Source organism: Bradyrhizobium sp. SZCCHNS1022 (genome assembly GCF_032484835.1).
In the GTDB taxonomy this organism is placed as follows: Bacteria; Pseudomonadota; Alphaproteobacteria; order Rhizobiales; family Xanthobacteraceae; genus Bradyrhizobium.
On sequence record NZ_JAUETT010000007.1, the window covers coordinates 170,235 to 227,905 of the forward strand.

52 protein-coding genes and 1 pseudogene (1 of these 53 only partly in view) are annotated in these 57,671 nt (G+C 58.8%); 30 read left to right on the forward strand and 23 right to left on the reverse strand.

The window, feature by feature from the left end; all coding sequences use genetic code 11:
• Window positions 1–109 carry the end of an MFS transporter gene (locus QX071_RS31100; protein ID WP_315703029.1) on the forward strand. 1,214 nt of this gene lie to the left of the window's left edge, so only the last 109 of its 1,323 coding nucleotides appear in the window; its start codon lies off the left edge, out of view; its stop codon occupies window positions 107–109.
• Between the two features lie 303 nt (window positions 110–412).
• Here QX071_RS31100 and QX071_RS31105 read toward each other — a convergent pair whose 3' ends face one another.
• Complete coding sequence (locus QX071_RS31105; RefSeq protein WP_315703030.1) at window positions 413–640, reverse strand: hypothetical protein; 228 nt, start codon at window positions 638–640, stop codon at window positions 413–415.
• Between the two features lie 145 nt (window positions 641–785).
• Between QX071_RS31105 and QX071_RS31110 the strand changes: the two genes are divergently transcribed.
• The gene (locus tag QX071_RS31110) at window positions 786–2,312 is read left to right on the forward strand and encodes an ATP-binding protein (RefSeq protein WP_315703032.1); all 1,527 of its coding nucleotides are present in this window, start codon (window positions 786–788) and stop codon (window positions 2,310–2,312) included.
• A gap of 179 nt (window positions 2,313–2,491) precedes the next feature.
• On the forward strand, window positions 2,492–3,388 hold the full coding sequence (locus QX071_RS31115; RefSeq protein WP_315703033.1) for a hypothetical protein: 897 nt from the start codon (window positions 2,492–2,494) through the stop codon (window positions 3,386–3,388).
• Between the two features lie 204 nt (window positions 3,389–3,592).
• Here the strand turns inward: QX071_RS31115 and QX071_RS31120 are convergent, their stop codons facing one another.
• The 5 genes from QX071_RS31120 to QX071_RS31140 form a co-directional block, all read right to left on the reverse strand.
• Entirely contained in the window at window positions 3,593–4,261 is a 669-nt protein-coding gene (locus QX071_RS31120) for a putative quinol monooxygenase (protein ID WP_315703034.1), read from the reverse strand.
• Between the two features lie 34 nt (window positions 4,262–4,295).
• The gene (locus QX071_RS31125; RefSeq protein WP_315703035.1) at window positions 4,296–5,150 is read right to left on the reverse strand and encodes a VOC family protein; all 855 of its coding nucleotides are present in this window, start codon (window positions 5,148–5,150) and stop codon (window positions 4,296–4,298) included.
• Window positions 5,151–5,336: 186 nt separating this feature from the next.
• Entirely contained in the window at window positions 5,337–5,648 is a 312-nt protein-coding gene (locus tag QX071_RS31130) for a UBP-type zinc finger domain-containing protein (RefSeq protein ID WP_315703036.1), read from the reverse strand.
• A 161-nt stretch (window positions 5,649–5,809) separates the two neighbouring features.
• Window positions 5,810–6,817 (reverse strand): cytochrome d ubiquinol oxidase subunit II, encoded by a 1,008-nt coding sequence (locus tag QX071_RS31135; RefSeq protein ID WP_315703037.1) that lies wholly within the window; start codon window positions 6,815–6,817, stop codon window positions 5,810–5,812.
• A complete protein-coding gene (locus QX071_RS31140) occupies window positions 6,814–8,202 on the reverse strand; it encodes a cytochrome ubiquinol oxidase subunit I (protein ID WP_315703038.1) in 1,389 nt (462 codons plus the stop codon). The genes QX071_RS31135 and QX071_RS31140 overlap by 4 nt, the downstream gene beginning before the upstream one ends.
• Before the next feature lie 489 nt (window positions 8,203–8,691).
• Here QX071_RS31140 and QX071_RS31145 point away from each other — a divergent pair, with 489 nt between their 5' ends.
• Entirely contained in the window at window positions 8,692–9,450 is a 759-nt protein-coding gene (locus QX071_RS31145) for an alpha/beta hydrolase (RefSeq protein WP_315703039.1), read from the forward strand.
• A gap of 111 nt (window positions 9,451–9,561) precedes the next feature.
• On the opposite strand, the gene QX071_RS31150 is transcribed toward QX071_RS31145, so the two are convergent.
• Both QX071_RS31150 and QX071_RS31155 read right to left on the reverse strand, forming a co-directional pair.
• On the reverse strand, window positions 9,562–10,062 hold the full coding sequence (locus QX071_RS31150; RefSeq protein ID WP_315703040.1) for a DNA starvation/stationary phase protection protein: 501 nt from the start codon (window positions 10,060–10,062) through the stop codon (window positions 9,562–9,564).
• 16 nt (window positions 10,063–10,078) lie between these two features.
• Window positions 10,079–11,107, reverse strand: a complete 1,029-nt coding sequence (locus tag QX071_RS31155) for an aldo/keto reductase (protein ID WP_315703041.1) — start codon at window positions 11,105–11,107, stop codon at window positions 10,079–10,081.
• Between the two features lie 355 nt (window positions 11,108–11,462).
• On the opposite strand from QX071_RS31155, the gene QX071_RS31160 reads away from it, so the two are divergent.
• The 6 genes from QX071_RS31160 (at window position 11,463) to QX071_RS31185 (ending at window position 18,417) form a co-directional block, all read left to right on the forward strand.
• Complete coding sequence (locus QX071_RS31160) at window positions 11,463–11,750, forward strand: putative quinol monooxygenase (protein WP_315703042.1); 288 nt, start codon at window positions 11,463–11,465, stop codon at window positions 11,748–11,750.
• 59 nt (window positions 11,751–11,809) lie between these two features.
• Window positions 11,810–12,271 (forward strand): (2Fe-2S)-binding protein, encoded by a 462-nt coding sequence (locus QX071_RS31165; protein ID WP_315703043.1) that lies wholly within the window; start codon window positions 11,810–11,812, stop codon window positions 12,269–12,271.
• Between the two features lie 8 nt (window positions 12,272–12,279).
• Window positions 12,280–14,445 (forward strand): xanthine dehydrogenase family protein molybdopterin-binding subunit, encoded by a 2,166-nt coding sequence (locus QX071_RS31170; RefSeq protein WP_315703044.1) that lies wholly within the window; start codon window positions 12,280–12,282, stop codon window positions 14,443–14,445.
• A gap of 17 nt (window positions 14,446–14,462) precedes the next feature.
• On the forward strand, window positions 14,463–15,791 hold the full coding sequence (locus tag QX071_RS31175) for a c-type cytochrome (protein WP_409998046.1): 1,329 nt from the start codon (window positions 14,463–14,465) through the stop codon (window positions 15,789–15,791).
• Between the two features lie 746 nt (window positions 15,792–16,537).
• Window positions 16,538–17,206 (forward strand): type 1 glutamine amidotransferase domain-containing protein, encoded by a 669-nt coding sequence (locus tag QX071_RS31180; RefSeq protein WP_315703045.1) that lies wholly within the window; start codon window positions 16,538–16,540, stop codon window positions 17,204–17,206.
• A 200-nt stretch (window positions 17,207–17,406) separates the two neighbouring features.
• Window positions 17,407–18,417 carry an alpha/beta hydrolase gene (locus QX071_RS31185; RefSeq protein ID WP_315703046.1) on the forward strand — a complete coding sequence of 337 codons (1,011 nt, stop codon included), beginning with the start codon at window positions 17,407–17,409 and terminating at the stop codon, window positions 18,415–18,417.
• A 923-nt stretch (window positions 18,418–19,340) separates the two neighbouring features.
• Here the strand turns inward: QX071_RS31185 and QX071_RS31190 are convergent.
• From QX071_RS31190 to QX071_RS31210, 5 genes are all read right to left on the reverse strand, one after another.
• Window positions 19,341–21,023 carry a CHAT domain-containing protein gene (locus QX071_RS31190; protein ID WP_315703047.1) on the reverse strand — a complete coding sequence of 561 codons (1,683 nt, stop codon included), beginning with the start codon at window positions 21,021–21,023 and terminating at the stop codon, window positions 19,341–19,343.
• Between the two features lie 194 nt (window positions 21,024–21,217).
• Window positions 21,218–22,429, reverse strand: coding sequence for a clostripain-related cysteine peptidase (locus tag QX071_RS31195; RefSeq protein ID WP_315703048.1), 1,212 nt, complete (start codon window positions 22,427–22,429; stop codon window positions 21,218–21,220).
• A gap of 142 nt (window positions 22,430–22,571) precedes the next feature.
• Window positions 22,572–23,669, reverse strand: coding sequence for a hypothetical protein (locus QX071_RS31200; protein ID WP_315703049.1), 1,098 nt, complete (start codon window positions 23,667–23,669; stop codon window positions 22,572–22,574).
• Between the two features lie 64 nt (window positions 23,670–23,733).
• Entirely contained in the window at window positions 23,734–25,350 is a 1,617-nt protein-coding gene (locus QX071_RS31205; protein ID WP_315703050.1) for a CHAT domain-containing protein, read from the reverse strand.
• Window positions 25,351–25,364: 14 nt separating this feature from the next.
• On the reverse strand, window positions 25,365–27,722 hold the full coding sequence (locus tag QX071_RS31210; RefSeq protein WP_315703051.1) for a PAS domain S-box protein: 2,358 nt from the start codon (window positions 27,720–27,722) through the stop codon (window positions 25,365–25,367).
• A 505-nt stretch (window positions 27,723–28,227) separates the two neighbouring features.
• On the opposite strand from QX071_RS31210, the gene QX071_RS31215 reads away from it, so the two are divergent.
• From QX071_RS31215 to QX071_RS31230, 4 genes and pseudogenes are all read left to right on the forward strand, one after another.
• The gene (locus QX071_RS31215) at window positions 28,228–29,025 is read left to right on the forward strand and encodes a hypothetical protein (RefSeq protein WP_315703052.1); all 798 of its coding nucleotides are present in this window, start codon (window positions 28,228–28,230) and stop codon (window positions 29,023–29,025) included.
• 735 nt (window positions 29,026–29,760) lie between these two features.
• Window positions 29,761–30,084, forward strand: coding sequence for a DUF736 domain-containing protein (locus tag QX071_RS31220; protein WP_315703053.1), 324 nt, complete (start codon window positions 29,761–29,763; stop codon window positions 30,082–30,084).
• Between the two features lie 528 nt (window positions 30,085–30,612).
• Window positions 30,613–31,700 (forward strand): annotated as a pseudogene (locus QX071_RS31225) (IS110 family transposase).
• A gap of 85 nt (window positions 31,701–31,785) precedes the next feature.
• Window positions 31,786–32,100, forward strand: a complete 315-nt coding sequence (locus tag QX071_RS31230; RefSeq protein ID WP_315703054.1) for a hypothetical protein — start codon at window positions 31,786–31,788, stop codon at window positions 32,098–32,100.
• 550 nt (window positions 32,101–32,650) lie between these two features.
• Here the strand turns inward: QX071_RS31230 and QX071_RS31235 are convergent.
• Window positions 32,651–33,142 (reverse strand): hypothetical protein, encoded by a 492-nt coding sequence (locus tag QX071_RS31235; protein WP_315703055.1) that lies wholly within the window; start codon window positions 33,140–33,142, stop codon window positions 32,651–32,653.
• Window positions 33,143–33,439: 297 nt separating this feature from the next.
• Between QX071_RS31235 and QX071_RS31240 the strand changes: the two genes are divergently transcribed.
• The 4 genes from QX071_RS31240 to QX071_RS31255 all read left to right on the forward strand — a co-directional run bounded on the left by QX071_RS31240 (window position 33,440) and on the right by QX071_RS31255 (window position 35,048).
• On the forward strand, window positions 33,440–33,700 hold the full coding sequence (locus tag QX071_RS31240) for a helix-turn-helix transcriptional regulator (protein WP_315703056.1): 261 nt from the start codon (window positions 33,440–33,442) through the stop codon (window positions 33,698–33,700).
• A gap of 317 nt (window positions 33,701–34,017) precedes the next feature.
• On the forward strand, window positions 34,018–34,194 hold the full coding sequence (locus tag QX071_RS31245; protein WP_315703057.1) for a hypothetical protein: 177 nt from the start codon (window positions 34,018–34,020) through the stop codon (window positions 34,192–34,194).
• A complete protein-coding gene (locus tag QX071_RS31250) occupies window positions 34,191–34,505 on the forward strand; it encodes a hypothetical protein (protein ID WP_315703058.1) in 315 nt (104 codons plus the stop codon). Before QX071_RS31245 ends, QX071_RS31250 begins: the two co-directional genes overlap by 4 nt.
• Before the next feature lie 63 nt (window positions 34,506–34,568).
• Window positions 34,569–35,048 (forward strand): hypothetical protein, encoded by a 480-nt coding sequence (locus QX071_RS31255; protein ID WP_315703059.1) that lies wholly within the window; start codon window positions 34,569–34,571, stop codon window positions 35,046–35,048.
• 304 nt (window positions 35,049–35,352) lie between these two features.
• Here QX071_RS31255 and QX071_RS31260 read toward each other — a convergent pair whose 3' ends face one another.
• Window positions 35,353–35,640: a hypothetical protein gene (locus QX071_RS31260; RefSeq protein WP_315703060.1), complete on the reverse strand. Its 288-nt coding sequence runs from the start codon at window positions 35,638–35,640 to the stop codon at window positions 35,353–35,355.
• 76 nt (window positions 35,641–35,716) lie between these two features.
• Window positions 35,717–36,520: a hypothetical protein gene (locus QX071_RS31265; RefSeq protein ID WP_315703061.1), complete on the reverse strand. Its 804-nt coding sequence runs from the start codon at window positions 36,518–36,520 to the stop codon at window positions 35,717–35,719.
• Window positions 36,521–36,693: 173 nt separating this feature from the next.
• Between QX071_RS31265 and QX071_RS31270 the strand changes: the two genes are divergently transcribed.
• The gene (locus QX071_RS31270; RefSeq protein ID WP_315729476.1) at window positions 36,694–37,374 is read left to right on the forward strand and encodes a recombinase family protein; all 681 of its coding nucleotides are present in this window, start codon (window positions 36,694–36,696) and stop codon (window positions 37,372–37,374) included.
• Here the strand turns inward: QX071_RS31270 and QX071_RS31275 are convergent.
• The 5 genes from QX071_RS31275 to QX071_RS31295 all read right to left on the reverse strand — a co-directional run bounded on the left by QX071_RS31275 (window position 37,262) and on the right by QX071_RS31295 (window position 39,999).
• A protein-coding gene (locus QX071_RS31275; RefSeq protein WP_409998260.1) for an IS3 family transposase occupies window positions 37,262–38,448 on the reverse strand; the annotation gives its coding sequence in 2 pieces (ribosomal slippage) (window positions 37,262–38,196 and window positions 38,196–38,448; 1,188 coding nt in all). The genes QX071_RS31270 and QX071_RS31275 overlap by 113 nt on opposite strands.
• A 60-nt stretch (window positions 38,449–38,508) precedes the next feature.
• Window positions 38,509–38,631 (reverse strand): hypothetical protein, encoded by a 123-nt coding sequence (locus QX071_RS31280; RefSeq protein WP_315707352.1) that lies wholly within the window; start codon window positions 38,629–38,631, stop codon window positions 38,509–38,511.
• A gap of 21 nt (window positions 38,632–38,652) precedes the next feature.
• Window positions 38,653–38,859, reverse strand: coding sequence for a hypothetical protein (locus QX071_RS31285; protein WP_315707351.1), 207 nt, complete (start codon window positions 38,857–38,859; stop codon window positions 38,653–38,655).
• A 151-nt stretch (window positions 38,860–39,010) separates the two neighbouring features.
• Window positions 39,011–39,316, reverse strand: coding sequence for a hypothetical protein (locus tag QX071_RS31290; RefSeq protein WP_315707350.1), 306 nt, complete (start codon window positions 39,314–39,316; stop codon window positions 39,011–39,013).
• 338 nt (window positions 39,317–39,654) lie between these two features.
• Entirely contained in the window at window positions 39,655–39,999 is a 345-nt protein-coding gene (locus QX071_RS31295) for a helix-turn-helix transcriptional regulator (protein ID WP_315707349.1), read from the reverse strand.
• An 11-nt stretch (window positions 40,000–40,010) separates the two neighbouring features.
• On the opposite strand from QX071_RS31295, the gene QX071_RS31300 reads away from it, so the two are divergent.
• The 6 genes from QX071_RS31300 to QX071_RS31325 all read left to right on the forward strand — a co-directional run bounded on the left by QX071_RS31300 (window position 40,011) and on the right by QX071_RS31325 (window position 45,564).
• The gene (locus tag QX071_RS31300; RefSeq protein WP_315707348.1) at window positions 40,011–40,721 is read left to right on the forward strand and encodes a hypothetical protein; all 711 of its coding nucleotides are present in this window, start codon (window positions 40,011–40,013) and stop codon (window positions 40,719–40,721) included.
• A gap of 403 nt (window positions 40,722–41,124) precedes the next feature.
• Window positions 41,125–42,297 carry a nucleoside 2-deoxyribosyltransferase gene (locus QX071_RS31305; protein WP_315707347.1) on the forward strand — a complete coding sequence of 391 codons (1,173 nt, stop codon included), beginning with the start codon at window positions 41,125–41,127 and terminating at the stop codon, window positions 42,295–42,297.
• Window positions 42,294–42,902, forward strand: coding sequence for a 7-cyano-7-deazaguanine synthase (locus QX071_RS31310; protein WP_315729478.1), 609 nt, complete (start codon window positions 42,294–42,296; stop codon window positions 42,900–42,902). The genes QX071_RS31305 and QX071_RS31310 overlap by 4 nt, the downstream gene beginning before the upstream one ends.
• 187 nt (window positions 42,903–43,089) lie before the next feature.
• Entirely contained in the window at window positions 43,090–44,439 is a 1,350-nt protein-coding gene (locus QX071_RS31315) for a hypothetical protein (RefSeq protein WP_315707345.1), read from the forward strand.
• Complete coding sequence (locus tag QX071_RS31320) at window positions 44,436–45,221, forward strand: FRG domain-containing protein (protein WP_315707344.1); 786 nt, start codon at window positions 44,436–44,438, stop codon at window positions 45,219–45,221. Before QX071_RS31315 ends, QX071_RS31320 begins: the two co-directional genes overlap by 4 nt.
• A 10-nt stretch (window positions 45,222–45,231) precedes the next feature.
• On the forward strand, window positions 45,232–45,564 hold the full coding sequence (locus QX071_RS31325; protein ID WP_315707343.1) for a hypothetical protein: 333 nt from the start codon (window positions 45,232–45,234) through the stop codon (window positions 45,562–45,564).
• Between the two features lie 196 nt (window positions 45,565–45,760).
• Here the strand turns inward: QX071_RS31325 and QX071_RS31330 are convergent, their stop codons facing one another.
• Window positions 45,761–49,165: a DEAD/DEAH box helicase gene (locus QX071_RS31330; RefSeq protein WP_316201070.1), complete on the reverse strand. Its 3,405-nt coding sequence runs from the start codon at window positions 49,163–49,165 to the stop codon at window positions 45,761–45,763.
• A gap of 79 nt (window positions 49,166–49,244) precedes the next feature.
• Window positions 49,245–50,018, reverse strand: a complete 774-nt coding sequence (locus QX071_RS31335) for a Hachiman antiphage defense system protein HamA (protein ID WP_315707340.1) — start codon at window positions 50,016–50,018, stop codon at window positions 49,245–49,247.
• Window positions 50,019–50,345: 327 nt separating this feature from the next.
• On the opposite strand from QX071_RS31335, the gene QX071_RS31340 reads away from it, so the two are divergent.
• From QX071_RS31340 to QX071_RS31360, 5 genes are all read left to right on the forward strand, one after another.
• Window positions 50,346–50,735 carry a hypothetical protein gene (locus QX071_RS31340; RefSeq protein ID WP_315707339.1) on the forward strand — a complete coding sequence of 130 codons (390 nt, stop codon included), beginning with the start codon at window positions 50,346–50,348 and terminating at the stop codon, window positions 50,733–50,735.
• Between the two features lie 68 nt (window positions 50,736–50,803).
• Window positions 50,804–51,538: a hypothetical protein gene (locus QX071_RS31345; protein WP_315707338.1), complete on the forward strand. Its 735-nt coding sequence runs from the start codon at window positions 50,804–50,806 to the stop codon at window positions 51,536–51,538.
• A 603-nt stretch (window positions 51,539–52,141) separates the two neighbouring features.
• Entirely contained in the window at window positions 52,142–53,104 is a 963-nt protein-coding gene (locus QX071_RS31350) for a DUF4917 family protein (RefSeq protein WP_315707337.1), read from the forward strand.
• Window positions 53,105–53,314: 210 nt separating this feature from the next.
• Complete coding sequence (locus QX071_RS31355) at window positions 53,315–53,923, forward strand: hypothetical protein (protein ID WP_315707336.1); 609 nt, start codon at window positions 53,315–53,317, stop codon at window positions 53,921–53,923.
• A 1,328-nt stretch (window positions 53,924–55,251) separates the two neighbouring features.
• On the forward strand, window positions 55,252–57,285 hold the full coding sequence (locus tag QX071_RS31360; RefSeq protein ID WP_315707335.1) for a ribonuclease E/G: 2,034 nt from the start codon (window positions 55,252–55,254) through the stop codon (window positions 57,283–57,285).
• Window positions 57,286–57,671: the final 386 nt, after the last annotated feature.

The following is a 57,671-nucleotide window of genomic DNA, read 5'->3' on the forward strand; positions in this document are numbered from 1 at the left end:
CTCGTTTCTATTGGCTGGGCTGGTAATGCTGACGGTCCGTTTGCCTCGCGGACGAGGCGACGATGGGATTGAAGCCACAGCGGCCCATCTCAAGGCGCATGCGAGTTGAAGAGAGCCGCTCGGGCGGAAGCATGCGCCTACTCTTGCGAAGAGTCCTTCATTCTTACGTCCGCACCTGGACCCGACGCCGACATGCATCGTGAGCAATCACACCCGCTCCTAGTGGGCCTCGTTCGCTCACCGATCTGCCCGGGTTGCCTGATCTACAACAATCTTCGCGAGGCTGCAGTCCGATCTGTTGCGCGGCAGTAACCCGCCTCGACGTTGTCGCGACGAAGGTGCGGCACATTGCTGCTGAACAGCTGAGGCACCAGCCCCCGACGCTTTCTGCGATTGGGTCAGCCACTATGTCTTACTTCGCCTCTTCACTTCCCGCCGCCGCTGCAAGCCACGAAAGCTTGCCCGTCACCGACGCTGCCAAAGGAAACTTATAGATTTTTTTGGATGACTTAAGGACATCCCACCGCAGCGAATATACCGTTCTGGTGAAGACGTTTGCGTTGGCACCGGGACGCTTATGGACGGCACGGATTTCATCGTGGACGGAAGGTACTCGCACCGCGCCACGGCTGTCGATCATCTGCCCATCATTATCGTCGGTGCCGGAGAGCCGGGGCTGGATCCGTACGATCGCGTTCGGCAGTTGCGCAACGGTGCCGGCTTTGGGCCCAATGTGCCTGGCTAGCTGTGCGAAGTGTAAGGCTTGGAATGGCGCGAGGTGGTGGATGACCCTTTTCAGCGAACAGTCTGAGCTCTTGGAGAGCCCCTGCCTGGCTCCGCAGCGGTGCAGTTCCCTTTCTGGCTTGTTTGGCACCGCGCCGGTGTCGGAAGAATGCTACGAATTCGCGAGCTTTCGATTGTATCCCAAGCAGCGGGCATTACTGGTCGGCAGTGAGCGCGTCGAAATTGGTGGGCGGGCGCTAGATCTGTTGATCCTGCTGATTTCGCGGGCAGGAGACGTCGTGAGCTTGGGCGATCTGAAGCGGATTGTTTGGCCCAACATCACAGTGGAAGAGGCCAATATCCGCGTGCAGATGGGCATCGTCAGGAAATTGCTGTCGCAATGTGACGGAGCGAAACGCGCAATAGATACCATACCGTTGCGTGGATATTGCTTCGTTTTACCTGTGCGCCATCGTCCCAGTGTCGTCGAACTAGAGGGTCCCAGGGCCCAGCGGCATTTCGTGCTTCCGATATTGCCGAACCTGACCGTGGGTCGAGATGATGCCATTCAAACCATCGAAGCAATCCTCGATAAGCGTCGCCTGGTAACGATTACCGGGCCGGGGGGGATCGGCAAGACGACAGTCGCAATCGCAACCGCAAAACGCTACGCTGCGAATTTCCGCGGCCTGATCAGCTTCGTTGATTTATCGCATGTCACCAACAGCACCGGAGCAGCTCGAGTCATTGCCGAGGCTCTGCAGCTCGCGTCCTGTAACGATGCCCTCGATGCAGTGTGCGAACATCTCCGATTTCGCGAAGCTCTCTTGATACTCGATACCTGCGAGCACATTGTCGAGCCAGTTGCGATGCTCGTAGAGGCGATGTTAGGTCAATGTAACAATCTAAAATTGATTGTAACAAGTCGCGAAGCTCTCCGAGCCACGGGCGAATGGACCCATCGCTTGCCGTCGCTTACCTTCCCGGCCGAGAAAGTCGTGATTGAAGAGAAGGACGTGGCGGACTTCTCGGCGCTCACTCTCTTTGTGGACAGAGTTCAATCCTCAATGCGTTTCGAGCCCCATAGCCAAGATCTGCCGACAATGGCAGAGATATGTCGGCGGTTGGATGGGATTCCGCTCGCGCTGGAATTTGCGGCCGCCCGGGTGGCAGACCTGGGACTTCGCAAGATCGCTGGGCACCTCAACAACTGCTTTGCTATCCTTACACGTGGCCGCCGAACCGCGTTGCCCAGGCATCGCACCTTGGCGGCTGCTTTCGATTGGAGCTATGGCCTCCTCTCCAGGGAGGAGCAGATCGTGCTATCTCACCTTGCGACCCTCAGTGGTCCATTCACCGCGGAACGCGCCATCGCAAGCTGTTTGGATGGTGGGTGTGCTTGCCCATCAGAGACGTTCTACGGTCTTTACGACAAATCGCTTCTTACGGTCGAGATGATGAATAAGGGGCCGATGTTTCGTCTCCTGGACACTACGAGAGCCTACTTGATGGACATAGGTCATTCATCGCGATGCTCAGACCGTGATCTCCCCAGAAGTATCAATGCGCTAGGTCGATCTTCACGCTGATGAAGTGACCAGGTGCACGGACTGTGCCGCTCGATCGCAGAAAGGAGCTCTCGCTCGCGTTGCGCGCAAAGTCCTAGATGACAAGGAAAGGGGAGCCTTTGTTCAAAAAAGGAATTGATGAAATCGTCAAGCGCGCGCTATCGGCGCGTCACGTCTGAGCAGGAAGGCTCGGCACCTGGATGAGCAACAAGCTCCTGACACCGCTCAATATCGGTGCTTTCGATCTTCAGCATCGCCTTGTCCTGGAGTGGCCGCTGGTTGCCGACCCGCTTAACGCGCCCGCGGATCAATTGGCTCTGCCTTCCGATTGCCTGCTGTCGGGTGGTCTCATTATTCACGATCCAGGGGCTTTGATTTGGCCTGAACGAACCTCGCAGCTAATCAGTGATGAGGACCGTATCAAGTCGATCTGGCGTACCACGACGAACAACGCGAAATTGGCGCGTCAATCGTCAGTTGCACGCCTCCGCGGTGATATTGCATTGCAAATTCCCCACCGACCGAATGGCATTCTTGCTCTGACTCAACACGAGATCGATAAAATCATCGCTGACTACGTCGATGCTGCCCATCGCGCCAAATCAAGCGGCTTTGACGGCATCGAGCTGGATAGCTCTTTTGGGAGCATAACTGACCTCTTCTTAATGCCTTCCACGAACTTGCGAACAGACCGTTACGGTGGGGCTATTGTCCAAAGGCTCAATTTTGTGCTGGAACTGGTCGAGGCGCTGACCCAGGCCTTTAGCCGAGATCGCCTCGGCATCCGGCTATCTCCCTTTCCGCGTGGCTTCGAAGGTGGGCGCTGCAAAGTTTATGACGACGTCCTGAGCTCTCTGCGTGATCAGGAGATCGCTTATGTTCACCTCGAGCTGAGCGAGGGCTTTGACACCCGGGTCCTGAAATCCGCGCCACCCGCGAAAGCTTTGCGTCGCGCATATCCCGGCATTTTCGTTACCAGTGGACGGCAAAGCCTCCAGTTCGCAATGGATTTGGTGGAAGGTCGCTGGGCCGATGCCGTATGCTTCTTTAGTCCCCAGCTGGATGCTCAGTTTTTGAGCCTACTGAAGCATGCCTAGCCGCTTCCAAATGCGCATCATCTGCTTTACAAAGATTCACGGGAGTGGCATGCCCGGACACGTATACTCGATTTGATCAAGCCATACGATTGATCGGTGTCGCAGTATCTGTTGATGCGGTCAATCGCGCCAATTCTAGCAGCTCCGATCGTATCGAGTTGGACAGCTCTGTCGGAAGCGTGACCAATCTCCTTCCAAGAGCTTCTACAAATTTGCGGTCGGATCGCTACGGCGGGCCGGTTGGCCAAAGGAGCAGTTTTGCGATGGAGCCGGGGGAAAGTCGCTGGGCGCATGCAGTGAGCTTTTCCGCATTGCAGATAGATGCTCAATTCCTGAATCGACTGCGACAAGCGTTCGACAGGACCGGCAATTAGGTCCGGTGTGGCAAATCCATACCCGAAGAATGAGTGGCCTACGTATTGTCGGCAAAGCTGCCAGGCTTGAAGCCGCAACATCAATCTTTGGGGTGGTGAGGATTTTCATCTTCATCGCGTGAACGCCACCTTCCGCAAGCTCCGGCAACTTAGCAAACCAGGCCTTTACATACGGCTTGGCGTTGTGCTCCTCAAAATCCGTTTCGTTGGCGAAGACTTCATAGAAGATGAAGTGGCCATTCGCCTCCCGATCTTCTTGCAGGAAGTACACGATTGTTTTCGGATCGCTCCGAACGACCTTGATCAACGGCAGCGTTGCATCGCGTAGTTCGCCCTCTTTTCCGGGTTTGGCCCGGATCTCGGCGACGACCGAGAAAGCGTTGTCAGGAACATGGCTATACCCAGCTCCTGGGCCGTCCTGCCCGTGCGACGGCGCGCAAGTCATCGCAATAGCCGACAACAGCAGGCCAAAAGAACGTGCGTCGATAAGCTGTGGCATCTTTGAACTCCCACCTATTAACACAATCGGGCTCTCAACCGGCACTTTGGGGGCGGCGACGCCGTTCGACTGCCTGTTGGAACGTCTGCTTCACGGGGTCGAGCGCCTGGACGAACTCGAGCTGCTCTCCCTCAGGTCCCTTGCAGTAAATCAGCGACCAACCATTCGACTTGCCTTGCGTAATCTTGTTGGCATTGGCGCTCATTGGCGCGGCCTTGCGCTGCTCTTCCGTGTCCACGGCAACCACACGGTTTGCCTTTACCTGAGACATGCCGCGGCGGGCGCATTCAGCCTCGAGATCACTGATGAACTTCGCAAAATTCACATCATCCCGGATGTGGAAGCATATGTGCATAGATCGGGGATAAGCCGGGCTCATATGATCGCGCGGCTCCGCCCAACTGTCGCCATTTCCCATGGGCTGTTCGGCTCCGCGATACTGCAGGAGCTCGATCACGAAGTTATCGAATTGGACAAAGCGGACATCCAACCGTTGCGTGCCGCCTTTCAAATCAGGCACACCGATTGTGCGGGGGTCGACTTTCAGATCTCGCGCAATGATCGCCTGATCGGTCATAAGTGTGTAATGGATCGGCCCACCGTGGAAGTCGCCATCGCGCATGACTTCATTTCCGCCGAGAACCTCGGTGTAGAACTCAAAGGCGCGGTCCATATTCTGAACCGTCAGCCCGAAGTGCTGGGCTCCCTGCAGCCGCGCGCCCAGAGGACCATTATCGCGATCAGTGCTAGTTGGTTGCGCTTCTGCCGGAGCAGCTGAAACGAGAAGGGACGAGGCAAACCCCGTGAGTGTTGCAGCTCCGGCGGCGCGGATGACGTCGCGACGCTCGTTACTGATCGCTTCCACGCCTGTATTTGACGTTTCGCTCATGACCGCTTCTCCTTTCTGAATAGCAAGACGCCGCGAAGACTACGAGCCAGGGTGCTCTGATGCACATTAAGTGAAGCAAAATGCGGTTAAGTCTCGTTAGCGAAGCAGAAACGATCCAAAGAAACTAACAATCCTTGGATTGCGTCGTCGCTTGTCGCGATGACGTCGATGGTGATTTGCGAAAGATTAGTCACCCACGAAGCGCGGTATTAGGCCGACCTGCGGCGTGGGATGATCGAGGGCGGTGAATGTCTCGTCAACATAGCACCAGCCCCAGCCTTCCGGCGGGTCGTAGTCTTCGATCAATGGATATCCGCTGGTCTGAGAATGCTTGGTGGCATGCTTGCCGGGGGATTGGTCGCAACAACCGACGTGTCCGCATGAGCGACAAATGCGCAGGTGGACCCACCAGCTTGCGGTCTTCAAGCATTCCTCGCAGCCCCGCGCACTCGGCGTAACAGTCCTGACGAATTCTTGATGAGAGCAGGAACGCGACATCAGTCTCCTCCACGCGGAAAACTCGCGATTGGTGCGCGAGCAAAGACCTAAGTCAGCTTAGCAAGTATCGCGTCGGCTAACAGGTAAAAGCCTGCAAATCTCGGTGAGTGAGGGAGGGCCTCTCCGGCTATTTTTCTGCAACAGGAAGGAGATTCATTGAGTCACGAGGCGCCAACTTTTCCTCGAAACGTCCAATAGCTGAAGCCAACGTAGGCCAGTATGATTGGTACAACTGAAGCGAATGCGAGAAACGAGATCACCTGGGTCCGATGTTCGGATGCTGCGTCCCAAATGCTCAGGACCCCCGGAATGGCGTAAGGCCAGACACTCGCACCGAGCCCGCCTAGCGAGGCAAGGAACAACAGGATCGCGCAAAGGAATGGCGCCCAATCATGCGGCCCCGATAATGACCGCAGGGTCCCGAGCCAGGCGGCCGCAGCAATGAGAGGAAGCGGCGCCAGCGCCAACATATGTGAAGGCGTAAACCAGCGATCAGCGATTTGGGGTACGCTCAATGGTGTCCATAGGCTAACCAATGCTATTGCGGCTCCCGTAATGAAAAGCGTTACGAGGGCAGATCCACGACTGGACTTTTGCGTCATTCCTTCGGTTTTCCATATCAGCCAGCATGCTCCGAGCAACCCATAGCCCGCCATGAGCCCGAAGCCGGTCGCGACGGAAAATGGCGTAATCCAATCAAATGGGCCTCCGGCAAAGTGGCCATCGGTGACTCGAATTTTCCCGGCGACAAATGATCCAAGGACAGCGCCCTGGCAAAAGGCCGCGAGCGCAGAGCCGCCGGCGAAAGTCGTCGTCCATATGATCCTCAGCGAACCTCCCTGCGCCCGGAATTCGAAAGAGATTCCGCGCAAGACGAGACCAAGCAGCATCAGGGCGAGGGGCACATAGTACGCCGGGATGAGAATGGTGAACGCGCCGGGAAAAGCGGTCCACAGGACCATCGCGCCTAACACGAGCCAGGTTTCGTTGCCGTCCCAGTTTGGTGCCAACGTCTGGATCATGACGTCGCGGTTGGCCGGGTGCGCTGTGAACGGCAGCAGGATTCCGACACCAAGGTCGAAGCCATCTAGCACGACATAGAGTGCTATGACGAAGGCCGCGGACACGGCGAAGACGACCGTCAGATCGAGACTATCCAGAAGGCTCACTTTACTGCACTCCTTGCTGCGATGGCGACGTGGACGCCTCCCGAAGGCCGGCCAATAGGAGTTGTTGGTGTCTCGATCCCGAACCCTCGCCAGACAAGCCGGCCGCTATAGTAGAAGAAGCCGAGCAGCAGGAGATTGTAGAGAATCAAAGCGACGGTCAGCGATCCGAAAACGGCCCCGCCGGCGATGGGGGAGACCGCATCGGCGGTTCGCAGTTGGCCGTAGATGACATACGGTTGGCGTCCGACTTCCGTGACGGTCCAGCCCGCGAGCGTTGCGACAAAGCCTAGCGGCGTGCCGGCCAAACACGCGTAGAGATACCAGCGTGAGCTGAACAGCTCCTGACGCCAGCGAAGATAAAGAGATAGGAGCGCGAGGCCGAGCAGCACCATTCCGCACCCAACCATGATTCGAAAGGCGAGAAACACGGGAAGGACGGGGGGACGCTCACGTGCCGGAACTTCCTTGAGACCCTTGACCTCGCCGTCGAGCGAGTGCGTGAGAACGATGCTCCCCAACAGCGGGATTTCGATCGCGTAATCGTTGCGCTCCGCCTTTTCGTCGGGCCAGGCAATGGCCGTGAGTGGTACTCCCTTGGCCGTCTCCCACCGCGCTTCGATCGCAGCAAGTTTCATCGGCTGGTATTTACGCGTGTTGAGGCCGTGTTGATCGCCCACGATCATCTGCAGCGGCAGCAGAACCGCGGCAAGCCAAAGGCTGAGCGAGAACGCGGTGAGCGCAGGGGCTTGGTCTTCGCGTCTGCCGCGCAAGAGCCAGAACGCGGACACGCCGACAACAACAAAGATCCCGGTGATGAAACTGGCCAGCAGCATGTGCGCGAGCCGGTAGGGCATCGAAGGATTGAAAACGACACCCCAGAAATCCGTGGCGATGAACCGGCCATCGGCGGCCGCCGTGAAATCCACCGGCGTCTGCATCCAGGAGTTCGCCGCAATAATCCAGAACGCCGAGATCACCGTGCCGGTCGCCACAATCACGGACGCCACGAAATGAAGCCGTTTCCCTACGCGCTGCTCGCCAAACAGCATGATTCCAATAAAGCCGGCCTCCAAGAAGAACGCGGTTAGGACTTCGAGCGTCAAAAGCGGACTGATGACGTCGGCAGTGACCCGCGCATAGCGGGACCAGTTCAATCCAATTTCGTACGAAATGACCACACCGGTGACCACACCCATTCCGAAGGCGAGAGCGAACACTTTCGTCCAGAAGATCTGGAGTTCGTTATACACGGGCTTTCCGGTTCTTAGCCACAATGCGTTCAAGGCGACGATGAACCATGCGACTCCGATGGAAAACGCGGGCCACAAAATGTGGTAACCGATCGTGAACGCGAACTGTAGCCGTGATAACAGAACGGGATCCATCGACGCACCATCCAATAAGGAGATGGGGGCACCATGCGCGACGGCGACACCAACCGAAAGTTAAAGGATGTAAAAGATCCAAAAGGCCATCGCTTTCTGATTATTACGACCCAAGTGGAAAGGTGTCGATGCTATTGATCAAGGCACGCGACGTCGAACGGTTAGAGTCAAAGTGCCGGAGAAACGCTCGAATATGGCTTTGGAGAACGTGGCGCCATGACGTTCATCGTTACCCCACGGTGAAGTCTCGAGACCGTAAGATGGGAAATCACTCGCAACGTCCGCAAGAGGCAGTCACGATGCGAGCGATGCATCCACGTTACGAGCTTTTACATCTTTAAACTGGCTTTATTCCGACCAGCCTCTTCTACTCGCCGCACAATCTGTTGTCCGAACAGAAGTGCACGACGGTGGATTCGCGTCGCCGCGAACGTTTCGGCAGCGAAAGCGGCAACACCGAGATCCTCAATCAACCGAAGGAACATAACCATGAAATCATTCAAACGCGTTATGGGCTTGGGTGTCCTGAGCGCGATGGCCGCCATCAGCCTGCCGGCATCGGCTGCCCAACTGAAGGCCAAGACCGCAGTCCTTGTCCATGGTGCGTTCGCGGACGGGTCGTCCTGGGAGAAAGTCATTCCGTACCTCGAAAAGGCCGGGCTCAAGGTCGTTGCGGTCCAGAACCCGCTCGACTCGCTCGACAACGATGTCGCCGCAACCACGAGGGCCATCCGGAACGCTGAAGGACCCGTCGTTCTCGTCGCCCATTCATGGGGTGGCGCCGTCATCACGGAGGCGGGAAACGACGAAAAGGTCAAATCGCTCGTGTATGTGGCGGCCTACGCGCCGGATAAGGGCGAGTCGGTGAAAAGTGCGACCTCGAAATATCCGGATCCGGAGAGCCTGAAAGAGTTCGTCAAGGACCCGGACGGCTACCTGACGATCAGCAACGAAGGCATCAAGCGATATTTCGCGGCCGACCTTCCGCCCAAGGAACAGGCAGTCGTGGCGGCGACGCAGGGACCGTTCCACATCAGGACCCTGACCGCTCCGGTGAGCCAGGCGGCGTGGCGCCAGAAGCCGACCTTCATGGTCGTTGCGACGAAGGATGCGATCATCCCGCCGCAGATGGAAAGGGACCAGGTGAAGGCGGCCAAGGCCACGGCGATCGAGTTGCCGTCGAGCCACGTCGCGATGTTGTCGTTCCCGAAGGAGGTGGCCGATCTGATCATCAGGGCGGCGGAATAACGCTGCCGCAAGAGATGATGGCGGTCCCCGATCTCTGGACATACGAATGCCACTCCGATGAGTGGCATTCGTCTCCTGGATCCATCCGGCGGCGTGCGAGCGCCGTTTGCATCAGGCCGATCGTGTGGCTTCGAACAGAAACCAGGCCCGCTGCTCCGCCTGATCGGTCCAACCGTCGAGAAGTCCCGAAGTGGCGTTGTCCTTGGCATCATCGACAAGGACTTTTACTTCGCGAAGCGCACGAACCAGCGCGAAGTTGTCTTCGCGGAGCTCGGCGAGCATGTCACCGGCCGATACGAACTCGGCATCGTTGTCCCTGATTGTCTGCCGGCGGACGACGTCGCCGACCGAACGTATCGTCGCATGTCCTGTTTTGCGAACCCGCTCGGCGATCTCATCGACAATCGAGAAAAGTTGCGCCGCCTGGTCATCCAGCAACAGATGGTAGTCGCGAAAGTGCGGCCCCGTCATGTGCCAATGGAAATTCTTGGTCTTGAGATAGAGCGCGAGAATATCCGCCAGGATTGCATTGAGTGCGTCGGCAGCTGTCGTACTGTTCCGCAGTGCCAGAGCTGAGGTGGAATCAAGGGTCGGTGCGCGAGCGGGGGTCATGGTTGTCTCCTGAGGTTCATGCGGCGAGCTGCTTGTCGATCGGCAGCGGGGCACCCTCGGCCACAAGTCCTTTGTTTCGTAACTCGTGCCAGAAAGCAGCGGGAATATTGGTCTTGAGAGCCGCGTGGTCTTCAAGAATGCGCTCAGGTTTGCTGGCTCCGGGAACGACGGCGGCCGAAGCCGGATGCGCCAGAGCGAAGTGCAGTGCCGCTGCTTTGATGGGTATTTCGAAGTCTGCGCATAGAGCCGAAATCCTCTCCACCTTAGCGGCAATCGCGGATGGCACCGTCCCGTACTCAAAATGATGGCCGCCAGCGAGCACACCGGAGCTATAAGGGCCGCCAATCACGATATCGACTTTTTTGCGTTGCGCAGCGGGCATCACACGCTGGAGTGCCATCTCGTGATCGAGAAGCGTATACCGGCCAGCGAGCAAGGTCGCGTCTGGACTTGCTTCGGTCAGACCGAGCAAAAGCTCGACAGGTTCGACCTTGTTCACGCCGAGGCCCCAGCCCTTGATCACGCCCTGGTCGCGTAGTTTCGAGAGGACCGGGAAGGCCCCCGTTCGAGCGATTTCAAACATTGCGAGCCAGCGGTCGCCGTAGAAATCCTGGGCAATATCGTGGACCCACACAAAATCGATATGGTCAATCTTCATGCGCCGGAGGCTGTCTTCGATCGACTTCATCGTGCCATCAGCCGAATAGTCTGGGACGATCTTGTTGGGGCGGCCATGTTTGAATATCTCGCCCTTTTCGCCGTGATCTCGGCCGGCCGGATCTTCGATCTCGTCGAGGATGAGCCGCCCGACCTTGGTGCTCAGAACGTAGTCGCCGCGAGGTCGGCTGGAGAGCACTTCGCCAAGGCGGATCTCCGCAAGCCCCGCTCCGTAAAACGGAGCAGTATCGAAGAAGCGCGTACCCGCAGCCCATGCTGCGTCCACTGTTGCAAGGGCTTCATCCTCTGGAATGTCCCGATACATGTTGCCAAGTGGAGCTGTGCCAAAACCCAGCGGTCCCGCTAACAACGCTTCTCTCAGTCTCATATCAATCTCCGATGAGCGACGGTGCTGGCATTGCCGATAGCGGCGTGCAGTCGATCGCGTCCATGCCACATGGCAAGCACGCGTCATCCCAGACATTACGGTCGGAATCCGCGACCGGCTAATAGCGATTCGTAAATTGAGGAAAATCCATCGCGGCGAGCGCAATGCGAGGCCTTGTTCTGGTTGATGGCAGGCCAATCCCGTCAACCGACGTTTTTACATCTCTTTACGGGCGTCTGCGCACAACTTCGATTATGTGTGCTGATCGACGTGATTTAGCCCATTCGTAATGGAGCGTTGGTTGACGGCGGAACCCAGCCCGCCCTGGAATGCGGGAATATCAATGGCGATCCAAATGAAGACGACGGCCTTGCTAAAGGCTCGGCCTGGAAAGACCGATGAACTGGTTGTTCTGTTGCGCAGCTTGGCTGGACATAGCCGCTCCGAGCCGGGCAACCTTCGATGGGACCTCTGGCAGGACCTGCACGACGAGACGACCTTCATCATCGATGAGCTCTACGCGGACATCGCTTCTGTGCAAGCCCATCGGGCAACGTCCCACTATCAAGACTATGCCTCCAGGATCGACGGGCTCGCAACGCGGACAGCCGTCACATCGCGTCCCCTCGATGTGGTTTCATAGAGCTGTGAGAGAGCGGTACCGCGTATCCGAACCGACCCGAGCAGATAGCAGGAGTTCAGATGGCAACGGCGCTAAATATCAATGGTCAAGAACGATCCTTCGATGCACCGTCCGAGATGCCCTTGCTGTGGGTCCTGCGCGATGTGCTCGGTTTGACCGGCACGAAATTCGGATGCGGCATGGCGCAGTGTGGCGCCTGCACCGTGCACGTCGATGGCAAGCCGGTGCGTTCCTGCGTGCTGCCTGTTGGCAATCTCCAAAACCGCACGATCACCACCATCGAAGGTGTCGGTGCGACGCCGGCGGGACCTAGGGTGCAGAAGGCCTGGCTCGATCTCGAGGTCGTGCAATGCGGCTATTGTCAGTCAGGTCAAATCATGTCGGCGGTAGCGCTACTGGCGATGACGCCGGATCCTGACGACTCCGATATCGACGCGGCCATGGCCGGTAACATCTGCCGGTGCGGTACCTATGTGCGCATCCGGGCTGCCATCAAGCAGGCAGCCTCGGCCAAGGCTTAGGTGGTGTCATGACCGTCACGGCAGAATTGTCGAATATCTCGCGTCGTCGCCTTCTCGGTGCTGCATTGACGACCGGCTTCGTGTTCGCCTTCCGTCTTCCGGTAGGTGCCGCCGAGACCGCGCAGAAGGATGCCGCCGACGGGACCTTTGCGCCAAACGCGTTTATCCGCATCGACGGAACCGGCAAGGTGACCCTGGTCATGCCGCAGGTCGAGATGGGGCAGGGCATATACACCGGCGTCGCGACGATTTTAGCTGAAGAACTCGATACAGACCTCACAAATGTCGTCCTCGAGCACGCGCCGCCCGATGAGAACCTCTACACGAATCCCTTGCTCGGCATTCAGGCGACCGGAGGATCAACTTCGGTTCGCGCGTTCTGGACCCCGCTGCGCAAAGCCGGCGCAACCGCACGGGCTATGTTCGTCAAGGCTGCGGCGAATCAGTGGCAGGTTGCGCCAGAAACCTGCGGCGTGTCCGAGGGGAAAGTGTTTCATAAGGAAAGTGGCCGCAGCCTTCGCTATGGCGAGCTTGTCGACCCCGCGAGCAAGCTTTCGCAGCCAAGCGATGTGCCGCTGAAAGATCCAAAGGACTTTGTGCTCATCGGAAGGCCTTTGAAGCGCCTCGATACGCCGAACAAGGTCAACGGCAAGGTCATCTACGGAATCGACACCATGATGCCGGGCTTGAAATTTGCGACGCTGGCGCAATGTCCGGTTTTCGGCGGCAAGGTTGCGAACATCGAAGACCAGGCCGCAACGAAGATTCCTGGCGTGAGGCAGATCGTAGCACTGGATGATCTGGTCGCGGTTATCGGGGATCACATGTGGGCCGCGAAATGTGGGCTTGAGGCGCTAAAGATTGCCTGGGACGAAGGCAAGAACGCCAACGTCAGCTCCAAGGACATATGGGAACATCTTCGTGCTGCCAGCGCGAGTTCTGGCGTAGTCGCAAAATCCGTCGGAGATGTCGCCAAGGTGCTCAATTTTGGCGAGAGTTATGATGCATCCTACGAGATACCATTTCTTGCCCACGCGACGATGGAGCCTCTGAATTGCACAGTCCACGTCACGCCAAATTCATGTGACGTATGGGTTGGAACGCAGATCATTGCGCGCGCGCAGTCGGTCGCCGCGAAGGCGGCTGGGCTGTCAGAAGACAAGGTGACGATCCATCAGCATCTGCTCGGTGGCGGGTTCGGACGCAGGCTCGAGGTTGACATGATCGACGCGGCCGTGCGCATCGGCCGCAAGGTCGATGGGCCTGTCAAGATCGTCTGGACACGCGAGGAGGACATCCGACACGACATCTACCGTCCGGTTTACCGGGACAATATTTCGGCGAGACTCTCGGGCGACAAGGTGATCGCCTTCAGGTACCGCGTCGCCGGATCATCGGTGCTCGCGCGATGGTTACCGCGCAGTTTTACGAAGGGCATTGATATCGACGCCGTCGATAGCGCGGTCGATACGCCTTACGACATTCCAAATTTTCAGGTGGAGTACGTCCGAGTGGAGCCGCCTGCCGTGCCGACCGGCTTTTGGCGCGGCGTCGGTCCGAACAACAATGTGTTCGCCATCGAAAGCTTCATGGACGAGCTGGCGCGCAAGGTAAACAAGGATCCGATCGCGTTTCGACGCGACATGCTTGGAAAAACGCCGCGTCTCCAGCACGTGCTGGATCTCGTCGCCGAAAGGTCGAATTGGGGGCAGCCGTTGCCGCCTCGCGTTGGCCGAGGCGTCAGTGTGCAGCCGACCTTCAACACGTCGATCGCCACTGTCGTTGAGGCCGAGGTGGATACCAGCGGCGACGTTTACATCCGCCAGGTGACGCTTGCTGTGGATTGCGGTGTTGCTGTCAACCCCGACACCATCGTCGCGCAGGTCGAGGGCGGCATGATTTTTGGCCTGACCGCCGCATTATACGGCGAAATCACCTTGGACAAGGGCCGCGTTCAGCAATCGAATTTCCATGATTATCGCATGCTGCGCATCGACCAGATGCCAAAGATCAATGTCCATCTGGTCAAAAGCGGGGAGGCGCCGGGCGGGATCGGTGAGGCGGCCGCGGTTGGCGGACCTCCCGCGCTGCGTAATGCCATTTATGCGGCGACGGGCGTCGCATTGCGTCGGCTTCCGATCGACCGGCGGTTGATCGCGGAGAAGAAATCGTGATTGTGAAAGCCGCGGTTGTGAAATTGGTTGCCGGGGCGGTCATCGTCGGTGCCATCGTGGCGCTAGGGGCGGTTTGGTACGTACGCGGTCCCGGTCCTCTGGCCTTCACCGGCGGCAAGAATGTCGCGTTGACGGACTACAGGGACGGCGATCCAACCGGGGTGCCTGCCGATATGAAGCAGGCCAGCCTCCTTGAGCGCGGCAAATATCTCACGGAGGCAGCGGACTGCGTGGTTTGTCACACGGCGCCGGGCGGCAAGGAATATGCGGGCGGCTTCGCCTTCAAGCTTCCGTTCGGAACGATGTATTCGACCAACATTACGCCCGATCCGGAGACCGGCATTGGCAAATACACCGACCAGGAGTTTCTCGACGCGATGCATCGGGGCATCCGCCGTGATGGTGCCCGGCTTTATCCGGCAATGCCCTACACGTCCTACACTTATGTCACCGACGCCGACGCGCTCGCGATCAAGGCCTACCTTTTCAGCCTTGCGCCGGTGCGCGCGGTGCCGCCGGAGAATACACTGTTGTTTCCCTTCAATCAGCGCTGGGCCATGACGTTCTGGTCGCTGGTGTTCAATCCTGATTCACGCTTCCGGCCTGATAGTTCGCAGAGCCTCAAGTGGAACCGCGGTGCGTACCTGGCCGAGGCGCTGGCGCATTGCGGCGAATGCCACACGCCGCGCAATATTGGATTCGCACTCAACAATCGAGAAAAGTTTGCCGGAGCCCCGGTGGCCGGCTGGCGCGCCTTCAATATCTCGTCCGACAAGGACACCGGTCTCGGCGGCTGGACCGATGAAGACATCGCCCTTTATCTCTCCGCCGGGCATGTTCCGGGTCACGGCACTGCATCGGGACCGATGGGCGAAGCCGTTGATCACTCCTTCAACAAGATGGCGAAGGCTGATATCGAGGCGATGGTCACGTTCCTGCGAAGCGTTCCGCCCGGCACTTCACGCGATTTTTCCGTAAAATCGGCGCCTGCGCCGGTCTCCCACAAGGACGGCGTGACCGCAAACCTGCTTGGCAAGAAGATCTTCGAGGGCGCTTGCGTAAGTTGCCATGGCTGGGCTGGGGAGAGCGCGGTTTCACGGTTCGCGACCCTGACTGGAAGTGCCGCCGTAAACGATCGGAGCGCGACTAACGTGGTACAGATCGTTATTGGGGGTACGAGGCGCCTGACCCCGGACGATGCGCTGTCGATGCCCTCTTTCGGTCGTGCGTACTCCGACGACGAGATTGCCGCGGTCGCCAACTACGTCACCGCCCGCTTCGGAGCCAAGGGCTCGTCACTCACGGCTCGTGATGTCGTCGGTTTGCGAGCACAGGTCTCGAACTAGTGGTGTCTCATTGATGGCCAGATAGTCGCTCCAGCGACGTTGGTTGAGAGGCAAGTCGTCAGGGCTTTCGAAGCCCGTCATGGACGTTGGGATTTGGTTTGGCAATCTTACTCTCGGACAATACGATAGAAGAGGACGAAACCGACAGCGAGTCTTTGGCAAGTGCGGCCTCGCGGCCGCCGCCTCTTGGTTCTCGAATTGGAGTTGAGAGACGCCCCTGAGCGTGAGGCGGCGACAGCCGAGATATTGAGGGGTGATCGCAAGTTCGCCCGCTGGTGTTGGCCCCACATTCGCGGCGAGCCGAGCGTCCAGAGTCTGACAGCCTTCACACGGTCTTTTAGCCGGGTCTAAGGCTGCCTTCTGCCTTACCGGCCGAGACGCTTCCGGCATCTAACCGACGGTCTGGATCGGTGCCTAGTCGTGTCGGTCCGCTCGATGAATAGCGAACATGCAGGATCAAGGCTCCTCAGCATATGCTTCCTCAAACTACAAATTTTTACCTAGATTAACTGGTCTGCTCCACCCGACGGCCTAAAGTTTGGACGTACCCGCGGGAGGTCGCGGCGCTCATGAGTCGGCTAAAGAAGTAGACTGATATCACTTGCACTTTATGCAGGGCTTCTGGAAGCGGCCTATGAACAAAAGTGTCTTTCCACGGCGACCCGCTGCGAGTTGCTGAGCTTCGCGAAGTTTGGCAGCGAACGACGAGGTCGGTTTGGTGCCTCTGCACACTAAGGTAGGAAATCATGACTGTGCATGTTCTGTTTGTCGTAAGCAACGCGGCGGTGATAGGTCCGCACAATCGTAAAACAGGCTTCTTTTTCGCCGAGGTCGCGCATCCGTTCGATGTTCTTGACAAGGCAGGTATCGCCATTGAGTTCGCTTCTTTGAGAGGCGGATGGACGCCATATGATGCCTACGACGAGAAAGATCCCGCGGAGAAAGCCTTCCTTGAAAGCAAGGCATTTCGCCGCCTGAACCGCAGTCGCAAACTTGCGGAGGTGGATGCTGCGGATTTTGATGCCATCTTCGTGCCGGGCGGTCTTGGACCAATGGTCGATATCCAGCGCAACCCTGTCGTTCAAAATACAATCGCGCGCGCCTGGAGTACGGGAAAGTGTGTGACAGCCGTCTGTCACGGTCCATGCGCGCTTCTCGGGGTTGACCTCGGCGATGGCAAGCCGTTCGTGCAAGGCAAGAAGCTCACTTCTTTCTCGAAGAAAGAAGAGTACGACTACGCGCGCGAAGACGTTCCCTACGAATTGGAAGATGCCCTGCGGGCAGAGGGCGCCGAATATACGTCTGTAGCGAACTGGGAACCTCACGTTGTTGTCGATGGACGCCTGATCACTGGCCAGAATCCCGCGTCGGCCGGGCTCCTCGCGAAGGAGCTCCTGACAGCACTCAGAAAATAAGCAGCCAAGCACAGCTTGGTTGCCCCTGAGTTAGCAGTCGCTCAAAACAGTCTGTTTGAACGATGCCTTCAAAGATTACTGCTATTCTGATCGCTCATCCCGGCAAGAGTCTTGAGCTACGGCAGTAATCGCGGAAGTCGTGGACGTGAGACAATCGGGATTGAGGGACGACCTGGGTCGTACCGAATGAAGGAGCTGCCATGCGCCTTTCTTGCGCGACTCTCATCGCCTTGACCATTGTAAGCGCACATCCCTCGTTCGGAGAGTCCACGGCCTGCACCTATGAACCGGGGGCGCCGCCCGGTCATCATTGCGCGCCAACGCCCGGCGGCAGCGTAGGTGCTTTAACCGTTCATTACCGTACGGCCACCATCAGCGGTGTGAACGTGTTCTACCGCGAAGCCGGGCCAGCAGATGGGCCCGTCGTTCTTCTTCTGCACGGCTTTCCGACATCCTCACATATGTTCCGCAATCTGATTCCGGGTCTGGCCGACCGATACCGTGTCATTGCGCCGGATTACCCCGGCTTCGGGCAAAGCGATGCGCCGGATCGCAACCGCTTTTCCTATAGTTTCGCGAACTATGCCGAGATGATCGATGCCTTGCTTGATCAAATCGGGGCGAAACGCTACGCCATGTACGTCATGGATTATGGCGCACCGGTTGGCTATCGCATCGCCATTAAGCATCCAGAGCGCGTGACTGCCCTCATCATCCAAAACGGCAACGCTTACGAAGAGGGATTGCGGGACGCCTGGGACCCGATCAAGGCGTATTGGAAGGAAGGAACGGAGGAGCGGAGGGATGCGCTTTTATCCCTCGTCTCTCTCCGCGCGACGAAATTCCTATACACCGACGGCGTCCGCGATCTGACGCGCATAAGTCCTGACAACTGGGTGCACGACCAAGCGCTGCTGGACCGTCCCGGCAACAAGGACATTCAGCTCGACCTGCTCTACGATCACGCGACCAACATCCCGCTTTATCCCGCGTTCCAGGCCTTTTTCCGCGAAAGGAAGCCGCCCGCTCTAATCGTCTGGGGCAAGAACGACAAGGTCTTCGCTGAAGCCGGCGCACATTCCTATTTGCGCGACTTGCCAGACGCCGAGTTGCACATCCTCGACACCGGTCACTTCGCACTTGAGGACCAACTCGACGTGATGGTGCCGCTGATCAGCAACTTCCTCGACCGAACGATTGAACGACGCTGACGCAAAACTTTCGCACGAACCCGACGGTAGCCGATTTATCACGCCTAGATGCAACCAACCGGGAAGAAAGCCTGATCAGCATCGAAGCAATCTTGAACGCATTTGCGTTCCTCTATGGCCAGCCAACTCGGGATTGGTCATTTGAGTTTGACGTCCGAACGTCGCGCGTAAAGCGGTGGACGGGGCATGCGGCGCCTAATTCGCTCGTCGGGAATATCGAAATCCGCCGCGGCGCGTTTGGCTTGGCGATACCAGCAGAAATACCAGCAAAGCGGACAGCTGCAGTGGGTTTTTGCTCGTATTTTCAATGCATCACGAAAGTTTTGCGAGAAATCGGGAATCGAACCAGTGACTTAACTTATTGTTATTATTACAATTTTTTCCGTGGTGCCCCTGGCCGACAATCGCCTAGTATCATAACGAATTGAATTTACGATGGTTTTAGTCGCCGATTGCTGCGCATACCAACAGGAATACCAGCAAGGTGACGGACGGCATTAGCTCGCAAAAATAAATCAGCTAGCGCTCGGCAGCAGGCATGGTCCGTGCGGTTCTTGTCTCCACAATCGCCCGACCGGAATCGAACCCGATGCTCATAGTCTGGCCGTCGCAGGTCAAATTCGCCGACACTCGGCCCGGCAATGGTTCCATAACATCTAATCCGCGAATGTCGCGAGCTTGATTAAAAGCCGTCGATATGCGCCCCAAAGGCAGAGACGTGTCGGTCAAGCCAACGGCGAGTTCTATGCTATCTGCCAGACGTCCAATGCTGCAAATCTACCAAATCACCCGCCACATTCTCGTGCGTTTCGGTGTAGGCGGCCGATCTGTTGTAAGAGAAGTTAAATAGATAAGATACACGTAACTCCGCTCAGACGGGAGTCATCCTATGAACCATTGCAATCGAGACAGCATGAATAAGCTCAGGGCTGCGCAGGCAGCTTGATCCCGGTTAGCCGTGCCTCTGAGTGCGCATACACTGAGTACGCAAGCCATGTTGGATCGCTCGCGGCTTGGATGCTCTTCCTCGCCTCCCGAGTCGCGGCCCCCACTGTGCTACCCTTGAGCATGGCGCGGTAGAAGGAGCTGGCGAAATGAGCAGCCAAGCCGTCGTTGATCTTCCAGAATGGTCCAATAAAGGCGCCAGCGCCCGCCGCCAGAAAGCCGCGTGGCCATCCGCCCGGCTGGGTGAGTCCCATCCCTGGGCGACCGATCTCGCACGCGTTCAAGAACACGATCGGGCTCTTCTTCCCGAGGTTTCCAACGACTCCGGTCAGATCTTCAGGGCGCAAGCGGCTATCATCTTCGAGACGGATCTCGGCGCGATCGGCGGTAGTCGCACCGGCGACACCATGGCCAGTGAAGTGAATCGTGTCGAATTTCCCTTCGGCCAAAGCGTTGCGGACGGCAATCTCCTCGGCCTCGATCGGGGTGATTTGAAGCTGTGGTGTTTGTAACTCTAACATAGCGCTGCGCTCCGCTTTCGACGCCGCAAGCCCCGAGTCAGCAGGAACGACAAGCGCGATTTCGCTCATTGTCAAATTGCACCGATAACGGAGCCCGGGTACCCATCTGGTGACTTCATACTCATCGCAAAGGAACCCACGTTCGACCGTGGAGCCGCTTCCGTCGTCACCGAACAACTTGATCAACTCCCATGGTACCCAAGGCTCCTCGCTCTGCACATGAACGGTGTGGATTCGGTCCCGCAACGCCCATAGCTTGGTCCGGGCGTCGGACGGGACCAGTTTCTCGAACAGATAGGTTCCCTTCGTGCCGAGTCGCTGAATCTTCTGTTGCGCGTTTGCGGAGGAGGTCAGGATATCCTCGATATCCGCGTAGAAGGCGTCAAAGAAGGTGCGCGGGTCGGCCTGAAAGGTGAACGTAAAGGGATCGTAATTAAGCCCCAAGGTCGGATCAGCCGCGGTGAGCCGGATTGTGATCTTCCCGGTGCTCATGGTCTCCAAAACGAGTAGCTGAAGATCCGGTTGCCGAATCGTTGGGACGTCAAGTTCGACGGTGGCGGCGGCCCAACTGGCGGCTAGAGCGTGTGCGACGGTCTCAATCGATACCGAGATGCTACCGACGCCCTGGCCGCGCTGGAAAGCCAGCACCGTGATTTCACCGGGTCCAATCGCCTTGCCTACGATTCTGAACATCAACGTGGGCGTCCCGACGGCAGTGACCGTCAATTTCCCGTCGACACTATCCTCGACAACGAGTCCTCCTGACGCTTGCAGGATGATGTCTATGACATCCCCGATGTTCGTTGTCACCGCCAAGTTACCTGCAGCGACTTCGTTTCGAAGCTTCACTACCAAAGGAACAGTTTTACCAACTTCGACTTGCGGCGGAGCGCTTGCCTCGACCGAGCGCAAGACTTCTTGGGGGAGCACGCCTTTACTGGACGACACCTTCGGACCGACAGCGCCACCTAACCCTGCTTTAAGATTAGGGACGCCACCGCGCCAATTGTCTTTCAAAGCTGGAGCCACGCCCGCCACACGACCGCGGCTAACCACGACGGTCGGTCGCTCCTGGCCGCCGATGTACATAGCAGTCGTCGGCGCGGCGCCTGCCTCGTGGAGACACAACTTGACTTCCACTGGGCTACCTCCGTCGGCTGGAAGCCGCTTCAGTAGAGAATCGACCTTGTAGGTGTAATATAGGTCGCCTTGCGGATCGCCACCTACACGATGAATTACGGCCCACCGGGCACGAACGCGATCGAGTAAGCGGTAGGCGCGCTCGCAGGGCCAACCCCCTTCGATCAGAAGGAACGAGGTATCCAAGCTCATTGCTACGGCACCAACTTCCAGTATTCGCGGAGGAATGACGACCACGCCTCCTTCTCCACGAACTCGACCGGGAATAAATTGTTGTCAGCGGCGTAGCCGTCGCCGTCCGGGTCGGCGTGGTAGGACGCAGCTCGGTCAGGGTAGTAAATGCCTAGGCCATTCGAGCCCCATTCGCCTTTACGCTTCTCCGAAGCGTAATTTTCGACTATCGCCTCGCCGACGCGATGAATTACGTCATTCGCCCTTTGCTTCAGCGCTCCGTTAAAATTTCCGCGCGCGACTTGCTCCATATAGTGCGCGAGGTCGATGGAGTGGATGCCGTAGTCTTGACCGTAATTCAGGCATGCTTTTCGCGCTGTGATGAATTTCTCCTTGTCTTGCGCTAGCTGAGACTTGGCGGCTTCCGCGAATGCTGAAATCGATGCAGCCAGCGCGGCGACCTTGTCGAGATCGGTGGCCGCAAGTGTAGTAAAGTCTTTATCCCCGTATTCTTCTCTCATGCCGTTCACCACGAGGCGCGCCAACTCGACAGGATTGACCTTGCCTTTCGCGGCGACTAACGGTTTGAGCCAGCGAGTATAGTTCCAGCCATTGCCTGGCTCCAGCTCCTCACTCCCTACCATGACCTTGCCGATTCCACGCAATGCGTATGCCGTCTCAACCATCGACATCAAGCATGCATCGAACGCGATAACGTCGAGGCGTTCTCCGGCGAGGTATTCGGTGAGTCTCTCCTGAATTGCGCGATTGTACAGCTTATCTCCAGTATCGTCGTCATTAGAGACGTAGCGGTGTCCAGCGTGCGGGACGGCAGGCGGTGGCGGCTTTGCATCACCGGGTTCAGTGGGAGCGCGGAAGCCCTGTCCATGGTTCCAAATTACCAGCATGGTGTGCCGGGCGGGGTATGTCTTGCGACCCCAGGAGACAAAGTCGACAAGAGTCTTGGCGTCTCCCATATTGGTTGCACCGAGGTCTTGCTTCGCGCTTGCTTCAACCGGATCCATCTTCTTCTCGACCACGAAGCGCAGCGTTTTCGACCAAGCGCCGAACTTATCGCTGTAATGATGGGTCGGTCGACCCATCTCGACCACTAGCTTAACCTCAGGCGTGCTCCCAATGGACGCCATCTGTGCAAAGTTGGAGAACGCCCAGCGCTCGAGATTGTTCTTCGCATTTAAGAATACGAGAATGGTCCACTGCGTCTGTCCATCCATGGTAACAACCCGCGGTGTTGTTCAATGAAAGATACCACTTAGAGAAAAAGCGCGAGGCGGAATTGATCCAAGTCAATTTGTCCTGTTAGACCGATGCACGGTCGGTGATGACCAGTGCTGTGAATGAAGCCACGGACTAAAGCTAGAGCAAGCTATTGAGAGTGGCCTCCGGCAGCTTATCCGCGTCCGCAACGGTCACACGTGCGACAGCGGGCGCGAGATGCAAACTGAGGCGGTCATCGCTGGGAGTGATCGACCTCGTTAGGGCGTTCCGCGTCACTCTCGCGATCGTCTCCTGGATCGCCGCACCATCTTTGTAGTAGGCGTCAATCGCCGCGACGACTCGCTTGCCGTCCCGTCGGGTTAGATCTGGGCTCGTTATGGCCGCGACTTTTGCCTGGACGAGAAGTAACTTTGCCTCATCGTTTCTCCCGCCGAGCTTTGCCTCGATTGCTTTGTCCAAAGGCTTGCCTACTGCGCCGAGCGACTGCCAATCGTCGCGATCCTCCAAGCACTCCACGAAAATCACGAGAAAATCCTGCGGTTCGATTGGGGCGAGCGCGTCACTGCTTGGGCCGACACGGATGCCATCATCTGTCATCCACAAGGTTTGTCCTTCGAAAGTTTGTAGCGGGTTTCTCGCTAGCAGTAAGTAGCCAGAGGTCAGCGATTTTCCCGTGAACATGTCATGCACATAAAGCACAGTCTCTGCTTTACCCGCGCTCAACAACTCTTGCACGCCAGTCGCTATCGAGGAGGCGATGCTCACGACCGTCGAAGCCTGGGGAGCATTTAGCTTACCGGCGATGTCGCCGACGGTCTTGGCAAAGCTTTCGAGCAGGTTGCTGGCTTGCATTGAGACTAAGCCGCAGTCGATCTCAATGTCCCCACCGCGAAAGGGTAGCAACGGGGTCATCGGGTAGTTGCGAAGAATCGAGCGATCTTGACTCGCCTGCTGAATGTCAAACTTGTTCTTTCCAGCAACGTTCGTGAATTCGACCTTGGGCTGGTCACCGTACTTGTGGCAGATCAGCGAGTAGCCGAGCGGAAAACGGGATGTGAACCAGTTCCGGTCCTTCTGAAGGAACAGTTCACTGAAGTATAGGCGGACGTAGTGCTCATCGGCTTTGGCCACCGCACCGGACCGTCCAGTGAGGTCGTTGGCTTTGGCGATCGGCAGGCGGGTGCGCTGGACCGCATCGTGGGAGAACAGGTTTTTGAACCATTCAAACAGGCTCACGATGGCCTCCTTTGCGCTTGTCTGCCTCTGCGTCCCCGCTAAGCAGTGGCCATAACGCAGTGGTCTAGCTTACCTGCATCACCAGAACTGGCGACGCCCAGATTGGGTTATCGTGATCTCTTGCTTCCATCTGCCTCTTTGCAGCCAAGCAGGCGTACTCAAGGGAATTGTGCCGCCCATCAAGAAGACTTTGATAGAAGCGCTTGGCATACTCGCGTGCAGGCGCATCGAGCACTTCCCAAAGAAACCCCATGATTGCAGGAACACGCTCTTTTGCGAGGTGATAGATAAAGTCCTGGCCCGCACTGCTGCAGCTACTGAGGAATACCAACCGTGTATCCGCCTGGCTTAACCAAAGCGCGAATTCAGCGATCTTAATTGGTTGGGCTTGGTTGGCTTGGGTGCCGTTCGGCAATATCATATATCCTACCTGATTATCAGAGTCGTAGTAGGTATGACCGACGTAATGAACGATGTGCCACTTGCCCGCCTTCTGAAGAGTGTCCTGGACCAGCCCTTTTAAGGACCCGCTGTCGGGAAGATCCACTTCAACCAAGTCCTTGAGCTTATTTAGCCGCGAGCCCTCTGGCGACCCGACGATTCTTAGTTTTCCGATCGGGCAACCATTTGTTTTCTTGAGGTTCCACAACAGCGTTGCGATTTCGTTGACCTCGCTTTCGAGATTCTCCAATGGATCAAATTTGACATTTTGACCGCCAAACTCGACCTTCGTATTCGGTTGAACATTTGCCGCGATGATAAGGAAGTTCAGTGGCCCCTTGATTGTAGCGCCATCAGTAAAAAGGCTGGGCCGAGCAAGCCCGGGACCACCGCCCAGTGGCTCTAGCCCGCGATAAATGGTGGTCTCGAGATTCCATGCCGGCACGGAGCCCGGACCCTTAACCGCTTCAACGGCTAGCGGGTGAAGCGTATCGTCCACTGTGAATCGCACCTTGATGTTCGCTATACCCTTTCTATTGCCTATCCACTGATTAAGCGCATCGCGAAACAGAAAGTTTTCAGGTTTTTCGAACAGGGCCCGCTCGAGATCTTCACCGATTTCCTTGAACTCGGCCTCCCAGCAAGCCTCTTTGACGTGAAGCCTGCTGGTCTTTTCAATGAGGCGCTCAAGCGCCTTTACGTCGATAGATAGCGGACATGCTGTATGGGGCATAGCCCCGACTTCTTGGAATTGATATTTGCACCTATCCTTGTCCCTCGACAGAGAGATGGAAAGCACGCATGGCGGATTGTCCGGCTGAGGTGCACCAAGGAGACGTTCCGCGGCCGACATCAAGCTGCCAGCGAAACCGCCGCCTTCTTTTGCCCAGTCTGTCGCTGGCAAACGCGTAAACTCGGCAAGCTCATCATCGATATGATGACTAATGATGATCGCCCGGACCACTTTCGATGCCTTAGACCGCAGGGTTTTGACAAGTGCTATTCCCAGCCTGCACTGTTCGCCGGCCCCTAAAGGTGACTTCTCATCCGCAGCGATCTCAAGCGCGGTGATGATGAGGTCTACGCGTTCCGAGCTTGCTTGTGCTTCGGCGGCCTTACGGGTCTTTGCCCCCTGCCAGTGAAGATCATAGCCCTTTGTCTTGTGAAGCTTCTCGAGAAGGTTCCCGATCTCTACAATCATATCTCCGCTTGGGTGAACAATAAGAACTTGTTGCTCCACTTTTCTGCCTCCTCTCACGCTCCAGGAAGCGCCACGATGTATTCCGCAAGTCCGCCCTCGCCCCTCCGCGTTTTAAATTCACCTGCATGATTCTGTTCGATGAAGCTCCGGATCATCCGTTCGCCCAGTGCCATTTCTGTAATTGCACCGATCGCCCATCGTTCTTCCGTGTATTTTGTGATCGTGCCGCCGGTCACCTGTGGGGCACATCCACGGACAACCGTAACGACTTGCCCATCCCGGTATGAAATGTCGACCGTGATCTTTCCGTCCTCTGACACGAACCGCTCAAAATAGGCCAATATTGATTCCAAGCAGAACCCGATCTGGAAGACATCCCCGCTCACGGACGGCAGATTTGTGCCTGGCGTAACCTCTATTCGGCTAGTCTCCGGCATCTCTTGCAAGATATCCTGCACTAGGATCGGGATATCGAATAGGCTTGGTTTCGCCGGGATGATGCTTGCCTGTCGCTCATAAAAGAGCATGCGTTCGAAGGTCAGATCGACCTTGTGAAGTTGCTTGACCGTCTTCTCGAGCAAGTCCGCTATGTCGCGAGGCGGCATTTCGGTTTCGAGCGCCCTATCCAGCCACGCGAAGGCCAGCGACAACGGCGTCTTTATCTGGCTAGCGATTTCGTTGTACATCTGCCCCAGTATCTCAAGCGTCTCCATCCGCTTGCGCGTCGACAGATCGTTGCAGACGTAGATATTGCGACCGGTTTCGGGCGGTAGGGACGTCCCCGAAAGCAGCAAACTAGCCTCCAAACCATCCTTACAGATCAAGCGCACCTCATCGTTCGGAGCATATTTCGCTTCCCGCATTGCTTCCTGCACCCGCCCCGCTTGAGCTTTGTCCTTGAAGTAGTCGACGAGCGCCGTTCCCTTCATCTCATCTTCGGAGTAGCCGAGCAGCTCTTCAGTTGCGGGATTCGTCTGCACGATGGTGTCGCGGTAGTCAGTCTGAATCACACTGTCTTTGCTAAGCTTCAAGAGCTGCGAGAAGACTTGCGTTTGTGAGACGAGTTCGAGCACGACGGCTACTTCCCCTAGCATGTTCTCAAGCGCCCGTTGTTCCTCCTTGGCGAATGCATTTAACTGCGACGCCTCGACGTTAAGCACCCAGAAGACTCGGCCATTGACCAAGATCGGGATGCAGAGTTCGGAGCGAGACTCGGCGCAGCCCGAAAGATAGACACCCTTGAATTCCGGCGCGGCCACATCGGAGACGTTGAGCGCCTTGCGCGTTCGATAAACCAGGCCCGTGATTCCCTTGCCGATCGCGTGATGCCAGTCCTTGGGTAGCATGAAGGACTCTTTCGCCTTCTGCCCGACCAGCTGAAATTGCCCGTCCTTCTCATCGGGCCGGAAGATCGATACATTCTCCCACTTGTAATGATCCGATACTTCCTCGACGACGGTCTTGCCGATGAACTCTGTGTTTCGGCTCAAGGCAATCCGCGTAATCAGCTTGAGCCTGAATCTTAATTCATCGCGCTCGTGATAGTGCAAAGCCATACGGACTGCGCCGGCAAGAGGCAAACGAGCAACACGCTCCTCGTCCGACTTGTTGAACGAACCCTTCTCCTGCTTCCGCCCGAAACCAACCCTTGCGACCACGCGGTTTCCGCTGATTACAGGGAGTGAAAGGATCGAATTAAGCCCCATTCTTAGAAATCTTTGGCTGTCCGGGTCGTCCCAATATGGTTGTGCCTCGGGTCGAGCGAGCCATTCTTTAAAATCGGCAACACTCACAACGTTCTTTGCTTCGGCAAGCGTCTTTCCATAGGCGCTAATTGCTCGCCAGCGCACTTCGAGCCGAAGGTCCTCCGGGTAGAGATAAAAGGTCCAAGAATGCTCTCCGTCATCGCTGTAAAGGCTGACAGAGAAGAAGTCGAACGATACGATCCGTTCGCACTGCTTCGCCACGGCCCGAAGAATCGCGTGGCTGTCATCCAAGTCTTCCATAGCCTTGTATATCTCGCCTGAGACGTCCTCGGTGAGCAAATCACGGACGATTGCGATAGCACCAACGACCTCGCCATTGTCATTGATGTCGGGCATCGCAGAGCATCGAATAGGAACGCGGAAGCCGTCTGTCAGGCGTGTCGCCCTCACCTCGTATTCTTCGGAGATACGGCGCGAGAAGCGGCTCTCTAAGTGTTCCCGAACCACGGCAAGGTCGTCGTCATAGAAAAAGTCCGCAAGCCTTTTGCCTTCGATAGTCACAGCACCGACGATTTCGCACATCGCGCGGTTGCCGTAAGTGAATACGCCATCGCTATTCACCTTCACGACCCCCCAAGGAAGCCCTTCGAGCTGCTCGCGATTGAGTCCAATCAGAAGCTGTGACTGAAATTTTTGAACTTCCATGACTGATCCTTAGATCAACTGGAAGTTTTATTATTTCATCATCTAAAGCGGATTTGTTGATCTTTATCAAAGGATACCGCCCGGCTCATCCGCGGCAGTGTCGGCTCGAGACCGACCCGTGGCTTTCGGGCAACGAATTAAGTGAATTTCAAGCCTTATCTTGACCGGTTGGTTCCAGCCGGTTCAACCTAAAAGAGAAAAGAGATTGGGAGCCGGACGTGTGGAGAGCAATAGTCAAGCAGGTCTATCGGCTACTTTACTATATAGGAAAGACGCCCCCCAGTTCCGCGGAAGTCGGGGCAGAACTCGAGCGGCTTCAGCAAACACGCGATGGGGCTCGGGCGGCGGGCGAACGGTGCGATTGCTTGGTGACGGCCGGCAACCAGCAGGTCGGTTGCTACCCGAACACGTTGCTTGCCGCCTGCAATCTGATCGGAGACACGAAACCTGGCCTGAACGGTACGCCTCTGCCTCTTGGCAGTTGCAGGAACATGTGAGAGCCCCAATGAAATGCGGCGCGTTTCGCAGTGCAATTTCGCTCTTGGCTGTCGTTTCTTCAACTGCGATTAGTGGCTGCGCGTCGTTTGTTCCATATTTCGATATCCCGGTCGACCAAAAGGGTGCTCCGACCGTTCAATCCATTGTCCGGCGGGTGACGTGCGAGCTAGCGGGGCTGCTCGACGACAATTACGGGCTGAGAAACGCGTTGTTGATAAGCGACATTCAGGTGTCGCTACAATTGAATCTGACGGTCAACGATACCGGCGGCCTCAGCCCGTCGGTCTCATTTATCAGCGGTCCTTTCGCCTTCGGTCTCGGAGGCACGTTGAGCCAATCGCGTGAGCAGAATTATACGGAGAAGCTCTATTATTCGCTACGTGACCTGCAGCAGGAAATTGATCTTGCCCGGAAAAATCACTTGGATCTGGCTGCGTGCCAGCCCATTAACACTAACCTTGCCGGTGAACTCGGTTTGAGGCGTACCGTCGAACTCGCCTTTACAAGTCCGCATCTAGATTGGACCGCTAAGCTTTCCGATGGCGCGTTCGGCGGCTACGTCAAGTTCGTCGTCACGAAGAATGTCAATGCCGGCCCGACATGGACTCTGACCCAATTTACCGGCCCGGGCAGCAACCTGGGGACCTTCTCCGAGGTCAACACCGATAATCTGACGTTCGCCTTTGCCCGGGGCGATAAGGTCGGAACACCGTTCCGCGTTTCAGGTCGAGCAAAGGCCGATTATCTTATCCAACAGATGAACATCAATCAGATTTCGACCGCGCTGAGCAAGGCCTTACGGTGAATCGGTTGCGGTATGCTGCAGGCAGAGGATCTTGGCAAGCTCGACTTGCTCGACCGAGCGCAATACTTCCCGGCGAACAGGCCGCCACCAACTGTGCTGGCGATCGAACCGAAGGATCGGTTCAAGGATGCTGGCGACGCCCTGACCTCCTTTAACGCCGCGGTCGCTGTTCGTAGCCGCATGGAGGAAACGAGCCTTGATAGGCGTCAAGCGGCAGTGAGGCGCATCGTCGGCAGATCGTCTCTTGAGTACGCTTTCGTTGGGCGGGTTCGCGGGCTCAATCGTTATTCGCGGCGGCCACTGATCGCGTCGAATCCGACTCGATAGCCGTCGCCAGGACCACGTTTCAGATACGAAATCGAGCCGCTCGCCAAGTGAAATAATCTGGTCTGGATCGCGAGAATCTCGAAGCGACGCATACGTTGAAGCGTTGCCCAAGCGCCGTTTTGCGCGGTGACCGGTGCTCTGCGGCAAGGCCTGGTTCCTTCCGACCGAAGGGGACGATTCCGTGCTTATGGCGCAACGACCTATGACAGCCGTCCCGCCAGCCGAAACCCTCGCACGCCTCCTTTTTTCCCCGCCGGCAAGCCGGCTCCTCGCGGCCGCTTCGCTGCAAAAAAGGAGCGGCTCGGGTGCGCCGCTGCGCTTCGCCCCGAGGGGTTCGGCTGCGGGCCGGCGGCCATGACGGTCTCGCCATCGCAGGGCATCGGCCCTGCGGCACCGAGGAGACAGACCATGACCGCGATCGGATTCGTTACCCGCACAACTCACGGCGGCTTCAGGGGCCAGCTCAAATTCCTGCCCATCTGCGCCGACATCGACATCGTGCCCAACCGCGATAAGTCCGGCGATAACCCGGCAGATTTCCGCATCTTCATCCAAGGGGTCGAGGTCGGATCTGGCCGGATTTTGCGCGGCGAGAGCCGCGGAACGGACTATGTCAGCCTGTCACTCGCAGCACCTGGCCTGGGGATCCGCAAGCTCTGCGCCAACCTTGGTCGAACGGTTGGCCTCGGCGGTGACGATGGCTTCTTCCTGATCTGGAATCCTGTCGACTAGGTCAAATGCTGGGGCTCCCGCGCATCGCGCGGGAGCCGTTTCTCATGTCCCGGACACAAGGCATTGAATATCGCCGACTGGTCTAGGAGCGCCACTAACTGGGCGCACATAGAAGAGCGAGCGGCAGCTGAACAGCCCGCAAGACATTCCATCACCATCGAAGAAACGCACTCGAACTGAGCGAAATTTTGTCTTGAGCTGTAGGTCGCTCGATGGCTTTTTCTCTTCGTTTCGATGCAGAAGATCGCTACTTCGCGACTGGAATTTACGCCAGTTTATGGATGGCCAAGAGGCTGGAATTGATGGCTTGGACACGTGCCGAGCGGCCGGCTTTTTGCGTGCCTCGTGGGTCAGCAGATGCGATTGGGGCAAAGGGAGGAAGGGTTAGCGAGTAGCAACGATCAGAGCCGGAGCGGGCAGGAGTGCCGCCCGTAATCGGGCTGCGCCGGAATTTGCGGGGCGGATCAAGTGGCTCGCTGGCTGAATAAGTCGCAGACTGCGCGGTCTAAGCAACGCGGGAGGCGGCGCATGGAGTACTTCTGTGGACTGGATGTCGGCATGGACGAGAGCGCGATTTGCGTGGTCGACAGCACTGGCGAGGTGGTGCTTCAAACCACCGCGGTAACCGATCCGCAGTCGATCAAAGCGGCACTCAAACCCTATCTTTCCGGGCTACGGCGGCTCGGCCACGAGGCCGGTGCGTTGTCGCCCTGGCTGCATCCTGAGCTGCTCAAACTGGGGCTGCCGGCGGTGTGCCTCGAGACCTCCACGTTCGTTCGGCGCTGAAGGCGCAGCGCAACAAGACCGACAAAACCGATGCGCTCGGTACCACTCATTTGATGCGCACGGGCTGGTTCCGCAAAGCGCATATCAAGAGCGAGCCGTGCTACCGGCTGCGGCTGTTGTTGACGCACCGGCGCAATCCGAAGCGCAAGTTTTTGGATCTGGAGAACGCGATCCGGCACGCGCTGAAGGCCTTTGGCATCCGCCTGAACCGGGTCGGGCGGGGCGGATTTGCGCAAGCGGTACGCACGGCGGTGGCCCACGATACGCTGGTCAGCGAGCTGATCGATGCCATGCTGAACGCGCGAGCCGCGCTGTGGAAAGAGTACTGCCGGCTGCACAATCTGGTGGTGAAGCTAGTCGCCGGCCACGAGCTGTGCCGGCGCTTCATGCAGATTCCGGGCGTCGGCCCGATCGCGGCCTTGAGCTTCATGACCGCGGTTGACGATCCTTCCCGATTTAGGCGCTCGCGTGATGTCGCAGCCTATTTTGGCCTGACCTCGCGGCGCTGGCAGTCCGGCGCCTCGATCGACGTGCAGGGCCGGATCAGCAAGGCCGGCGACGGTGACGTTCGGCGCGCGCTGTACGAGGCGGCGAGCGCGCTTTTGACCCGCTACAAGAAGAAGGACAAGGTCAAAAGCTGGGGGCTGGCCATCGCCAAGCGCGCCTGGCATCGCAAGGCGACGGTGGCAGTGGCGCGCAAATTGGCCGTGATCATGCACGCGATGTGGGTGGACGGCACCTTCTATTGCGGCGATCCGGATGTGCCTCAGGCGGACCTGAAGGCGCGCACCGCGGCCAAGGAGCGCAAGCTGCTGAGGGCTCACGCATGACCCGCGCGCGCGGAATTTGGGAGGCGATGTGGCGTTGAACGCTATCATTTAAATGCGGAGTCCCGCCGCTGGCGGATGAGACCTGGTGGAGATCCTCGACGACGGAACGCACGTTATCTTGCTTGTGGCCGCGCGCCTTATGGCGCGCTTGGACCACGCGGGATTGCCTGTGATGTGGTTCCGTCAGACCGATGGAAAGATGCGCCGCGATGGCGTCCGCGCTGCCTTGCTGCAGCGAAATTATGCCGTCGATGAGCGCGGAAACCTGCACGGCGCACCGGGACTCTCGCGGTCGGCGACGCTTCGCGGCGTCGATGCAAGGATCTTGTCACAGCAGAGAGAGGAAACGAGAATGGTCGAGAGCAAGCAGCCAAGACGCTCGATTAAACCTGCAAGATAAAAGCACTAGCGCTACGGGGCGCCTAAGCCGTTGTCTGCACATCCAAGAGTTGGAGATAGCGCTGGGCGCGATGTCGCCAATGGGGGCTAAGCCAGTGTGATCATTCGCCGATAGCGTCTCCGACCTGGCAATGTTCATTGGGTTGATATATCTGCGATCTTCTCAGGCAGGCGCCACATCATGCGGGACGTCGAAGAGGACGAATTCGAAGCGAAGCGCGGTCGGATTGACAACCGCAGGGCCAGGAAGGCGATTGGATATATTTCGGGGCGTTCGGCTCGCCGCAGAGAAGGCCGGCGCGACGGCTGATCCCGCGTCGAACCTCTGAGGCGACCGGATTGACCAGGATACGCCTAGGCGGCGGTGCTTACCGGATGGCGGAGGACCAGAGGTCAGCGCCGGGTTGTGATCAGCGCGCGCTTCGTGCGCGACAGGCGGGTGGCACCGATGACATCCGCGCCACCTGCGCTACGGGTGTCATGCGAGACGGGCCAGCTAGGTAACGGGTGTCGGCGAATTTCACATTGGAAACGTCCGAGACGAGATCGCTCTAGCCCGATCTCGAAATGGACGCCGTGAGCCCGTGATCCTGCATAGCGGCGAGGGCAGTCTTTACGCGTTGGATGGAAACCTCGAGCTCTCGGAGCAAACTGTTCAGTTCGCGCGGGCTTGCCTCCTCCATGCGGAGGTTGTCGACATGCAGGGTTTCTTCAATCAATTGGACCAGGGAAACTGTTTCAGAGCTGCGGCCGAGCGCACCATAGTCGTTTGGTATTTCAGACTCGGCGACGACTTTTCCATCGGTCGTGACTCGAACTGAAGCCTTCAATCGAACGGACTGAGCGACCATTGAAGCCGGAATCTCGACCGTCGCGAAGGGCACGCCTGTTTGTTTGCATCGGTATCCGAACCGGAACGCATCGCCTGCGCGGCCGAGGCATTGGTGTCCAGGGAACTCAACGAAAGGTTCAAGATCAGCCGGCATCAGTGGCGATGGTTCGTCGATAAGTGCAACAGCGATGCGCTCGGTCTGTTTCGACACCTGGGTTTCCCCCGAAATGCTGGTCCGGGCTGACGGGATTGATACCGTCAGCCTTCGTCAGCGTCTTTCCTGCCGGGTTTTGAAAAGCCGGGCCCGGTTTCTTCGAGCTTCCGCTCGCCGCGCTCGCGTTCGCCCCTCCGCACCGGTTGCGGAATCTTTCGCCATTTCCAGGTTTTGCTCGGATCTAAATTGCATCTCCCGTTGGCCTTTCGCGCTGAAAAAGTCCGTCCAAAGCCTAGCGTAATAGTAGCACTATTGTCCGTGGTTTAATAGGCCTATGAATGGTCGCTTGCGCGCATGAAAGCGCAAGCTTTGGTGGCCAGGAATATCCGGCGACTGCGCGTTGGCCAGGGACTTTCGCAGGAGGCGCTCGCCGTCGACGCGGGGATCGACAGAACCTATGTCAGTCGTCTTGAGCGGGGGCTCGAAAACCCATCGGTGGCAGTTCTTGAGAAGTTGGCGATTGCGCTGAAAGCGTCCATCCCCGATCTCTTTGTTGTCCCTGCGAAGGGAGATCCGCCGCCGCGTCCGCTTAGGGCAGGCCGGCGGCCTAATTGATCTCGCGGCGGGTGTGCCAACGAGGTATGGAGCGTGCGTGTCCAAGGGCGCCTCGCCGTCGGTCGTCTCGATGCGAGGAGCGACGCTCATCTCGGGTGGGACCGAGCTCCTCCCGCCGGTACCGATCCCGGCGACAGACGGCCAGCTGTTCGCGGACGGTCGGAGTGACGACATACGTGGAGGGCGGCCGCCAGAGACGGGAGGCCGGCGAGCGTAGTGTGGCCATCATGCTGCGAGGCGACACGACACGCGCCAAGGACGGAAGGGCGCCGACTGCAAACCTGGGTAGGTTGGCTATCCTCTAATGCTGAAACAGGGTGCCGCTCTACCAAGCGACCGCCCGCGCGGTGATGCGCCCCGGTCTCCAGAACTTCACTGAGAGGATCGCGCACGCTTTGGCGATCAGCGTCGACGAAGCGCGTGAGCTCGCGCGCGGAATTCTGGATGAGCCGGCCAGCGATCAGCAGAACTCCACCGAGGACTCCATTTCGTGACGGAGCCCCGCCGCATCGCCTTCCGTCGCATCGCCGATGCGGCCCTGCAGCGTGCTAGCAACATCGTGCAGCGATGGTTGCCGAACGGAAAGCGCGAGGGTGTCGAATGGTCCTCCGTTAATCCCACCCGGGCGGACAGCCGGCGAGGTTCCTTCAAGGTCAACCTACGCACCGGCAAGTGGGCCGACTTCGTCACCGGCGACCGGGGCGGTGATCTGATCTCGCTTGCCGCCTATCTGTACCGTTTAGATCAGGCCGAAGCCGCGAAGCGTGTCGCCGAAATGATGGGCGTCGACGCGTATGAGCGATGATCCCTTCGCGCCCATCAGCTCGGCCCCGTCAGGACCGACCGGCGCCGCCAGCAACAAGGTCAATTGGGTGACGGTTATCCCGGTGCCGAGAGAGGCACCGGCGGCGCTGACGGTTCATCGCAAGCTTGGCAAGCCATCCGCGCGCTGGTGCTACACCGACAGCCCGGTTATCTGATCGGCTACGTTCTCGGCGTTGATACTGGCGGCAGCAAGGAAAAGGAGTTTCGTCCTCTTACCTATTGCCGTCAGGAGGACGAGCACGGCGCGCCGCAGTGGCGGTGGGTAACCGGCGCGCGGGCGAAATGCCTGGCCGACGCCGAAGGCTCTCGCTCGATTGCGGATCGCAATTTCAAGGAGGTCGACGACCGATATCGGCGCCAGTCCGAGTGGGTCCGCCTGCTGACTGCTGCCCACGACATTCACGTGAAAGAGCGGGCCGCGCCTGCCAAGGCCGCCGCCGAGATGATGATGGTGGTGAACGAGGCGCGGGAGACACTCAAGCAATCGCCCCGGATCGTCCGGTGGGGGGGCCGGTCGCGCTGATCGCCTTGGCGATGCGCCGGGTCCATTACCCGCCCGACATTCTTGCTGCTGAGGAGTCGGTCAAGGGTGATGGCCGCAGTTGGTACGACCTGTGGGGGATCCCGCACCCGCGCCAAGGACCGCGATGAACCACAGCGTCCGCAGTTCTGAGTGCTCCAGAATCGTGGCGAACGGGGCCTACCCCCGATCAGCTCGGGCGTCCGGTGAGCATGCGCGGTTCTGTAGCTGATTTGTCGTCGGTACAAGAAAGGCCCCCGATCAAAGATCGGGGGCCAAGTTGTGTTTGAGGCTGGCGGGATCGCCGTTATCGGCACTGCGGCAGAACCCACGGAGCAGCGAAAACGCCCGGATCGCTGGCGGCAGGGATGCCGGTCTTTGACACGCTGATGCGATCGTTGGGTTCGATTCCGCTCTGGCACTGCTTGGTGCCACGTTGCAGCGCGAGATTGCTGGATCCACCAGTGTGATAGTGAATCGTCCAGTAGGTCACGGGGACGTCATCATACGGAATGAACGTGACGTAACCGGCGGTTGCCGCGGACGACGAGAACATAGTTGCGATCGCCGCCGAGGCGAGAAGTATCTGTCGCACGTGAGGACACTCCAAAAGGGCGAAATTGCCCGTCCTCTCGATTAGCGACCGGACTACTGCATTAAACTTGAAAGGATTACATACATCGACCGGAGACGGTCTGAATGGCGGTGGCCGTAAACGAGATCGAGACGAAAGAAATCCTTATCGTGCTGGCGAACGTGACTTCCGCTGAAATGGTGGCATCTCGCGTGTGAACCATAAACCGACCTCGCAATTCTGAGCTGACGTCAAAGCAACCATACTCGTGGGCAAATTCGCCCTCTGAGTAGAACTCGGCGATTACGATGTAAGCGACGTCTCCTTCAAAATCGATCAATAGCGCTTGGAGCCGCGAGTAGCCCTCTTCGCAATGTCTGCTGAAGACATCGTTCAGCTTCTTTGTAGGCACCACGGGCCGAAGTCGTTCATCATGTTTGGGCTTGGGACCGTACTCCAAGAAGCCCTTCGCGATCGCATATTGAAGGCGCTTGTATTTGGTGGCGTAACGCGGATCGTCGATTGAGCGGGAAGGCTGATCCGTGCCCTTCGCATTCATCGATCCCAAAGCATCGCGCACATAAAACGGCCGATTTTCCCGTGCGGCTTTTAACGCGGCGAGCAGCATTGCTGTCATATCACGATGTGGAAGATCGGCGATTTCATTGAGGTCGCGATCGAAGTCTTCGAGCAAGTCTGAGTTCAATTCGGCCCATGCCCGAATTTTAGTTCGATCGCGAAACCAATCTTCGATGTAGGTCTGTTGACGCTCTCTGATTAATTCGACGCTCGCCCGTGCGCGGATTATCGCAAAAACGCGGGTGCCTCCCATGACCACTGTGCCGGCGACGACCTCGTTTCCGGAATCCCATCGCGCAAGCCTGGTGGTGGTGTCGGTCATATCCCTGCCTTCTGAACCAAGTGGAACTCCAGCAAGGCTGATTAGGTTCCCGAACCCGGTTTCAATTGGAGTCTACCCCCAGGAAACTATTTTTGGAGTGGTTCATTAATCGGTTTAACTATCCAAAATGAACCGATATATGTGAACCATCCAAAATGTACTGAGAGGGTAGGATGTTCGTTCGGGCTTACCTCAGAGCATCGACATCCGAACAGGACGCCAACCGCGCCCGCGGCCAGCTTCGATCGTTCGCTAAGGAACGGGGCCTGACGATCGCCGCTTGGTACGTCGAGAGCGAGTCTGGCGCCAAGCTCGCGCGGCCCGAGCTGTTCCGGCTGCTCGCCGACGCGCACCCGGGAGACATTCTCCTGGTGGAGCAGGTCGACCGTCTATCGCGTTTGACCGCCGAGGACTGGGAACGCCTGAAGTCGGAAATGACGTCGCGGCGCGTGCGGGTCGTAGCGCTGGATTTGCCGACATCTTGGATGATGGCCACCAACGCCGGCGACGAGTTCACCGGTCGTATGTTCGAAGCGATCAACGGGATGCTGCTCGACATGCTCGCTGCGGTGGCCAGGAAGGACTATGATGATCGGCGACGCCGGCAGGCGCAGGGCCAAGCCAAAGCGAAGGCCGAGGGAAGGTATAAAGGCCGTCCCGAAGATGTTGATCGGAACGCTGCTATTGGGCGCATGCTCGCGTTAAAGCAGTCGTGGGGACAGATGACCTGCCACCGAAGTTTCATCCAGCCGCAGTTAGAGTCCTGTTGGGTTGTACGCCGACTGGCGCGGGTGGAGCAACGGGCGATCGGCGGAGCTGGTCGGGATTGCGCAGCCGATCGCCCGTTGCGGTGAGGATGGCAGCGTAAGCCACCGGGGTTTCGTATTTCAGCGAGGAGTGCGGCCGCTCGCCGTTGTAGTCGGCGACCCAAGAAGCGAGCTTGCGCCTTGCGTCGTCGAGGCCGAAGAACAGGGTTTCGTTCAAGAACTCGTCCCGCATCCGGCCGTTGAAGCTCTCGACGAACGCGTTCTGGATCGGCTTGCCCGGCGCAATGAAGTGCCAGTCGATGGCGTTGTCCTTGCACCAGGCCAGCATCGCGTTGCAGGTGAACTCGGTGCCGTTGTCCGAGACGATCGACCCCGGCTTGCCACGCTTGCTGACGATCGAGCTCAGCTCCCGCGCCACCCGCCGGCCCGAGATCGAGGTGTCGGCGATCGCGCCCAGGCACTCCTTGGTGACGTCATCGACGATGTTGAGGATGCGGAAGCGCCGTCCATTGGCGAACTGGTCCGACACAAAGTCCAGAGACCAGCGTGCGTTCGGCCTGGCTTCCACCAGGATCGGCACGCGGACCCCACCGGCCTTGCGGCGGGCACGACGCTTGCGCACGGCAAGCCCTTCCTCCCGATAGAGCCGGTGGATGCGGTTTATGCCGGACGGCTCGCCTTCCCGCCGCAGCAGGACAAACAGCCGCCGGTAGCCGAACCGCCGGCGCTCATTGGCCAGTTCGCGCAAGCGGACCCGAAGCTCGGCGTCAGGCGGCCGGCGGGACCGATAGCGAACCATCGCCCGGTCCGCCCCCACGATCGAACAGGCCCGCCGCTCCGACAATCCCATCAGGGTCTGCAGATGCGCCACCGCGGCGCGCTTGGCGGCGGGCCCTACCATTTTTTTGAAAGCAACTCCCGCAGCGCTGCTGCATCCAACATCTGCTCGGCCAAGAGCTTCTTCAGCTTGGTATTCTCATCCTCAAGGACCTTGAGGCGCTTGGCCTCGGACACGTCCATGCCCCCGAATTTGGCCTTCCAATTGTAGAACGTTGCCTCCGATATCCCGTGCTTGCGGGCCAGGTCCGCCGTCTTCGCGCCGGCCTCGTGCTCCTTCAGCACCGCTATGATCTGCTCTTCCGTGAACCGCTTTCGCTTCATCTGTCCGTCCTTCGTCAGGGCGGACTCTAACTCGATCCGGAGGAATTTCTTAGGGGCAGGTCAATAGGTGTTGAGGAAGACGTAAGGCGCGCCGTTTCGCCAGCATGAGAATGCATCAACGTTCTTGGTATTTTCGGCAAGCGAGAAAACGCGAACGCCCTTTGCTTCGAGCAACTTGATCATGCTGCTGATCGGTTGCTCGCCCTATCCCCAAGCCTGACGGACGATGCGGGCTGCAGCGGCCGGATCGCGTTCGTGCGAAAGGTCAATAATCTTTGGTTCAGGCAGGTTGAACCGCTCGGAAATGAAGTCCGAGAGCAGGTAGGCTAGGGACCCCGACGCGAGCGCCGCGTCGCGCTCCTTTGCCGTCATGGACGACAGGCTACGGAAGCTGGCCGCGCTCCAGATCATCAATATCTTCTCCGAAGAAAAAATCCTTGGGAAACCTTAACTTTGCTGCGATCAGATCAACTGTGGTCTAGTTGCCCGCGTTTGGGGGAATAGTGTCTGAATTCCCTTCAATAACAATGCCGACCCAGCGCCCCAAAATCTGGGCTAAGGATCACACCACGTCTGCCCATGTATCGGATCCCTCGCTCTCTCCTTCATGAGGGAGAGCTTTGAATGCCGCGCGCAGCTCATCAACGTCCCAAACAAAGCGCCGGTCAATTCGTCGAGGACGCGGCATTCGGGATTCTTTGACGAGCGCGCGGAACTTACTCGCGGAGACGCCGGTCGCCGCGGCCGTCTCAATTTCGCCGAGGCCGAATACAACTGGCAAAAGTGGCAATATGTCGATTCGCGTGGGCGCGCGTTTCATGGTTTCTATCGAGGCTGCACAGAGCTTGACGGATTGGGCTTCCGCCAATCTGGCAAATCCACATTCGGAAATGAATGTGCTCGACGCTCCGGTCGCAAAATCGAGGAGCTTTGAGTGCAATTCGGCCGAGCACGCGAACCATGTCGCCGCCGTCGTCGGAAGAGGTTATCACGTCCTATCCTCGGGGGGGGCCGAGCCGCGGCCGCGAACCGGGCAAGTCATCACGGAGAGAAGAGGTCTGCAACCGGTAGCTTCCCTAGGGTTGAATTCGAGCTGCGCTGAGAGAGACTGAAGCGGGGCCGTTTCCGCGGGTGCGTGCGACGGCCGTAAGCGCGCAGGCTTCGGATCGGCGTCCGACGGGCGCGCGAGGCACCCTCGCGGATCGCTCATTTTCCTGCCTTTTCCATCATATCGAGTGCCGCGGCGACAAGTCTACGGAAGGCCGCGGACCGATCCGCGGCCGCCACGACCTTGTTGGTCCACTCTGGATGCTGCATCGACGTCGGCTGGGCGGTGAGCAGTCGCGACGCACGCAGTCTGAGTTTGTCGCCGGGCGGTACCTCTCCGGAAAGGATCCGCGAGATGTGAGGCTGGCTCACGCGCAGCTGGCGCGCCAGCTCCTTCTGAGTCATGCCTTGTCGTCTGCGGAAGTTATCCAGCGTCCTGGCAAAGACGCTCGGTTTTGAACTTGTCATATACATATTTATGCATAAAAATACATAGAAATACATAGGAGATGCGAATGCGGATTTCGAGCGGTCCGTCGGAGCGTGGGCCGGATATGGAAGTCATTCCAGGCGTGAGGTGGGGCAAGCCGGAATGGGTGCCGAGCGCCGCCTATTGGGCCGCGATGAGCGCAATCGCCGAGGACGGGGACGACTTCGTCTGCACCGAAGCGACGCTGAAGGAGCAGGTCGGCTTCTGTCTCCTCGGCGGCTTCGGCATCACCGCCGAAATGAACCACGCCATCTTCGAGCGATTGGAAGGCGAGGGGGTCTTCCGGGCGAACTACGTTCCGGTCGCGAGTGAGATCGAGCGCCTGTTGCTCACCCCCGTGAACGTCGACGGAAGACCTCGGCGGTACCGTTTTCCCCATCAGCGCTCGACCCGTCTCGCCTCCGCGATGCGCATCCTGGAACAGGACCCACCGTCATCGGACGATCCCCGGACTTTCCGGAACGAACTGATGAAGATTCCCGGTATCGGTCCGAAGACCGCTTCTTGGATTGCGCGCAACTGGCTGGGCAGCGATGAGGTTGCCATCCTGGACGTCCACATCATCCGCGCCGGAATCCTGATCGGCTTGTTCGATCGGAAGCAAACCGTTCCCAAGGACTACGATGTGATGGAGGCTCGGTTTCTGGCGTTCGCCGCCGCTCTGAACGTACGGCCCTCGCTCCTGGACGCGGTCATGTGGCGGGAAATGCGGACTCTCGGACGCGGATCGGTTTGACTCTGGCTCCGACTCACGCATTAATTGTGGCTTTCGGTGGCGTCATGTCAGGAAAGAGCAAGCCGAAGGCCCCGCGCGCTCCGGTCGACGGAAGGAAGGCGAAGACTGGACCGACCGGAACGGACGATTGCAACCTCATATTCGAGGTGGATCTCACTTCTCTGAGGCCGGCAGTCGGTCAACTGGTCCGTGGCGGCGTTCTCGACGTCGATCTAGTCGGTGAAGGCAATCTGGAGGCAGCCGTCTGCCGTCGGCCTGTTGAGCGCGATGTGGTCGGATCATTGGCAGCGTTCGAGCGACTAGCCAAACTGATGGATTGCTTGCGGCGCGGAAATCGCTACGCCGCGGATGTTATCTCGGTCTCACGCGCCGGATGCAGGGTCAGGGTACGTCGGGTCTAGAAATGATCGTCGCCGGAGGTAGCTATCTTGAGATCTGTTTGCGTCCAGATTGGCGCCGGCTGTTTGGGTCGGGGCTTCGCGCAGCCTGCGCGATATCGCGGCTTTCACCTGGGACGGAACTCTACACATACTGTTTCGGAGACTGGGCGGACGACATCCGCCATACCGCGGCGGCATTCGGTTGTCTGGCGAACGTCGAACCCGTCGACGAGGCCATATCGTTCTCCTACGACCACCCTCTCTCCGCTGCCCGCCTGTATCCGCCGATCATCGCCCGTAGACCTCCTCTCGTCGTCCGGGGAAGGACGGTCTTGAGGTTCGGCTTCGTCGAGGGGGAGGCGGTTGTGGAGGCGGAGCGTGCCGTTTTCGATCCCCAATCGCATGATCCCTTCGAGCCGTTCGGCGCGAACGGGTCCCGTGCGGGCTGCTTGGCGCTTGTGCTGAACGAAACGGAGGCCGGTGCGGCAAGCCCCGGGTTCGATGCCGAGGTTCTCATGGGCGAGCAGGGCGCGGCGGTGCTGGTGGTGAAGCGCGGTCCGAGAGGCGCGACCGTATACGAAGTGGGAACAGATCCGATCGATATCCCGGCCTATCGCTCCGAAGGAGTCTTCAAGATCGGCTCCGGCGACGTGTTCAGTGCAGCATTCGCACTGCATTGGGGCGAGCGCGGCATGGATGCCGCTGCGGCGGCCGATCTCGCATCGAAGAGCGTAGCCCACTTCGTCGACGGGCATTCTCTTCCGCTCGACGAGACGCTGAGGCACGGAGAGGCCATGGCCTGTCGCCTCGACGACGGGCCGATATATCTGGCAGGACCCTTCTTCGATTTGAGCCAGCGCTGGATGGTGGAGGAGGTGTATCGGACGCTCACGGACTTCGGCGCCCGAATATTCTCTCCGTTGCACGAAGTCGGGACGGGATTGCCCGTCGAAGCCATCGCGCAGGCCGACTTGGCCGGCCTGCGCGGAAGCTCCAAGATGCTCGCTCTACTCGACGGTGCCGACCCCGGGACGGTGTTCGAGGTAGGCTACGCGCGTGCTTTGGACATTCCGGTCGTGGCGCTGGCGGAAAGACTGGAGCGGGAAAATCTGACCATGATCGCCGGATCCGGATGCGACGTCACGCACGATCTGGCGACGGCGATCTACCGGGTGATGTGGACCAAAGGACGATGAGGGTACTCCTGTTTTCTGGAGGTCTCGACTCCTCCGCGCTCGCCTTCTGGAAGCGCCCCGACGCGTGCCTCACAATAGACTACGGCCAACGACCGGCGCGCGGCGAGATCGCCGCCGCAAAGGCGATCTGCGACGAACTGGGGCTTCGTCACGAGCTCCTGACCGTCGACCTCCAAGCGTTAGGATCGGGCAGCTTGGCGGGCAAGGAGCCATCCGGCTTGGCCCGGGCGGAGGAATTCTGGCCGTTCCGCAATCAGATGTTGATCACGCTGGCCGGAATGCGGTTTTTGTCGGAGGGCCTGAAGGAGATATTGATTGGGGCGGTGAGCACCGATGTGCACGCCGACGGAAAGGCGCCGTTCCTGCGAGGCATCGATCGCCTGATGTCTCTGCAGGAAGGTGGAGTCACGGTCACCGCTCCCGCCCGCGCGCTCCATCCTCGCAGGTTGCTCGAAGTATCCGGATTCCCACGCTCCCTCGTCGACCTTACGTTTTCGTGTCACGTGATGGAATATCCCTGCGGCCGCTGCCGCGGATGCGAGAAGCATCTCGAAACCGTCGATCGCCTCAAGACGAAGGGCGGCGAAACAGCCGAGGTGATCTGATGGGCGGCATAAAGCAATCTCCAAAGCGTATGGCCGCGCGGCTTCGGCAGGCGTCGCAGCACGACAGTTGCGATCTCCGCTTTCGCATCGACCTGATGGGCGTGCGAGCCGAGAACGTAAGGAAGGTGCGGACAGGCGACGTCCTGGATGTCGTCCTGCTCACCGACGGCAAGTTGCGTGCGGTCATATGCCAGACGTCGCAGGGCGATCCGGTAGGAGCGGTGTCCGCTTTTCCCGGACTTGCCCGTTTGATCGATTGCATGGAGCAAAGCGTACGCTACTCCGCGCTCGTAGAGAAGACGAGCGGTCAATCATGCAGCGTCTTCGTATCCCGGAGCGCCGAATGATTGTCGTCGGCGGAGCCTATCTGGAAGAGTGCGATTGGCCGGAATGGCAGCGGATCATGGGATCCGGCGTTAGGGCCGCCTTGGCAGTGAGCGAGCTTTCGCCGGGGAGCGAACTCTATACGTTCGTCGACCAGGAGGCCCGCGGCGATCTCGCACTCACGATGACGGAGCGGGGCATCAAGACCCATCTGCGCACCCGTCGCGAGCCCATCGTGTTCTACTACAAGCATCCTCTCACGTCCCCGCCGGCGCAGGAGCCCGATGAATGGAATGCGAAGGGGACGCGGCTCTGGACGATCGAAGGAAGTACCGTGCTCGCGTTTCGGCTTCTCGAGGCCAAGCTGAAGATCAACGCCGACCGTGCTGTTTTCGAGATATCTCCTCGCGACGAGGAGATATCTCGGGGCAAGATCGGAAGCCTTGCTCTCATCGCCGCCGAGGACGAATTGCCCGATGCGGCTTCTCCCGCCGACGGCTTTCGTGACGTGGCGGCACGATTGATGGCCGCGCATAAGGCGGATTTGATGATTATCCGGCGCCGCGCGGGCGGTGGCGTCTTGTTCGAAGGCGAGCTGGAGCACGATGTTCCGGCCTATGTCGCGCGACAATGGTTTAAGATCGGCGCGGGCAACGTGTTCTGCGCGATGTTCGCGCATTACTGGGGAGAGAAGAAAATGAGCCCGCTGCGGGCCGCTGAACTCGCCTCGCGGAGTTCGGCATACTACGCGGGCGAACTCGCGATACCGATGGTGGCGGAAGGCTCGCTGCCCACAATGGAGACCTTCGATCCTTCGATCCAATGCAAGGTCTTCGTCGTATCGCCCTGCGCATCTATGGCGCAGCAGTGGCTGCTCGACCAAGCGATCGATAGTCTCGATCGTCTGGGCGTGACGACCGTTTCCGCGTACGATCTCGGCCTCGATGGTGTTCCTCTGAAAAGCGGCGACATCGACAAGGTGCTCGAGGATTCCGACGCGGTCCTGGTTCTCGCCGATGGGGCGGATATTGCGTCGGCGCTGGCCGTGGGCCTGGCGCGGGTCCGGCACCTGCCGATCGTCGTCCTGGCGGAGGACTCGAAGCAGACACGGCTCGACCTCTGGCAAGGAACCCAGTGCGAGATCGCGCGCGACTTCGCCACCGCCGTCTATCGCGCCATGGTCGCCGCGCGAAGAAGGAGGCCCGGTGCATGAGGCGACCGAAGACGACTGCGAAAAGGCCTCACGATAGTCAGGCCGCGGCGCCATTGGCGGCGAAGGCCGAGATCAGCGACAAGGTGGCTCGATCGCAGGAGAAGTGGCACGAGTTTCTCTCCTTTCTCGATTCGCGCATGCATTCGCGTTGGGTGTTCCGCGGCCAAGCGTCCGAGAACTGGGACTTGATCCCCACCGCCGGGCGGAAGCCAGGCTACGATCCGTTGTTCGAAGAACGCGTTTTTCGGGTGTTCAAGAAGGATGCCCGGCTTCACGCTCACATGCCCGAAACCAACGACTGGGATTGGTTGGCGTTGGGCCAGCATTTCGGGCTGCCGACGAGATTGCTGGATTGGAGTACGAACCCGCTCGTCGCCTGCTTCTTCGCTCTGATGGATGAATCGCAGGAAAAGGAGAATGCGGTCGTATATGCCTATCCTCTGGCCGACAGACAAATCGTCGATCCGACGGACACCGCGACTTGGCCGTCGCCCTTCAGGATCGAGCAAGTCGGTTTTATGTTTCCGTCCAGCCTCGCCCCGCGCATATCGAGCCAACGCGGGCTCTTTTCGATCCATCCGCGGCCGGACGAGGCTTGGCGTCCCAAGGAAATCAAGGACAACAAATTCGTCATTCCGGCGGAATTCCGTTTCACGTTTCAGCGAAAGCTCTTCAGACTCGGCATCGACGCCGCCCACATATGGGCGAACTTAGAAGGTGTATGCAGCTCTCTGAAGTGGCAGTACGATAAGCGGCTGGGAATTAGCGCGGCAGGTCTATAGGTTGAACGCCATGGCTAGAAAAAAGTCGTCCGCCGACATGCCGGCACAGGCGCATGCGATAGCGGAGGCCGTAAGAAGTCTCCAGTTGACGCAAACCGAGGTTTGGAACGAACTCGACGCGCTTTCCTTTAATACGCAGGTCGAGGCGGTGGAGGTATTCGAAGACGAGATACGTGTCAACGGAGCCCGGTTCGAGGGACCCATAAACGTGCACGTGACCTTGGGGTATCCTGAGAACGTGACTCTTTCCGAAACGTTTCCCGGCCGCTTCGAGGCCAGATGGCGGGACGACGCCCCGTCGATCGACCGGGTATTCGTCGACACGAGTTCGTTCACTCGCTAAGGCGTCGTTGTTCCCGCGAACGGTGTTATCGCCGAGCGTGGCGGCGGAGAAGCGCCCCATCGCGCCGTTCCCCGTCCACAACACCTGACGACCGCGCCACGTTAATTACCTTCTCGACGGCAAGTGCTGCAATCAAGACGCTCTTCCCGGTCGCCGCCTCTTCGATGGCGCGCTCTCTTTCGATGCGATGCGTGCATCAGGTAAGCCAAAGGTCGTCGGGGCCGAGATAACTCAGATCCAGCTTCTTTTGGTCGGAGTTCACGGCCGCTCGCAACAGGCCTTGGCGCGCCGGATTGAGCGGTATCTCCGCTTCGCCGATGATCGAGGCATCCGCGGACAAGACGATCGTCTTGCCCGGCAGATGGTGGAACCGTACTGGAGCCCCCGGCGGCGGCGCTGCTCCGTGCCAGTTGACGAATGCCCAGAAGCGGCGGTCGCTCCATGTGCTTGCCGTCCTCGGCGCGTATCCCTCGACGAACGTCCGCCACATCGCGGATGTTTCGGGAGTGGGCCAGTCCGGACGCGCTCCGAGAGCTTTGACGGCATCCGAGGTGATCCACAACTGCAACTCGAATGCGTTCGAGAAAACCGCTCCCGTATCGTCCACGGCCTTAATGGCCGCCAGGCGGGACGAGAAACCGGCCTGGATCAGTATCGATGCGGAACGTTTCGTCGTTCCCGCCTCGACCGCAGCGACCGCGAGACCTAGTTCGAAGTCGTCGAGACCTGCACCGAAGGCCACCTTGTCGCTGTTCGCGATCCCGCGCACGCGGATCGCCTCCATCGCCCAGGGCAGGTGGTAGACCAGGCCCCCTTCAACGAACTGTAGCGCTTCCGCCTCTTGCCCGATCGATTGTGGTGCAAGCGGTTGACCCAAGAGCCAAGATCGCAGGATGGCGCGCCAGTTGGCGGGGAGCTTGTCGGGAACGAACGGCCGGATTGCGAACGCGCGCTCCGCGATCGAGCTGATGGCGACAATGGCATCCTCGACATTGTTAGTGAGAAGAAAACTGTTGGCGTTCACCAGCAGGCTGTTGAGCTCCGGCGCCAGTGCGTCCAGCGCGTGGCCGGTCTTCAAGCCTACGCCCGCCAGGAAGTACGCTCGCCTGCGAACGGCCGAGGACTGGGCCCAGATATGTCGACTGCGCGAGACCAGTCCGGCCCTGATCGTTGTCTGGAGTTCATGGGTTCGTCGGCCGAGCCGCCTTTCCCAAAGCGACGACCGAAGCACATCGTCCAAGGCATCCGCGACGTTGTCGTCGGGAACGTCGCTCTCGCCCAGGAGGCCGAGGATCGCGGTATCGAGACTCGCCAGATGCGTTTCCCAATCCGAATAGGCACGGTCGCGCGTTTCCGCGGTTTCGCCGGCGATCTCGGGAAAGGACCACGCCTCCGCATTGTTGGTGACGTATTCGACCAATTGCGACAGAGGGCCGCCGATCCGGTGATGCATGCGCTGAAGAAGACTGATCACCAGTCGCACGAGCCCGCTTTCCATTTCGCGCGTGGTCACGTCTCCGATCAAGGCTTCCCATTGCGCGGTGCGTCGACCGACGTTGTCGAACATCGGGTGGACCACCAGACCCTCGATGTCGACGTACGCCCGCCCGGCGCGGCCGACCACGTTCTTGAACTCCGAGGCCTCGATGCGGTCGCGGTTGCGGTAGAGAGAATGGATGATCACTGCCGTCGCCGCGAGATTGAGGCCTTGGGCGAGGGTGGGGGACGAGATGGTCACTCGCAGCACGTCCTCACGCAGCAAACGCTCGATCTCCTTCCGATATGCGGTCGGCAGCGCGCCGTGATGGATCGCCACGCCAAGCTTCAGACATTCGAGAATGGGGTGGTTCGGACCGAGCCATTCTGCGCCGAGCGTCAGGGCTGTGTTCAGCGACGCCAAACCCGCCTGGAGCAGCGATGGCAGCGCGCCCCGCCGATGGAGATCGACGATGCGATCGGCGAACGGCTCGACGTGGGCGCGGACCGGGCAAAAGACGAGGACCGATTGTCCATCGCTCACCAGCCGCCATGCGGTCGCGAGACAGAGTTCGCCATGGCTGGATGGAAACGGTTTCTTGCGTCTGCCCAGCGGCGGTACCGAAGCGACCAGGAAACGCGGCACGAAAGGCCGTTCGGCTCCGACGCGCAGATTGAGGCGTCCGGTCTTGCCGTCCCACACTACTTCGCCGTAGCGCAGCCTCGTCGGGCGCCATTTGTCTTTTATCACTCCGCCGGGACGGTCTCTTCGGAGCCAGTTCGCGAAGTCGTCCAATTGATCGCCGTCGGGTAGAATGGCCGAGAGGCAAACCACGCGCCGTTGGGCGGCGTCGGAGCGTCTCAGGAGACGCTGTATCTGGACCTCGTAGCGTACTTCGCGCTCGTTCAGACCGATCATGTGCCCTTCGTCGAAGACCAGCAGACCGACGTCGTCAAGGAGGCTCGGGTCGTTCCTCAGCGCGAAATCCAGCTTTTCCGGCGTGGCGACCACGATGTGACGCTGGCGGATTGCGTCTTCGTCGAAGCCGCTGACGCCGATGCTCCCGTAGAGCGCCGAGATCGATTTCCCCAAGCATCCGAAGGTCCGCTGCAGGGTGGTTTCGGTCTGGGCGGACAGCGCACGCAGCGGCGTGACGAAGACGACTCGGCGGCCGGCGGCCAGACATCTCAGGATGCAGAGTTCCGAGATCCTGGTCTTGCCGGCACTCGTCGGCAGTGAAACGACCAGATCGTCGTTCTGATCGACGGCACGCTCCGCCGCCGTCAGTTGCGAGGGCCAGAGGTCCAATTCCGCTCTCGGACGTCGGAAGAGGACCGCGATGAATAGATCGCGCAACGAGGCCCATTCGCCGGCTTCCCCGCCCCGAGGCATCCGCGGAAGCCGTTCATGGAACGAACAATCCCAAAGATCGGTCAGGAGATGTCTGGTGATCCTATAGGCCCACCACTGCGGCAGCATATTCAGATCCGCGCTGGTCGCGACGCCATCGTCGATCTTCGCGACCGCCGCAGCCAAAAGCTGTGCCGAGCCGTGCTCCAAAGCCAGCAGGAAGGTTGAGATTGCGGCGAAGAAGTTGTCGGTCAGCGCGAGATCCATTCCGTCCAAAAGGAACGAAGATCCGTCGTCATCTGGCAGCGCGGAAAGTTCGGATCGCTCCCAGCTACGCACCAGGCCGGCCCGGATGGCCTCGTCGCTTCCGGCGCCTCCGAGCCTGAACTCCAGAGCGGCCGCCTGCAGCGCATCGATATCCCGAAGCATGAGCTGGGCGAGCGCCCGTTCGAGCGGCGAGAAGTTTTCTTCGGCTCGCACGATGGTCAGTAGCGAATATGCTCTCGCGGACATGCGCGCGAGATGATACGAAGCGGCCGCCATCACGAAGTGGAAATCGCGATCGCTGTCGCCGCGGGCTCCTCTGACCATCACCGCTTCGAGCGCGGTGGCCGCCTGTTCGAATGCCTGGCGGGCGCGCGCAGGATCGCCACCCAGCTCCCGCAATCGTAGCGCAAGCTCAAGCAAGGAGTAGGCGTACGAATGCAGATCGTAACTGAGTTGCGGTGCGAAGGCCGGTGCGTTGGGCGGGAGAACCCCGTCGCGCCAAATCATCGATCGGGCCTGGCCACGCGCTATCAGCTCTCCTCGAAAGCCCGGAGCGGTCGCCGCGTCGATGGACGACAGGATGCTCTCAACTGTTGGCATTGTTGATCACCTGATCGTAAACGGCGGCGACGAACGAGGCATGACCGTCGATCCGCAACCCCACGCCCCATTGCGCGACCGGGCCGCCGTATCCCTGAAGCGCCGTCGTCAGGTGCGGCTGCGGGTCGTTTCCCGAGAAGGTGAACGTCAGATGGAGGACGCTCTGCAGCGGAATCGTCGACTTCAGCTGAGCGTCGAGGATCGCGTCCGCCAATGCGTCGTTGCCCAGTTCGGCCAAGCGGTCCGCGATGAAGGCGAGTGCGTGGGCGGAAGGGCGACCACCGTCCTTGTCGAGGCCTTTTCTGGCTTCGCCGATTACTCCGGCAGAAAGCGACACTCGGCTTTTCGCTTCGGTCTTGAGAAAGAGGAGCGCACCGGTATTGGGATCGCGCTTGAGGCCGATCACGTCGTCGCCGCGCATCGCCATGTTCCGATGATCTTTCCACCGCAAACGCTTGATGGGCACGTCGTAGCCGCCCTGACTGGCGATCCACTCCGTGGCCAGTATCTCGCCCAGATCGCCTGAGCGGATGGACTTGCTGGTCGGAAGCTTCTCCTCGATGAACCGTGCTGCCTCCGGCTTTCCCAAACGACGAAGCACGGTGGCGATACGCTCCTCCGCGGCGTAGTGGCTGGGCACGACCGCTGCGGTTGCGGAAACGCCTGCGGCAAGCCTCGACGGGTCGCCTGCGAGGATCCGAATGTAAGATGTGCCCACCTTGCTGTCTGCCGTATGGCACCAATCCGGGAAGTTCACCATCGCCAGCTCTTTTCACATGAACGGGCTGTCCTGATGCCGGCCTCGCACGACGCACGTATCCCGTCGATAGGCCGCGACGCCTCGTGATAGACCGGATCCGCGGAACACTAGACGATGATAGCCAAAGGCGAGATAGCGGGCGAGGCGGACGCTCAAGGTACTTGTGGAAAGCGGATGTTCTCGGTACTTGGGTCTGCAGGCCCAGAACCTTGCGCGCGCCGAGATGAGTGTAGTCTGGCCGATGGGAGAGGGAGGTTCTGGATGAGCAGGAGATCGACCTGGTAGCTATCAGGGGCCCAAATATCGCGAACTTCTCAGGCCGTCGGCATGCTGCATCATCCGGCCGAATTCGTGCAGCACGAATGGGCACTGCCGTTCCCTGACGTCGGTCCCGTCCGCATCGCGATCGACGCGAAATGCGAGTTCCTGCGGAATGGCGAGCACGTCGCCGACGTGTATCTACTGCGGGACGTTTCCGTCGCCTTCAAGCACCATCGCCCGCGGACCGGCCGCATCGACGCGTCGGACGACATCGCTCCGGGCGGCTTCGGATTCGGCCAATGCTGCTGGGGCGAAGGCAAGTATGGCGGCGTCGAGCAGATCGTGGTCGCGACCAACGACGGCGATCGGCGCGCGCTGTCGTCAATCTTGCAGAACGTTTTCGACGCCTGGATGGTCTTCCTCGGACAGCCGTTGCCGCCGATCAGCCAGTATTGAGACTGCCATGCACTCGAGGTTCGCAGAAAATCTGCAGGGCCGTCGGATTGAAATGGTGCGCACCGAAGATGACCGAAAAGAAACCCTACGTTCCGCCGACGCCGCCCGACATTCAGGAGGAGATCGAGATATTCCGGAAGGAGGAAGAGGCGGCCCAACAGACGTTCTTCGCCTACCTTGGGATCCGCGATCTGCTCGCCAAGCGCCCCGACGTTCTCGCGGCCGTGAACCGCAATTCCATGTTCTGGCTGACGACGAACCACGCCCTGTTCGTGTCGACCTTCATCTGGCTTGGCCGCATCTTCGATCAGAAGTCCGCGCATAACGTCGACCTCCTGCTGAAGGCTGTCGAGCAGAACCTGCCGGAGCTCGGCCGGGACGCCCTGCGCAAGCGCAAGGAAGAAGTCATCCCGCCTCAGCAGGCCGCCGACTACGTCAAGGATCGGCACGACGCCGTCATCGACGACGTGCGTGAGTTGCGGAAGGAGGTGAAGGCGTGGCGCAAGGTTTATGAGCCCGTCTACGGCGAGGTCCGAGACCACCTCGCGCATAACAAGCAGGGTGTCTCTGAGATCGATCCGTTCCTCGCGCAGACCAATATCGACGAGATGAAGCGCATGTTCGGATTCCTGCACGCGCTCCACGAAGCCCTGATCGAGCTTTACCTCAACGGCCGCAACCCGCTACCGCTGCCGGATGTCACGTTCAATCCCTCGCCGGCTAGGCCACGCCATCCTGGTGACAAGGCCTATGCTGAGGCGCAGGCGTCGCTACTCTCGATGGTCGGCGAGCAGTCTGCGTAATTTCGCTTCCGGCCTGTCTAGGCCCAAGAAATCGCAAGGCGCAAAATCTCTGCTGGCGGCTATTGAGGGACGCCGCAACGCTCAGACACTGTAGAGCCGCTAGGCTTTCTTTGCTGCGAGCACTGAAGACGCCAAGGATTTGCCGGGGGACTTTGATGGAAACGCTCCCCTGCTACTAAAATCCGTTGTATTTTCAAAGGTTTGACGCAGCTGCGTTTCGCGGGACCCACCCGCCTGCCAGCGGCTATACCAATTTTGTACCAATGACCTCGTTTTAAGCGAGTGCTTGCTTATCGCTGCCGCGAAAAACAAAGCTCGCGCGGCATCTCGGCGTGGCTCGCGAACCATGCCGGCGGTATCGATCGTCGGTTTCGGCGACCAATCGAGCGCTTGGGCGCCACGACCGCCAGTGTAGGTAGCCGTGGTTAAACAGCGGCAGGCCTTCGGTGGGTGACCCGCCGCCTCGCCAACCGGTCGGCGCGGTCGGAAAGGCGGTGCTCGGCAAAGCGCTGTGGCAGAATGTGATGGCGCCACTTGACGTTGCCACGCGGAACCGTCCTTCTTAGAGTTTGCGGGAGAGGTTCGCCGAAGGATGTTGCCTTCATGCCTGAAGTACTGGGTTTCGATAAGGCTCTAAAGCAGACCGGAGCGGAGCCATGCTCGATACTGCTGGGCAATGGCTTCTCGCATCAGTACTGCGCTTATACGACGCTGCTGGAAAAGTCCGGCTTACCGGCGGACGCGCCGTGCCGACGACTGTTTGAAACGATGGCCACTAAAAACTTTGAGCAGGTCATTCGGGCACTCGAAGACGCCAGCGTCATCGCCAGGACCTATGGGCATGGCGCGCAGGCTGACATCCTTGTGCGGGATGCGGAGTTGGTGAGAAAGGACCTGATTACGGCTATTCAAGCCGCCCACCCGACCCATCTCGACAAGATGCTGGACGTGATCCCATCCTGTGTCGAGTTTCTCAATCCCTTCAAGAGAGTGTTCACTACCAACTACGACCTGCTGCTTTATTGGGTCGTCATCAAGTCGAACGGCAAGTTCGGCGACGGATTTCTCAATGCGAAGGATTCGGACGGCTTCCGGGGGGCCTTTCAAGAAGACAACCGCTGCAACGTCTACAACGTTCATGGCGGTCTCCAACTATTCGTGCGCACCGACGGGGAGTTGGAGAAGCGGCTCGCAGGCCCGGACGGAGGTATCGATGCCATCGGCCGCACGATTGCCGAGCAGAAACGATTTCCTCTCTATGTGGCCGAAGGAACCACGGAATCGAAACAAAGACGTATTCACGAATCTAGGTATCTTACGTTGTGCTTCCAACGCCTGAGGGAAAGCTCCGGATGCTTCTTCATCTACGGCTCCTCCGCAGGCGACAACGACGCGCATATCTACGATGCAATCTTCCGTTCCAAGATTAAGCACCTGTACTTCTGCGTCTACGATCAGTTGGAGCTTCCTTCGATAAACGGCAAGCTGGCGAAGTATCAAAACTCGAACAGCTCCAAGATTCCGTACACGTTCGTCGATGCAAAGAGCGCCGGCGCCTGGGGCTGATAGCGCCGGCAAAACAGCCGGGGACCGCTAGCGACGGCACGAGGTCCAACGTATGACACCCGAATTTGAGCGTCTGCGCTCGCGTATCGATCACCTGAACAGAGAGATCATGTCGCTGTTTCCTGCTTTGAGATCGAGACGAAGGTCTCCGGTCTCCACCGGGAGAGTACCGAACTCGTCGAGATGCTACCGGCTGCGAGCAGACTGCCCTTGGAAATATTCGAGCAACAGAAGGCTCAGACGCCGCGACCCGGGCCCGAGTCACGCCATGATGACATGTTTGGGGAGAATCTTTCGGCGGACCGCGTGGAGACGACGCTGGAAATCGACGAGCTGCTTCCGACCGCGATCGCCGCGGTCGGGTCGCTGCTGCCGAAAGGATGGTTGGACGAGCAGCCCAGGCAAATGACGCGCATCCACGATCTCTTGAACAAGGACGCCGTCCTGTCTCTCACGAAGGGTGTTCGACCGGCGAGCGAAAACGGCCCGGTCCATCGATTCAGGCAAGCGGTGCACTTGTGTCGGGACTACATGGAAGACCACCCGCTCTATGACCATTTTGCCGGAGCTATGTTGGTCCCCCTGATGGTGCAGCTCGCGCGGCAGGGTTCGAATCTCGCGGAAGTGAGCGGGGATCGCGACGAGAGGCTGCGCCTGCTGTGGGACGGGGAAAGTGATCATTCCAGAACCTCGAAGAGGAATCGGTCCAAAACCTTCAGCCGCGTATCGGCCTCGTTGGCTTCGCCGCGAGGGCGGCTTCAATATCAGGCTTCAGTTTCAGCCGCCGTTCGTACGCCTCGTCGATCGAATTGGTCATAGCCACGCCCCGGACGAACCAGCCAAATAGCTGAGAATCGATACGAAATCGAGTTTATTCGGATACGACCCCGTCCCCAAGCAATTATCACCCCAGCAGCTGACAGGGATGCCCACCGAACGCACCGTTCAGCCGGACTTCTTCCGTCGCGGAGGATTGCCAACCCAAGAAAGACCGACTTGGGCGCAACGGGATTACCGGCTTGCGAACCCGGCCCACTTCGGAATCGATCTGCAGCTCTCGGAATGTAGTCTGGAAGGCTTAGCTTCAGCCCCGAGCCGAGAGCTTTCACTGACTTTCGAGCAGAAGCAAACCAGCGAGACCGGCAATTCCATCTGTATACAGGCGCAAATGCTCCAAAGGATTGAGCGGCTTTGATTTGCGGGTCATTCCGTAAGATCGATGTCTTCGCTCGCAGTTGTAGGCGTAAACACCTTTCAAAGGAGAATCTTTGCTTCACCCGAATGAGATAGCCGTATGCGGCCCGCGAAGCGTCAACACCGAAGGTGCATAGGGTGCGAGAAAAAACTTTGCTCTACTTCTCTTCCTTGGCCTGCAAGTCCGCGGAATTGAATGGCACTGATGGCGATCGGAAAACGTTTCCCGTCGGTACGGTGGCTCCGAGACGGCGGCGTGGCCTGATGCCGTCGACCGATGGTTCCCCAGGCCTTATGAGCCCCGCGCGAGGGCTGATAGGCTCGTCCACTAGCGTGATGAGCATCTTGGAACCGCTTGCCTGGCACCAATGCCGACTTTCCGGCAGCCGCCATGGACCGCGGAGTTATCGGCACAGCTCTGCCACAGAGGCTTTGCTCCCTGAGAACGGAATTACGTGAAGAGTTCAAGCGCCTCATGGCGGCCAGAGAAGGTAGAGCGATAATAGGGGTCATCCGTACCAGGATGGGGGTCTCGCAAAGCGAGTTGAAGCAGTCCTTGATACGCTTCGGGAAGTCGAGGACTTCTCCCAGCCCGCCGCTCTGGTAGCAATCTGCAAGCTCGCCAACGAACACGACAACCCGAAGCGCAGAAGGTACAAGGCCGGCTTGTTGCCGATCACCTGAAAAAGGAATCGTGACAGGTCAATCATCACCATGCTGGAGAGTTCGAACTGCCGAGCTGCAAAACCTCTGGAAACCTTCAGGTCGGCGTTAGTCGGTCCGACTGTCTAAAACGGAATGGGCATCTCCTCGCGAAGGGTGACTATCCCTTAGATTAGTCAATGACCTGTGGGGCAGGGCTTCATCGAAGATCCAATCCGGATCCATGATCTGCAGGGCTTGCGGAGGCAAATTACCTCGGTAAGGTAGGAACGGACACCCAAGGGCGCTTCATGGTCAATCTGAATGTCAGAAATGAGTTATCCCCGCCCGAACAAGCAATCGAGGGACTTGCGGGCGACGAGCTCGTGGAAGCGATCAAGGCGTGGTTTCTCTCTAACTTTGAGGATCCAGCTGAGAGTACCCCGTACGACAGTGGCGAGGGCGGCTATCAATGGATTTGGGGGGGCCCGTATGACGCACGGGAGGAAATCGAAGGCTATTTTGGTGATGAGCTCCCCGGAGACATTGTCGATCAGGTGGTGGCCGACCTTGAGGGCATAGCCCTCGAATGGGCGCCCAACAGTAACCGAATCTATGACGAGGACGATCTGGAACCTTCGGAGCCGTCCGGACCTGAACTGCCGCAGCAAGGCTATGGGCCTCACTTTGAGATTGGCGCGGATGGTGTGGTCACGCTCGCCCCCCCGGCCGCGCTGGACGCGCGGGGAAATAACGTCGATCGCCTCAACCGAATGCTGCCCAGCCTACGCGAACTCTCTAACGGCCTTGTTGAGGAGTTAAGCAAGGGAAATTCTCCACATCATCATCTGCTTGCAAGAGCCCACGTCTATCAGGATCTTATCAATCATAGCTTAGAGCAAATCGACTTCTCGATGCTCTATATCGCCGGCGTTCGGCTCGCGAACGCCGAGAGGGCGGCGACCGGAGATGCGGATCTACCACCCTTGCCTGTACCCTCTCGCGAAGCCGTCGAGAGCTTATTGCAGGTACACGGGAGCTTCATTCTCGCCTCGGCCGACGGGCTCGAGGTTCTTGCCGCCGAGCAGCGGTACAATCGCACGCGCGAGGAAGAACAAGAGTATCGGGCGGCAGCGGTCGAATTTGCACAAAAATTGCAACATCAGCCGCACATCGTCGATGCGGAAGCCGCTTCAGCGGTCTTGAATGCAGTCGAGGAGATAGGGAGGGGAGCCAACATAGAGCGAAGTGGGACTGCCGCGACCGGTATCCTTCTGAATGCGACTATCACCATTTCGATTGCTGCTTCCCTAGGGGCGCTTACAGCAGGAGCCATTGCGACGGGGTCGGTTCCTCTGATCGTCGTGATGGGTGCGGCAGCCCTCGTTGCGACTGAGGGCCTAAAGAAGTCGAAACCGTTCGCGGCGCTGGCATCATTTGTCACCGAAAAAATTGACGAAGCATCCGCGGCTGACGTGGCGGTGGCAGCCGCAGCCGTTCGCAAGCGGTTTGGTCGCCAATCTGAGTTTTTTCGTAACGTTCGACCCCAATTGAAGCGTCTGGCAGCTATTAACGACCAGTCGTTTCGTTGGCTGGGTCCGACCATCCGGTGGCTCGATGAGAAAACGAGCGAGGAGAGCGAGCTGCCGTTTTTGGACTCCAATCTAACAGACTCTCTACCCGCCGAACGGAGGCGCCAGCCACGGCCTGCCCGGATCGGAACTGAAGGCAACATCTATCTCGCGAAAGTCAGTAGAGTAGAGCAGTCGCTCGATGCAGCCTTCGTCAACTACGGTGCGCAGCGAGATGGATTCTTGCCGTTTTCCGAGATCAACCCAGATTATTTCCAGATACCCTCCGAAGAGCGACAGATCCTTCGCAGGCAACAACGTTCAAATCAGAGCGATCTGGATGCGCGCGCAAATGCCGCAAGCGCAAATGATCCTCATATTAGTCAATACAAGCTGAGCGACGTTATCAAACGTCGCCAAGTTATGCTCGTGCAGGTCGCGAAAGATCCGCCCGCAAGTCGGAGCGCGCGCTTGACGACCTACCTCTCGCTATCGGGCCGCTACATCGTTCTGTTGCCCAATACGGCATTGGGCAGCGGCGCGAGCTCTCAACTGGAACCAAATGAAGGGATACGTTTGATGGAGATAGTCCGGCAAATCGATGTGCCTGAGGGAATGGGTCTCGTACTACGCCCCTCCAGCGCCTTTCGAACCGAACGTGATATCAGGCAGGACTATGAATCGCTTGTGCACATCTGGGAGACGGTGCGAGACTTGGCTCTGAAATCTGCAGCGCCTACACTTGTTTACGACGCGGGACAATCCTGCGATTGACCAATAGGAATACATTAGGGCTCCAGCGTTGTCTCAGACACCCGCACTATACCTTCGTGCTTACATGCGGCATGCCCGATGAGCTCCCGCTGATACGGTTTTGGCCACCCCGCCGGCAGCAAGCCCAAAGGCATTTTCGCTCTGTTGAAAGTTGCATGACGGTCAGCAACAATGCAGGGGAAGGGTATTATGGCGTTCAAGTTCAATGATTCCGCGCTGCCGGCGGCTAATCTGGCACCCTATGAAAAGAGCTGTGATGCCGCTGTCGACGGCATACATTTGAGTGGTACAAACGTCAGATCGACGCTTGCGACATTTGTTTTTGTTAAAGTTTAGTGGATTGGTGTGCAGTCCTTTCCTGGGCACCACTGCAACACTACGGTGTT

Excerpts from the sequence above, each read along its gene's own strand:
- QX071_RS31115 (WP_315703033.1), top strand. The coding sequence starts at position 2,492 with ATGAGCAACAAGCTCCTGACACCGCTCAATATCGGTGCTTTCGATCTT.
- QX071_RS31280 (WP_315707352.1), bottom strand. The coding sequence starts at position 38,631 with ATGATCAAGTTGCTCGAAGCAAAGGGCGTTCGCGTTTTCTCGCTTGCC.
- QX071_RS31105 (WP_315703030.1), bottom strand. The coding sequence starts at position 640 with ATGATCGACAGCCGTGGCGCGGTGCGAGTACCTTCCGTCCACGATGAA.
- QX071_RS31185 (WP_315703046.1), top strand. The coding sequence starts at position 17,407 with ATGCGCCTTTCTTGCGCGACTCTCATCGCCTTGACCATTGTAAGCGCA.
- QX071_RS31310 (WP_315729478.1), top strand. The coding sequence starts at position 42,294 with ATGAGGGTACTCCTGTTTTCTGGAGGTCTCGACTCCTCCGCGCTCGCC.
- QX071_RS31220 (WP_315703053.1), top strand. The coding sequence starts at position 29,761 with ATGACCGCGATCGGATTCGTTACCCGCACAACTCACGGCGGCTTCAGG.
- QX071_RS31215 (WP_315703052.1), top strand. The coding sequence starts at position 28,228 with ATGAAATGCGGCGCGTTTCGCAGTGCAATTTCGCTCTTGGCTGTCGTT.
- QX071_RS31170 (WP_315703044.1), top strand. The coding sequence starts at position 12,280 with ATGACCGTCACGGCAGAATTGTCGAATATCTCGCGTCGTCGCCTTCTC.
- QX071_RS31285 (WP_315707351.1), bottom strand. The coding sequence starts at position 38,859 with ATGATCTGGAGCGCGGCCAGCTTCCGTAGCCTGTCGTCCATGACGGCA.
- QX071_RS31140 (WP_315703038.1), bottom strand. The coding sequence starts at position 8,202 with ATGGATCCCGTTCTGTTATCACGGCTACAGTTCGCGTTCACGATCGGT.
- QX071_RS31360 (WP_315707335.1), top strand. The coding sequence starts at position 55,252 with ATGGTCAATCTGAATGTCAGAAATGAGTTATCCCCGCCCGAACAAGCA.
- QX071_RS31150 (WP_315703040.1), bottom strand. The coding sequence starts at position 10,062 with ATGACCCCCGCTCGCGCACCGACCCTTGATTCCACCTCAGCTCTGGCA.
- QX071_RS31345 (WP_315707338.1), top strand. The coding sequence starts at position 50,804 with ATGACCGAAAAGAAACCCTACGTTCCGCCGACGCCGCCCGACATTCAG.
- QX071_RS31320 (WP_315707344.1), top strand. The coding sequence starts at position 44,436 with ATGAGGCGACCGAAGACGACTGCGAAAAGGCCTCACGATAGTCAGGCC.
- QX071_RS31300 (WP_315707348.1), top strand. The coding sequence starts at position 40,011 with ATGCGGATTTCGAGCGGTCCGTCGGAGCGTGGGCCGGATATGGAAGTC.
- QX071_RS31270 (WP_315729476.1), top strand. The coding sequence starts at position 36,694 with ATGTTCGTTCGGGCTTACCTCAGAGCATCGACATCCGAACAGGACGCC.
- QX071_RS31110 (WP_315703032.1), top strand. The coding sequence starts at position 786 with ATGACCCTTTTCAGCGAACAGTCTGAGCTCTTGGAGAGCCCCTGCCTG.
- QX071_RS31120 (WP_315703034.1), bottom strand. The coding sequence starts at position 4,261 with ATGCCACAGCTTATCGACGCACGTTCTTTTGGCCTGCTGTTGTCGGCT.
- QX071_RS31195 (WP_315703048.1), bottom strand. The coding sequence starts at position 22,429 with ATGGATGGACAGACGCAGTGGACCATTCTCGTATTCTTAAATGCGAAG.
- QX071_RS31350 (WP_315707337.1), top strand. The coding sequence starts at position 52,142 with ATGCCTGAAGTACTGGGTTTCGATAAGGCTCTAAAGCAGACCGGAGCG.
- QX071_RS31165 (WP_315703043.1), top strand. The coding sequence starts at position 11,810 with ATGGCAACGGCGCTAAATATCAATGGTCAAGAACGATCCTTCGATGCA.
- QX071_RS31340 (WP_315707339.1), top strand. The coding sequence starts at position 50,346 with ATGCTGCATCATCCGGCCGAATTCGTGCAGCACGAATGGGCACTGCCG.
- QX071_RS31125 (WP_315703035.1), bottom strand. The coding sequence starts at position 5,150 with ATGAGCGAAACGTCAAATACAGGCGTGGAAGCGATCAGTAACGAGCGT.
- QX071_RS31305 (WP_315707347.1), top strand. The coding sequence starts at position 41,125 with ATGATCGTCGCCGGAGGTAGCTATCTTGAGATCTGTTTGCGTCCAGAT.
- QX071_RS31295 (WP_315707349.1), bottom strand. The coding sequence starts at position 39,999 with ATGTATTTCTATGTATTTTTATGCATAAATATGTATATGACAAGTTCA.
- QX071_RS31155 (WP_315703041.1), bottom strand. The coding sequence starts at position 11,107 with ATGAGACTGAGAGAAGCGTTGTTAGCGGGACCGCTGGGTTTTGGCACA.
- QX071_RS31130 (WP_315703036.1), bottom strand. The coding sequence starts at position 5,648 with ATGTCGCGTTCCTGCTCTCATCAAGAATTCGTCAGGACTGTTACGCCG.
- QX071_RS31145 (WP_315703039.1), top strand. The coding sequence starts at position 8,692 with ATGAAATCATTCAAACGCGTTATGGGCTTGGGTGTCCTGAGCGCGATG.
- QX071_RS31265 (WP_315703061.1), bottom strand. The coding sequence starts at position 36,520 with ATGACCGACACCACCACCAGGCTTGCGCGATGGGATTCCGGAAACGAG.
- QX071_RS31330 (WP_316201070.1), bottom strand. The coding sequence starts at position 49,165 with ATGATTTGGCGCGACGGGGTTCTCCCGCCCAACGCACCGGCCTTCGCA.
- QX071_RS31210 (WP_315703051.1), bottom strand. The coding sequence starts at position 27,722 with ATGGAAGTTCAAAAATTTCAGTCACAGCTTCTGATTGGACTCAATCGC.
- QX071_RS31315 (WP_315707345.1), top strand. The coding sequence starts at position 43,090 with ATGCCAGACGTCGCAGGGCGATCCGGTAGGAGCGGTGTCCGCTTTTCC.
- QX071_RS31325 (WP_315707343.1), top strand. The coding sequence starts at position 45,232 with ATGGCTAGAAAAAAGTCGTCCGCCGACATGCCGGCACAGGCGCATGCG.
- QX071_RS31240 (WP_315703056.1), top strand. The coding sequence starts at position 33,440 with ATGAAAGCGCAAGCTTTGGTGGCCAGGAATATCCGGCGACTGCGCGTT.
- QX071_RS31335 (WP_315707340.1), bottom strand. The coding sequence starts at position 50,018 with ATGGTGAACTTCCCGGATTGGTGCCATACGGCAGACAGCAAGGTGGGC.
- QX071_RS31180 (WP_315703045.1), top strand. The coding sequence starts at position 16,538 with ATGACTGTGCATGTTCTGTTTGTCGTAAGCAACGCGGCGGTGATAGGT.
- QX071_RS31160 (WP_315703042.1), top strand. The coding sequence starts at position 11,463 with ATGAAGACGACGGCCTTGCTAAAGGCTCGGCCTGGAAAGACCGATGAA.